Genomic DNA, 52537 nt, shown 5'->3' with positions numbered 1-52537 from the left:
CGCAACGCGAACGCGACGCCTTCGAGCACCGCGCGATACAGGTGCGCGCGCGTGTGCGCGAGACTCAGCCCGACGAATGCGCCGCTCGCCTTCGCGTCCCACACCGGGCTGCGTTCGCCCATCAGGTACGGCAGGAACAGCACGCCATCGGCGCCCGGCGGCACGCTTTCGGCCGCCTCCTCCAGCAACACGTGCGGATCGCCGTGCGGCAACAGGCGTGCCGCATCGATCTCCGCATGACAGAACTGGTCGCGAAACCACGCGACCGACGCGCCTGCCGTGATCGCGCCGCCGAACACGTACAGGTCGCGCTGCCCGTCGAACACGTGCGGCATGCTGACGAGCCCGTGCCGCGCATCGACGTGCCGGCTCACGTAACCCCAGCACATGCTGGTGCCGATCATCGCGACATGCTGCCCCGCGCGCGTCGCGCCGGCCGCGAAGGTCGCGACGGCCGCATCGACGCCGCCCGCGACGACGGGCGTGCCGGCCGGCAGCCCGAGCGGCTCCGTCCATTGCGACAGCAGGCCGCCGACGACGTCCGTCGATTCGACGAGCCGCTCGGGCATCATCGTCGCCGGGATGCCGAGCATGTCGAGCGCATCGTCGGACCATTCGCGGCGCGCGACGTCGTACACGCCGCCGATGTTGCCGGCCGAGCTGTGGTCGACCGCGACCTCGCCGGTCAGCAGGTAGATCACGTGGGCGTTCGGCGGCAGGAAGTAGCGCACGTTCGCCCACACGTCCGGCCGCTGGTCGCGCAGCCACAGCATCTTCGTGAAGCCGTAATAGCTGTCGACGCCGTTGCCCGTGATCACGCGCAGCCGCTCGACGTTCACGTTCGCATTGATCCAGTCGACTTCCGCGGTCGCACGCCGGTCCATCCAGATCAGGCACGGATGGACCGGCCGCATGTCGCTGTCGACCGGAACGCCCGAGCCCCCGTACAGGCTGCCCACGCACACCGCGCGGATCGCGTCGGCCGGCACACCCTGCGCGCGCGCATCGCTCACGCAGCCGGCGATGCATTCGAGCACGGCGTCGAACCACACCTGCGGCCATTGCTCGGCCCACAGCGGGCGCGGCGTATCGGGCTGGTAGCCGGCCGAGCGCCGCGCGACGATCGTGCCGTGCCGGTCGACGAGCAGCGCCTTGGTGCTCTGCGTGCCGATGTCCACGCCTATGACGTATTCCATGATGTCTCCGGTAAGGCGCACGCCGGCCGTCAGCGGGCCGGCTTCAGCAGCACCTTGATCGATTCGGGCGATTTCGCGACGCGGATCGCGTCGTCCCACTCCTCGAGCGCGAAATCGTGCGTGACGATGCCTTTCGACGTGACGAGCCCGCGTGCGAGCAAGTCGATCGCGACCGGATAGCAGTATGGCCCCAGGTGCGCGCCGCGCACGTCGAGCTCCTTGCGGTCGCCGATGATCGACCAGTCGACGGTCGCATCCTCGCCGAACACGCTGAATTCGACGAAGCGGCCGAGCTTGCGGATCAGGTCGAGCCCCTGGCTCACGCCGACCGGCGCGCCGGTCGTCTCGATGTAGACGTCGCAGCCGTAGCCGTCGGTGAGCGACCTGACGATCGCGCGCGCATCGTCGCGCGCCGGGTTGATCGTCACGTCGGCGCCGTACTGCCGCGCGAGTTCGAGCCGCTCGTCGATCAGGTCGATCACGACGAGTTTCTTCGGCGTCTTCAGGTGCGCGACCTGCGTCATCATCAGGCCGAGCGGGCCCGCTCCGGCGATCACGACCACATCGTCGAGCTGCAGGTCGCCGCGGTTCACGGTATGGATCGCGCACGACAGCGGCTCGATGATCGCGGCGTCTTCGAGCGACACGCCGAGCGGGATCCTGTGGACGATCGCGGTGGGCGGAATGCGCATGTATTCGGCCATCCCGCCGTCGGCCACCTCGCGCTGGAAGCCGAAGATGTTGTGCACTTCGCACATCCAGTACTGGCCCGACCGGCAATAACGACACTTGCCGCACGGCACGATCTGCTCGGCGATCACGCGGTCGCCCAACGCCACGCCGAAATGCTCGGCCGCGCCGTCGCCGAGCGCTTCGACGTAGCCGAAAAATTCATGGCCGGGAATCACGGGCGCCTTCACCCACGGGCTCGGGCCGCCCCAGAACATCTTCGCGCCCGTATAGCACTTGCAGTCGCTCGCGCAAATCCCGCACGCGGCGATGCGGATCACGAGTTCGTTCGTGCCGGGGCACGGCTTCGCGACCTGTTCGACGCGGTAGTCCTCGGGGCCGTGGCAAACGACCGCGGTCATCCGCGGCTGGGCTTCGGGTGTCGTCATGAGTTGTCTCTTTCGTTGATGATTCGGATATCTGATCGATCGCACGTTACCGCGACCGTTCGCGGCTGATGTAGATCGCGAGCAGGATGATTCCGCCCTTGATCACGTTCTGCACATACGGGTTCACGCCGATCATGTTCAGCCCGTTGTTGAGCACGCCGAGCAGCAGCGCGCCGACCAGCGTGCCGAGGATCGCGCCGCGCCCGCCCGAGATCGACGTACCGCCCATCACGACGGCCGCGATCGCGTCGAGCTCGAAGCCCACGCCCGCGTTCGGCTGCCCGCTCATCAGGCGCCCGGTCAGCACGATCGCAGCGAGCGCCGACGTGAGCCCGGCGAGCGTGTAGACGATCAGCTTCACGCGCGCCACGCGCACGCCGGTGAGCCGCGTCGCCTGCTCGTTGCCGCCGATCGCATACACGTAGCGGCCGAACGGCATCCGGTCGAGCAGCAGCCACGCGATTGCATAGACCACCAGCATGATCAGTACCGGCGCCTGGATGCCGAACACCTTGCCGCTGCCGAAGAACGCGACCCAGTCGGGCAACCCGTCGATCGGATAGCCGCCCGTGTAGATCAGTGCCAGGCCGCGCGCGATGCCCATCGTCGCGAGCGTGACGATGATCGGCGGCATCCCCGCGAACGCGACGAACAGGCCGCTCAGGAAGCCGAACCCGAGGCCGACCGCAATGCCGATCGCGAGCGCGGCCACCGCGTTCACGCCGGCCACCATCAGCCCGGCCGCAAGCGTGCCCGACAGCGCCATCACCGAGCCGACCGACAGGTCGATCCCGCCCGACACGATCACGAACGTCATCCCGATCGCGACGATCAGCAGGAACGCGTTGTCGACGAGCAGCCCGGTGAGCACCTGCATCGAGAAGAAGCCCGCATACATCACGGACCCGAAACCGAACAGCGCGACGAACAGCAGGATCGTCACGACGATCGGCAGCGTGCGCGGGTCGGCGAGCCGGCCAAGGAATCGTGTCATCGGGGCGTCGCTCCGGTGGTGGCGCGCGAACGCGCGGAAGGCAGCAGCCGTGACGCATGCCGGACGACCAGCGCGCGCGCCGCCTCCGACTGGATCAGCGTCACGACGATCACGACGACCGCCTTGACGACGAGCGTCGCCTCCGGCGGCACGCCGATCGAATAGGTCGTGTAGGTGAGCGTCTGGATGATCAGCGCGCCGAGCACCGAGCCGGCGAGGCTGAAGCGGCCGCCGAGCAGCGACGTGCCGCCGAGCGTCACCGCGAGGATCGCGTCGAGTTCGAGCAGCAGCCCGGCGTTGTTGCCGTCGGCGCTGCGCACGTTCGAACTCGCGAGGATGCCGGCGAGCGCCGCCATCACGCCCGAACACAGATACACGCCGAACACGACCGCACCCGCGCGCAGCCCGACGAGCCGCGTCGCGACCGGATTCACGCCGATCGCGCGTATGAACAGCCCGAGCGCCGTGCGGTTCACCAGCAGCGCGGTCGCGGCGATCGTCGCGATGGCGATCCACACCGCGCACGGCACGGTCGCGAGATACCCGCCGCCGAGCGCGAGATAGCCGGGCGCACCGATCGGGATGATCTGGCCGCCCGTCAGCAGCTGCGCGACGCCGCGGCCGGCCACCATCAGGATCAGCGTCGCGATGATCGGCTGCATCCCGACGAACGCGACGAGCAGCCCGTTCCAGGCGCCCGCGAGCAAGCCGACGCCGAGCGCGGCGGCCAGCGCGGCACCGACCCGCGACGGATCGCCGTCGAGCACGATCGCCGCGGCCGCGCCGGCGATCGCGACGATCGCGCCGACCGAGATGTCGATCCCGCGCGTCGCGATCACGAGCGTCATCCCGAGCGACACGATCACGAGCGGCGCCGCGCGGTTCAGGATGTCGACCGGTGCGCCGAACAGGTGGCCGTCGAGCAGCGCGATCGACAGGAAACCCGGACGATGCGCGACATCGAGCGCGAACAGCAGCGCGAGCGTCAGCACCGGCCACGCGAGCGAATGACGAAACAGCATGCGCAGCGGCGTCATGACTGGCCTCCCGCGATCAGACGGTACACCTGCTCCTCGGATGCATCGGCGCCGCTCAGCTCGGCGACCTTGCGACGGTCGCGCAGCACCGCGATCCGGTGGCTCACGCGCACGACCTCGCCGATCTCCGACGAGATGAACAGGATCGCGAGCCCGGTCTTGCACAGCGCGAGCACGCGCTCCATGATGTCGAACTTCGCGGCGACGTCGATCCCGCGCGTCGGTTCGTCGAGAATCAGCAGCTTCGGGTCCGTCGCGAGCCAGCGCGCGAGCAGCACCTTCTGCTGGTTGCCGCCCGACAGCAGGCCGATCGGCTGCTCCGCGTCGCGCGCCTTGATGCCGAGCCGGGCGATATACGACTCGGCGATCTCGCGCTGGCGCGCGCGCCCGATCAGCCGCCACCAGCCGCGCCGCGCCTGCAGCGCGAGGATGATGTTCTCGCGGATCGACAGCGCGGCGACGATACCCTCCTTCTTGCGGTCTTCCGGGCAGTACGCGATGCCGTGCCGCACCGCGTCGTGCGGCGACGCGAGCCGCGTGCGCGTGCCGTCGATCTCGATCGCGCCGGTGTCCGGGCGCTCCGCGGCGAACGCGAGCTGCGCGGTTTCGGTACGCCCCGAGCCGAGCAGCCCGGCCAGCCCGACGATCTCGCCGGGCCGCACGTCGAGATCGAGCGCACTCATCATCCCGCGCCGGCCGACCTGCTGCATCGACAGGAACGGCGCGGCGTCGCCCGCGGTGCGCACGGCGGCCGCGGCACCCGCCTGCAGCGTATCGGACATCCGCTCGCGGCCGGTCATCTTCGCGACCAGCACATCGACAGGCAGGTCGCGCGCCAGGTACTCGCCTTCGCGCTCGCCGTTGCGCATCACGGTGATCCGGTCGGACACCGCATAGGTCTGCTCAAGGAAATGCGTGACGAACAGGATCGCGATGCCCGACGCCTTCAGCCGGCGCAGCACGTCGAACAGCCGCGCGACCTCGCCGTCGTCGAGGCTCGACGTCGGCTCGTCGAGGATCAGCACGCGCGCATCGACGGAAACGGCGCGCGCGATCGCGACCATCTGCTGCACGGCGATCGGGTACGCGTCGAGCGAGCGCGTGACGTCGAGCGACAGGTCGAGTTCCGCGAGCGCCGCGCGCGCACGCGCATGGATCGCATTCCAGTCGATCGCGCCGCGCCGCATCGGCTGACGGCCCGCGAAGATGTTCTCGGCGACCGACAGGTTCGTGCACAGGTTCACTTCCTGGTAAAGCGTCTGGATCCCGGCCGCCTCGGCTTCGCGCGGCGCGGCGAAGCGCACGGGCCGGCCGCCGACGCGAATCTCGCCCGCGTCGTGCGCATGCACGCCGGTGAGCACGTTGATCAGCGTCGACTTGCCCGCGCCGTTCTGGCCCATCAGCGCATGGATCTCGCCGGGAAACAACCGGAAGTCCACGCGCTGCAGCGCGCTGACACCCGGAAATGACTTGTCGATGCCGGTCATCTCGACCACCGGCGATTGCGTCATGACCCCTCCGTCGAAACGGTTGCGAAGCGGTTGCGAAACGGTTGCAACGCGGTTGCGACTCGGGCGGCAGCCGCGCCGCCGCCCGTGCGGGACATCAGTACTTGCGGGTCGGCAGCACCTGCGCCGCGACGTTCATCGGGAACACCGTCTCGTTCGTGACGATCCGCTTGGGCAGCTGCTTGCCGGCGACCACGTCCTTCACCGCGCTCATCAGCTGCGGGCCGAGCAGCGGGCTGCATTCGACGTCGACGTTGATCTTGCCGGCGATCATCGCCTGGAAACCGCCCTTCGTCGCATCGAACGACACGACGCTCACGTCCTTGCCGGGCTTGATCCCGGCTTCCTCCATCGCCTGGATCGCGCCGAGCGCCATGTCGTCGTTGTGCGCGTAGACGACGTTGATCTGCTTGCCGTAGGTCTTCGCGAACGCTTCCATCACCTGCTTGCCGCCGGCGAGCGTGAAGTCGCCGCTCTGCGACGCGATCACCTTGAATTTCGGATTGTTCTTGATCACTTCGAGCAGGCCCGCGCGGCGATCGTTGGCCGGCGCGGAACCGACCGTGCCCTGCAGCTCGACGATATTGATCGGGCCCGCATCGTTCTTGTAGCGCTCTTCGAGCCAGTGGCCGGCGCGCCGCCCTTCCTCGAGGAAGTCGGAGCCGATCATCGTCACGTACAGCGACGGGTCCTTCACGTCGACCGCGCGATCGGTCAGGATCACCGGGATATGCGCGGCCTTCGCTTCGGTCAGCACCGGTTCCCAGCCCGACTCGACGACCGGCGAGAACGCGATCACGTCGACCTTCTGCGCGATGAACGAACGGATCGCGCGAATCTGGTTCTCCTGCTTCTGCTGCGCGTCCGAGAATTTCAGGTTGATGCCGGCGTCCTTCGCCGCGCCCTTCACCGACACGGTGTTCGCGGTGCGCCACGCGCTTTCCGCGCCGACCTGCGAGAACCCGAGCGTGATCGGCTTTTGCTGCGCGAACGCGTCGTGCGCGAACACCGTCGCCGCGGCGACGAGCGCGCCGGCCGTCAGCTTCCTGAAAAATGTCATGGTCCGTCTCCGATGATGTCGTTGTATGCCGCTGCGCTGTTGTGGTTCTGCTTGGCGCGGGGATGCGGGTCGGGACTGCAGACCGGGCTGGCGCGTGCGGCCGGCCCGGTCTGCATGCCCCGCATCAGTCTATGAACAAGTCCGATAACCTTCCAATGAAATATTGGATTCGGGCGATATCGGAATCGGCATACGTATAAACACCTAAACGGGCTGGGGGCGGCGCGGCGGAGATGGGGAAAGGCGCCGGCCATGAAAAACGCCAGCTATACCAGCGCGCAAGGCGGCCTCGTGAACTGGGCCGGCACACCGGCCTCGGTCGCGAGCGGCCGGCTGATGGATCGCTTCGACCGCTAACGGGTGATCGCCACGAGTTTTTGCCTGGCGGTACGGTCACTCCGGGCCGCGCACGGGATGCAGTCGACGTTCCGGCCCCAGCAGGTGCTCGCCTTTGCTTGGGGATCGTTCATTCCCGGCGCCCATACCGGCATGAACGCGCCGACCGCGCGCTTTTATCCGACCGTCGCTCACGACGGCCAGAATTACCGCGCATCGCCATCGCCGGCCACGCCGAGCCGCCGGTCGATGCCGCTGTCGCGACCGCGCGGCGTCTCGCCGCCCCGATTCGGCACGACGCCGGCCGCATGCGGCCGACCGGCGTCGGCCGCGCGCGCCGGGTTCAACGCTTGCAGCACGCTCGCGCGCCCACCGTCGTCATCGGGCAATTGCGGCATCCCCCGTGCAAAGGCCGGCGCGACCGCCGCCGCGAGCAGCGCGGCGATCGCCAGCCGGGAAAGGCGTTTCATCGCCTGTCTCCCGGTCACTGCGCGCTGACGGCCGGCACCGGCGTCGACGCGGTCGCGGTGGCCTGCTCGCCGTGCGCGATCGCATAGAGCTCGCGATTGCGCGCAATCGTCGACGGGCTCGGCGGATAGTCCCAGTTCGACGTGGGCACGGTGCCGTCGCGCTGCGCCTGAACGAGCTCGGCGATCACGTCGGCACGGGTCGGGCCCGACGACGACGCTTGCGCGAAAGCGGCAACCGGCGTGCCGATGGCGAGGGCGAGCAGCGCGGTCGCTGCGATCAGTCTGCGATTCATGATGAAACTCCCCAGAACGGTTCGATGAGGACGCATCGTCGATGCGCCGCCGGCGGTGCCGCGGATGCGGTTCGCCGCCCGACATCCCCATTCTGGTGACTGCGGCCGGCACGACGCTGACCGCCACATGACAATCCTGAAATCTGCGGCGCCACGCGCAGATAACCGTTTCGTAATCTTCGAGTCAGGGCCGGGTCAACGCGGCAACGGCAGACTGCACGCTCGTCGCATCCATCGCGGCGCCCTTGCCCTGCTTCGAGGAAAACATCATGTGGATCGTCCGGCTGGCATTGCGCAGGCCCTATACGTTCGTCGTGCTTGCGCTGCTGATCTTCATCGCGGGCACGCTCGCGATCCTGCGCACACCGACCGACATCTTTCCGAACATCGACATCCCGGTCGTCAGCATCGTCTGGTCGTACAACGGCTTTTCCGCCGAAGACATGGCCAAGCGCATCACGACCAACTACGAGCGCGCGCTCACGTCCGACGTCGACGACATCGAGCACATCGAATCGCAATCGCTGAACGGCGTGTCGGTCGTGAAGATCTTCTTCCACCCCGGCGCGGACATCAATCGCGCGATTGCCGAAGCCTCGAGCAACTCCGCGTCGATCCTGCGGATCCTGCCGCCGGGCACGCTGCCGCCGAACATCATCACGTACAACGCGTCGACGGTGCCGATCCTGCAGCTCGGCCTGTCGAGCAGCACGCTCGCCGAGCAGCAGCTGTACGACCTCGGCAACAGCTTCATCCGCACGCAGCTCGCGACCGTCCAGGGCGCGGCCGTGCCGCTGCCGTTCGGCGGCAAGGTGCCCGAGATCGTCGTCGACCTGAACATGCGCGCGCTGCAGGCCAAGGGGCTCGCGCCGATCGACGTGGTCAACGCGATCAACGCGCAGAACCTGATCCTGCCCGGCGGCACCGCGAAGATCGGCGCGCGCGAATACAACGTGCAGATGAACGGCAGTACGCAGACCGTCGCCGCGCTGAACGACCTGCCGGTGAAGACCGTCGGCGGCAACGTCGTCTATGTGCGCGACGTGGCCCACGTGCGCAACGGCTACGCGCCGCAGACCAACATCGTGCGCAGCGACGGCAAGCGCGCGGCGCTGCTGACGGTCGAGAAGACCGGCAGCGCATCGACGCTGACGATCATCGGCCAGGTGAAGGCGATGCTGCCGAAGATCGCGGCCGGCCTGCCGAAGGCGCTGCACATCACGCCGCTCGGCGACCAGTCGGTGTTCGTGAAAGCGGCGATCCAGGGCGTCGCGCGCGAGGCGCTGATCGCCGCGTGCCTGACGGCGCTGATGATCCTGCTGTTCCTCGGCAGCTGGCGCGCGACGCTGATCATCGCCGTGACGATCCCGCTCGCGGTGCTGACGTCGCTGTGCGCGCTGGCCGCGCTCGGCGAGACGATCAACATCATGACGCTCGGCGGGCTCGCGCTCGCGGTCGGGATTCTCGTCGACGATGCGACCGTCGCGATCGAGAACATCACGCACCACCTCGAACGCGGCGCGCCGCTCGAGGAGGCGATCCTGACCGGCGCAGGCGAGATCGCCGTGCCGACCTTCGTGTCGACGCTGTCGATCTGCATCGTGTTCGCGCCGATGTTCCTGCTGACGGGCGTCGCGCGCTACCTGTTCGTGCCGATGGCCGAAGCGGTGATCTTCGCGATGATCGCGTCGTACTTCTTCTCGCGCACGCTGATCCCGACGCTCGCGATGGTGCTGATGCGCGCCAAGGGGCACGGCAAGACGCCGCGCGGCATCTTCGCTCGCTTCGCGCGCTTCCAGGCCGCCTTCGAGCACCGTTTCGAAGCGGTCCGCGCGCGCTATCGCGCGCTGCTTTCGGCCGCGATCGCGAACCGGCGCCGCTTCGCGGCCGCGTTCCTGCTCGCCTGCGTGGCTTCCACGAGCCTGTTCGCCGTCGCCGGGCAGGATTTCTTCCCGTCGGTCGATACCGGCGAGATCCGGCTGCACCTGCGCGCGCCGACCGGCACGCGGATTGAGGAGACCGCGCGCCTGACCGACGAGGTCGAGACGCGGATCCGCTCGGTGATCCCCGCGAACGAACTGGCCGGCGTGCTCGACAACATCGGCGTGCCCGTCAGCGGGATCAACCTGACCTACGACTCGTCCGATCCGGTCGGCGCCGGCGACGCCGACATCATGATCACGCTGAAGCCGAACCACCGGCCGACCGCGCAGTACGTGACGAAGCTGCGCAACCTGCTGAACCAGGCGTTCCCGGGCGTGACCTTCGCGTTCCTGCCGGCCGACATCGTCAGCCAGATCCTCAACTTCGGGTTGCCCGCGCCGATCGACATCCAGATCGTCGGCAACCGGCTCGATGCGAACCGCGCGGTCGCGAACCGGCTGCTCGCGCAACTGCGCGGCGTGCGCGGCCTCGTGGACGCGCGCATCCAGCAGCCCGGCGACGCACCCGCGATCAACGTCGACGTCGATCGCACCAAGGCGATCCAGGCCGGGCTCCAGCAGCGCGACGTCGCGCAGAACCTGCTGATCGCGCTGTCCGGCAGCTCGCAGACCACGCCGAACTTCTGGCTGAACCCCGCCAACGGCGTCAGTTACCCGGTGCTGGTGCAGGCGCCTCAGTACGACGTCAATTCGCTGCAGTCGCTCGCGAACATCGCGATGCCGACCGCCGCGCAATCGCCGCAGACGCCCGCGGGCGGCCCCGCGGCCGGCGCGGGCGCGCAGAACCTGCTCGGCACGCTGGGCACCTTCTCGCGCGCCGAGCAGCAGGCCGTCGTGTCGCACTACAACGTGCAGCCGGTGCTCGACATCTTCGCGTCGGTGCAGGACCGCGATCTCGGCGGCGTGACGGCCGACGTGACGAAGCTCGTCGACGCCGCTCGCGCGCAACTGCCGCCCGGCTCGTCGATCGTGCTGCGCGGCCAGGTGCAGGCGATGCACCAGTCGTTCGCGGGGCTGCTGAGCGGCCTCGTGCTCGCGATCGCGCTGGTCTACCTGCTGATGGTCGTGAACTTCCAGTCGTGGCTCGACCCGCTCGTGATCGTCAGCGGCCTGCCCGCGTCGCTCGCGGGCATCGCGTGGATGCTGTTCGTCACGAACACGACGCTGTCGGTGCCCGCGCTGACCGGCACGATCCTGTGCATCGGCATCGCGACCGCGAACAGCATTCTCGTCGTCAACGCGGCGCGCGAGCTGAGCGCCGGCGGCACGCCGCCGTGGCAGGCCGCGCTCGATGCGGGGTTCAGCCGGTTCCGCCCGGTCGTGATGACCGCGCTCGCGATGCTGATCGGCATGCTGCCGATGGCGCTCGGCCTCGGCGACGGCGGCGAGCAGAACGCGCCGCTCGGCCGCGCGGTGATCGGCGGCCTCGCGTTCGGCACGGTGTCGACGCTGCTGTTCGTGCCCGTCGTGTTCGGCTTCGTCCATGCGTGGCTCGAACGGCGACGAGATGCGGCCGCCGCACGCCGCGTGCCGGACACGCCGGCCCTGCCTTGAGCACGGATACCCGGATAGCTGGACTGGATACCCGCCGATTTCCTCCGACTCGCCCGACTTCGAACCCATCATGAACGACTCGACCGAACCTCTCGCCCCGCTTTCCGCCGAAACGGCGGCGGTGCCGCCTGTCTCACGCGACACCGCACCCGACGCGCCGCTGCCCCGTCGCGGCCGCAGGCTCGCCGTGCCGCTGGCCGTGCTCGCACTCGCCGCCGCGCTGCTGGCCGCCGGCATCGTGCCGCGTATCGATGCGCGCGCCGCGCAGCGCGTGCAGGTGGCCGCGCAGCAGGCGCTGCCGGTGTCCGTGATCCGGCCCGGCGCCGCGCCGGCCGACCAGACGCTCACGCTGCCGGGTGCGGTGATGCCCTACGCCGAAGCGTCGATCTACGCGCGCACGAGCGGCTACATCGCGCACTGGAGTGCGGATATCGGCACGCACGTGAAAGCCGGGCAGACGCTCGCGCAGATCACGGCGCCCGACCTCGACGCGCAGTTGCGCCAGGCGCACGCCGACACGTCGACCGCGCAGGCGAACTACGACTACGCGAAATCGACCGCGCAGCGCTGGCAGGAGATGCTGAAGACGCAGTCGGTATCGCAGCAGGACACCGACACGAAGGTCGCCGACATGAACGCGAAGCGCGCGATGCTCGCCTCCGCGCAGGCGAATGCCGCCCATCTGAACGAACTCGTGTCGTACGAATCGGTGACGGCGCCGTTCGACGGCGTGATCACCGCGCGCAACGTCGACGTCGGCACGCTCGTCACGGCGGGCGGCACACCGGGCAGCCCGGGGCTGTCGGGCGAACTGTTCCACCTCGAGCAGACCGACACGCTGCGCGTGTTCGTCGACGTCCCGCAGGATAGCGCGGCCGGCGTATCGGCCGGCACGCCCGTGTACCTGACCACGCAGCAGTATCCGGGCCGGCGCTTCGTCGCGCGCGTGGCGCGCAGCGCGGGCGCGATCGATCCCGTGACGCGCACGCTGCGGGTCGAGATCGACGTCGACAACCACGACGGCGCGCTGATGCCGGGCGCGTATGCGCAGGCGCACCTGCTCGTCGCGAGTGCGGCGCCCGCGTTCGAGCTGCCGGTCAGCGCGCTGCTGTTCCGGCCGAACGGCGTGACGGTCGCGACCGTCGCCGCGAACGGCACCACCGCGCTGAAGACCGTGCAGATCGGCCGCGATTTCGGCGCGCACGTCGAGATCGTCGCGGGGCTGGCCGCGACCGATCGGGTGATCGACAACCCGGGCGATTCGATCGCCGACGGCGAGACCGTGAAGATCGTGGCGGTCGAGCCCGGCGCCGCGCAGGCGGCTGCGCGGGCCGGCTCGGCTACCGGCGTGCCGGCAGCGCCTCACGCGGTAGCGGCCGCGACAGCACCGGCCGCCGTCGCGGCGCCCGCGTCGACGCCGGTTGCCACGTCGGTTGCGACGTCGACGCAGTCCCACGGCTGACCGTTCATGACAACCCGCGAGATCTCCACCATGTGCCTCTTTCATCCGCTTCCGTTCGCACGCCGCGTCGTCGCGCTCGGCATCGCCGCCGCGTTGACCGCATGCTCGACGCTACCCGCCTATTCGCCCCCCACCGTCGCGGTGCCTGCGCACTATGCGGGCATACCGGCTTCGGGCGTCCCGGCTGCGGGCATACCGGATTCGGGCGTACCGGCTACGGGCGTACCGGCTTCGGCCGCCCCCACCACCCAACCCGGCTGGAACGTCGCCACGCCCGCCGATGTCGCATCGCGCGGCCCGTGGTGGACCGTCTTCGACGACGCCGCACTGAACGCGCTCGAAGCGCGCGTCGACATCTCGAACCAGACCGTGAAGAAAGCCGTCGCCGATCTCGAGCAGGCACGCGCGATGGTCGGTTACCAGCGTGCGGGCTTCCTGCCGACCGTCACGGCCGGCGTCGCGCAGAGCCGCTCGCGCTTGTCGCAGAACAAGCTCGGCTCGTCGCTCGCCGGCAAGACGACGCCCGACTACCAGGCCGGCGTCGCCGCGAGCTGGGAACCCGACCTGTTCGGCCGCGTGCGCGACGCCGTGACGGGCGCGCAGGCGAATGCCGACGCGAGCGCGGCCGACCTGCAGGCCGTGAGGCTGTCCGTCACGACCGAGCTCGCGACCGACTATTTCGCGCTGCGCTCGCTCGACACGCAGAAGCAACTGCTCGACGAAACGGTGCGCGCGTATGCCGATGCCCTGAAGCTGCTGAAGCAGCAACTCGCGGACGGCGCGATCGACGCGTCGGCCGTCGCACAAGCCGAGACGCAGCTCGAATCGACGCAAACGCAGGACACCGACATCGACGCGTCGCGCGCGCAACTTCAGCATGCGCTCGCGACGCTGGTCGGCGAAAGCGCATCGACCTTCACGCTACCGCCGCGCGTGCAGGCATTCGACGTGCCGGCGATCCCGGCCGGCGTGCCGTCGCAACTGCTCGAGCGGCGGCCCGACATCGCGGCGGCCGAGCGGCGCGTCGCGGCCGCGAACGCGCAGATCGGCGAGGCGCGCGCCGCGTTCTTTCCCGACCTGGTGCTGTCGGCGAGCGCGGGGCTCGAAAGTTCGTTCTTCGCGCCGTGGCTCACCGCGCCGAGCCTGTTCTGGTCGCTCGGCTCGCAGCTCGCCGGCACGCTGTTCGACGGCGGGCGCCGCAGCGCGTCGCTGCACGCCGCGCATGCGCAGTACGACGGCGTGGTCGCCGATTACCGGCAGACCGTGCTGGCCGCGTTCCAGCAGGTCGAGGATCAACTGTCCGCGCTCGATGCGCTCGCATCGGAAGCGAACAGCCAGCAGCGCGCGACCGACGCGGCCGACCTGTCGCTGAAGCTGACGACCAACCGCTTCAACGCCGGTGCGGTCAGTTATCTCGACGTCGTGACCGCGCAGACGATCGCGCTGTCGAACCGGCGCCTGGCCGACCAGATCGCCGCGCGCCGGATGGAGGCGGCGGTCGCGCTGCTGACGGCGCTCGGCGGCGGCTGGAACAAGGATACGGATATGGATGCGCACGCAACGGCTGCCGCGCACGCGGATGCTACGCCGTCGGCGTCCTGACGAACGTGAGGATGAAGCGCGTGCCGGCCGCGTCGCTTTCGACGCGTACGGTGCCGCCGTGCAATTCCATCACCGAACGCACGATCGCGAGGCCGAGCCCGGCCGTGCCGCCCGGCACGCCGCCGCTGCGCGCGGGGTCGCCGCGCACGAAACGCTCGAAGATGCGCGGCAGCAGCGCGGGATCGATCGGCTCGCCCGGGTTCGCGACGACGACGTGCACCGCATCCGCCGTTTCGTCGACGCTCATCGCGATCACGCCGCCCGCCGGCGTATAGCGCAGCGCGTTGGCCAGCAGGTTGCTGACCGCGCGGCGGAACAGTTCGAGATCGGCGGTCAGTTGCCCGTGCCCGTCGACGCGCAGCGTCGATCCCGCTTCGTCGGCGAGCCCTTCGAAATAACCGGCGATACGCTCCAGTTCGTCGTGCACGTCGAACGCACGCTGCCGCGTGACGAAACCCGGATGCTCGGCGCGCGCGAGAAACAGCACGTTCTCGATCATCCGCGCGAGACGGTCGTATTCCTCGAGATTCGATTCGAGCAGTGCCTGGTACTCGTCGGTCGAACGCGGCCGCGCGAGCGCCACCTCGGTCGCGCCGCGCATGTTGTTCAGCGGCGTGCGCAGGTCGTGCGCGAGATCCGCGCTGAATTGCGACAGGTGTCCGAACGCCTGCTGCAGGCGGCCGAGCATCGCGTTCTGCGCGTCGACGAGCGCCGTCAGCTCGCGCGGCGCACGCGACGCGTCGAGCCGCGTATCGAGCTTGTCGACGGTGATCCGGCCCGTGTTCGCGACGATCTCGCGCAGCGGCGCGAGCGATGTGCGGATCAGCCCGTAGCTGAGCAGCATCGCGAACAGTGCACCCAGGCCGCCGGCGATCTTCAGCCGGTCGCGGTAGCCGTCGAGCATCGCGGCGCGATCGCTCATGTTGCGCGCGATCGCGATCCGGATCGTCGAGTGGTCGCGCAACTGCGCATCGCTGACGACGCCGCGCACGGATACGCCGCCGCCGGCCGTCCAGGTCGCGATCCGGTCGGTGGTGATCCGTTCGTTCGCGGGCACCGGCGTCGCGTGCGGCGGGAACAGCGCGGCGTCGGGCAATGCCGGCAGCGCGGGCGAGGCGGGCGAGGTGGGCGAGGTGGGCATCGATGCGGCTGCCGCCGGCTCGGGCGTGTCCTCGAACCCGGTGCGCTCGACGTTGTGGCGCGCGAGCACGTTGCCCTGCCCGTCGACGACGGCGATCGACAGCGCCGCGTTGCCGAGCACCTGGCTCGTCAGCCGGTCCGCATGCGTGCGCACCGCGTCGAGCGAATCGAGCTCGCCCGCCAGCCGGCGCGTGTGCCGCGCGGCGAGCACGATGTCGAGGTCGTCCTGCGTGCTCACCTGCCGCTCGAGGGCCGTATACACATAGGTGCCGACAAGCGCGAAGACGGCGAGCATGGTCGCGCCGAACGCGAGCGCGAGCGTCGCGCCGATCGAGCGGCCGATCAAGCGGCCGAGCGTCATGCGGCGTCCTTCGGCTCGAGCACGTAGCCGACGCCGCGCACCGTATGGATCAGCTTGACCGCGAAATCGTCGTCGATCTTCGCGCGCAGCCGCCGGATCGCGACTTCGACGACGTTGGTGTCGCTGTCGAAATTCATGTCCCACACGTACGACGCGATCTGCGTGCGACTCAGCACCTCGCCCTGCCGGCGCGCGAGCAGTTGCAGCAGCGAGAATTCGCGCGGCGTCAGGTCGATCCGCACGGTGCCGCGCTTCACGCGGCGGCGCACGACGTCGATCTCCAGGTCGCCCACCGCGATGCGCTCCGTCTCGCGCGGCGGCCCGCGCCGGGCGAGCGTGCGGATCCGCGCAAGCAGCTCGACGAATGCGAACGGCTTCACGAGGTAGTCGTCGGCGCCGAGCTCGAGGCCGTGCACACGATCCTGCACGTCGTCGCGCGCGGTCAGGAACAGCACGGGCGTCGCGTGCGTGTCGCGCAGCCGCTTGAGCACGCTCCAGCCGTCGAGCACGGGCAGCATCACGTCGAGCACGATCACGTCGTAGCTTTCCTCCTGCGCGAGCGTCAGGCCCTCGCCGCCATCCTTCGCGAGATCGACGCTGAAGCCGGATTCCTCGAGCCCTTTCTTCAGGTACGCGCCGGTCTTCGGTTCGTCTTCGACTATCAGGATGCGCATGGTCGGCTCCGTCGCATGGGGTGGTGACATGCGCCGATGTTACCGGGAAACGCGGCGCGCGAGCCGCATCGTGCAAGCGCGAAACGGGCGGATTACAAATCTGTAATCGGCGGGTCAGCGTCGTGACTGCCGCGGCAACCAGAATGGGATACGTGGGGCCGCCCCACTCGCCCGTTCGTTCAACCCACCAGGGAGTCGCCATGAAACTCTTCACTGCCTTTGTCGCTGCCGCGCTGAGCCTGCCGTTCGGTACACAGGCCTTCGCCCAGTCCACGCAGGCGCCGCTCACGCGCGCCGAAATCTACCAGCAGCTGATCGATGCCGAAGCCGGCGGCCTGCTGCCGACCGACCGGAACGACTATCCGCCGTCGCACGCGCAGATCGCGCGCAATCGCCAGCTTTACGCGCGCGCGCATCCCGATGCGGCGCCGGTCGCGACGGCATCGGCCGGGAATTGATCTCCGCCTGTGTCCGGCAGCCGGCCGACAGCCGGATCGCGCGCCGACCCGGCGCCTGTCGGCGGATTTCGCGGCGCCCGCAGCCGGGCCCGCGAAATCCTTGTGGCTCAGGCGCTTGAGCGCACCGGCCCGACGGCCGCCCGCCTGCCCGACGACGTGAAACGATGAACGCGAAAAAATGGCCCGTGCTCGGCCCGGCGTGCCGGCCGCATGCGTTGCCGGCGCGATCCTGCTCATTGGCCGGTTCCCGGCCGCCGCTTCACGCCTCGCCTCCCGCCTCGCCGCTCACTCGCGGCGGTGCGGTCGGGCGCCCGTCTCGGCGACGCGGTCGACCCAGCCCCGGTAGAACGCGCGGTACTTGAGCACGAGCTTGTCGTACCTGCTGTACGCACCGCCGCCGTCCGGCTTCATCCCGTTCCAGATCCTGACGTCGTACCCCGCGGCCTGTCGGGTCTGCAACCCGAACAGCACGTAGTCGGTCGCGCGGCGCAAGGCGCCGCCCACCTTCTTGATCGAGATGAGCATGTGCATGACGTTTTTGCCGTCGCTCACCGGCGTCACGCACTGGAGCAGCTTGTATTTGAAGTCTCCGTCCAGCGCGACGGTCATCACGCACCCGCCGGGGTAGCCGTCGAAGTGCAGGTTCATCTGCGACATGTTCAGGCCGAGCGCGCGCGACAGCATGCCGAGGGGCCCGAAATACCGGTTCACGGTGAAGTCGATCCCGGCACCGAACCACGCGCCCGCCCGGGCCAGCGGCTCGACCTCCGGCCACGGGCGCCAGTCGTCGAACAGCTTGAGTTCGAAGGCCGAGATCGGGAGCGCGTGCACCGGGGTCGCGTGTTGCGCGTCGTAGAAGTTCTCGACGATCCGCAAGACCGCCGTCGTCGTCTCGAACGCGAAGTGCAAGTGCATGAAGTCGCCGTTGTCGACGTCGGCCGCGGCGATTTCGGGCAGCGGGTGCAGCGGCTGCGGGGAGCCGTACCAGACCCACACGTAGCCGTACCGCTCCGCGGTGACCCACGTCGGCTGACGCGCGCCGCGCGGAACGGGTTCCAGCTGCCGCACCACCTGGCTGTGCCCGGGGATGTGAACGCACCGGCCCTGCTCGTCGTACCGCCAGTGGTGAAACGGGCACTGGATGCACCCGTCCGTGACCCGCCCGTCGGCCAGGTTCGCGCCGAGGTGCGAGCAGTGGCGGTCCATCACCACCGCCCGCCCGGTCGCGCCGCGCCACGCCACGCACGGACGGCCGAACAGCGTCAACTCCGTCGGCTTGTCCTTGAGGTCGTCCGAGCGCATCGCGACGTACCAGCTCGCGGCCACGCGCGTGGTCGCGTCGTACACCCCCGGGGCTTGCTCCGTGGCGACCGCTTGATCGAATTGAACGTCGTTCATCGTTTTCCTGGCGGTGTCGGCCGGCTACTTCAGCGCCAGGCCGATGCGGGTCGTGATGTACGCCTTGAGCAGCGCGAACATCGGGTTGTAGTCGAAGTACCGTTTCACCTCTGCCGGCGCGCTGGTTTGCGTCCAGTGCATCAGCTTCATCGCGGGCACCAGGCTGTACTTCGAGTTGTTGAGTTGCGGCCTGGCCCCGGTGATGCAGTACCCGAAGCCGAACATCGGCCTGGCGAACTCGCGTTCGTCGATGAGCGCGTGAATCCGCGCCGCGGCCTCCCCGGCCTCCTTGTGCCCGGCGCTCACGGCCTCGACCTCGGCCTTGGCGTCGTTGAACAACTGGTAGTACCCCTCCATGTCCGCGCACAGGTATCCGAGGTACGGAGGGTCGTTGTCGAGGTGGTCGAGGTCGCCCTCGTCACGCGACGCGCGGAACCTCGCATGGGCCTGCACGAGCCGGAACTGCCCGAGGATCGTGCCGACCGCCCACAGCCTGTGGAACGCGTCCCACAGGCGGAAGTCCGCGAACGCCGTATAGCAGCAACTGACGAAATCGTCGTTGTGGTCCAGCAGCTTCTGCTGCAGGCGCTCGATGTACTCGAAGCGCTCGGGAGAAAAGTCGTCGTCGCGCAGCGCCTTGATGAGGCGCGCCGCGAGCGCATGGATGGTCACCGCGGTGTTCTCGAGCCCCCGGGAGAACAGCGGGTCGATGAACCCGTTCGCATGCAGCATCAGGCAGTAGCGGTCGCCGACGCAGGCGCTCGACGAGAATTGCAGGCGGTCGGTCTTGACCCAGTCGCGCACCGGCACGGCGTCGCGGAACTGCGCCGCGATGCTCGGGAACCGCGCGAGGAACTCGTCGAATTCCTGCTGTGCGGAGATGTCCGTTTTCGGATAGACACGCGGGTCGAGCTGCAGACCGACGCTCACCAGGTTGTTGGTCGATCGCGGATGGTTGTTGAACGGAATCACCCAGAGCCAGCCGCCCGCGAACATGTGATGCAGGGTTCCCTCGTGCCAGCGCCAGCGCTGCCCCTTGACCTTGAAGATGTCGTCGAACGGCTTGACCCCGAGCATGTGCGTGTAAATGCTGCGTGAGTGCGTCTTGAAGCGGCACGGCTCTTCGCGGAGCTTGAACTTGGTCGCGAGCGGTGCGCGCGGCCCGCCGCAATCGATCATGTACCGGCCGGTGAACCGTTCGCCCTGGGCGGTGGTCACCGCGACGCCGTCCTTGTCGGCATGGTATTCGGTCACGTTCGTCTTCTGGCGCACCGTGCAGCCGTACTTGATCGCGGCCTGCAACAGGTAGGCGTCGACGTCCTGGCGGTAATAGTGGCTTTCCGGGCCCCACGGCAGTTCGGGAATCACGCACTGCGTGAATTCCTTCGGGTCGTGCTCCTGGCCGGGCTTGTGGAACACGAAGCCGAAGTTGCGCTTGATGCCCGTGCTCGACGCGACGTAACGCTGCGTCGCGTAGAACGACGTGATGCGGTCGAGCTCCGGAATGCCGTAGCGATCGGCGATGATGCGATTCATCAGGGACGTCTCGGGGATCGACGATTCGCCGATCGTGAAGCGCGGGTGCGACGACTCCTCGATGATCAGCACGCGAAACTGCTGGTTGGCCAGGATCGCCCCCATCTGGGTGCCGGACATGCCCGACCCGAGGATGATCACGTCGAAGTGGTTGCTGTCGCGCCCGTTCGCGGGGCTCTTTTCAGTCATGAGGGCACACTCTCCTGGTGAGATGGAACACATGGCCGCACGCGTCGGGCGTCGGGCGTCGGGCGTCAGGGCTCGTCGAGCGCGGCGCGCAGGCGGGACCGCACGGCACGCGTGAGCGTGAGCAGATCGCCGAGCATGCTGGGCGCGTACCCCCCGCTGCCGATCGTCGGGCCGCTTCGCCCGACTTCGTACGCCCGCTCCGCCAATTTGACGTGCGGCGCGCGGAAGCGCAGCAGGATCTCGAAAACGCGGTCGAGGGCGGCCAGCCCGGCCACGACGGGCTCGCCCCGCGCGCCGGCCGCCTGCACCTCGCCGAGCACGCGGTCGACGAGCGACGGCGCCCCGGCGAACCGCGCGTAGATCGCCCCGAACGCGGGAAGCACGTAGGGCAGGTACGTCTCCTTGAATTCCCGATAACCCGGGTGGTCCGATTGCGACCCCCACAGCACGTGCTCGAGCACGAAGAGCGGCATTTCCACCGCGCCGGGGCCGAGGTAGCTCCGGCCCCCGACCCGAATCGGTTCGTAGTACGGCCGAAGCTCGTCGTAGAAGACCTGCACCGAGATATAGCGGTACGCGTAAACGATCGATTCGACCATCTTGTGGAGATAGTCCGCCAGCTCGTCGCACCCTTCGGCGAACGACGGCGACCGCAGGGGCACGTCGTACAGCTCGACGGTCATCCCGATGGCCGCCTCGAGCGCCGCCATCGAGATGCGCACGCTCTCGAGCAGGTGCGCTTCGTCGCGCAGCCCGGTGTAGCTCCGCTGCGCGTCGGCCGCCGCCGGGTTCCAGACCGTCACGTGCAGGAGCGTCTCGCGCGGCGGCAGGCCGGTCACGCGCGCCAGGTCGAGCAGCACCGGCTCGAGCCCGGGCACCGCGTCCACGGGCTCGTGGCCGTGCCGCTTGAGCGAGCCCAGGAAGAATCCGATGTCCCGCATCGCGGCGGCGGCTTCGACGAAGCCCCAGCCGGCGGGCACGCCCCGCACCGGGAGGAACTCGCGCAACAGGCCGACGATGCCGGGCACGTCCTTTTGACGGTTCAGGCCCGGCAGTTGCAGAACGAGTGCCCGCGCCCGCAGCGGATCGCAAGCCGCCACCGCGGCGTGCGTCGCCGCGAATGCGCATGCGCGGTCGAGGGTGCGCTCCACTACAGGATTTCCGGCGCCGCGAGCGTCGACCCGGGCTGGCTGCGAGACAACCCCGCGCCGCCGTCGCGCAGCGACCGCAGGTAGTCGTAGTTGGTCGGCAGGCTCGTCCGCAGACGCTCGGCCTCGCGCCGGATGCGGGCGAACATCGCCTCGGCCTTGTCGATCGACTCCGGCCGGTGCTGCAAGAGCGGCAGCGACCGGTCGGGCAGCAAGCCCAGGCCCGCAAAGATGCAGTAGTAGTTTCCGTTCAGCCAGAAGTTCCTGAATTCGTAGTCGAACGTTTCGTAGTACGTGGAATCGTCGAACGACGTGGTGGTCAGCGGCAATCCGGCCTTGTAGCGCTGAACCTTCTCCTTGATGGCATCCGAGAGGCGCAGGTCGTGCCGGTTCGCGAGCCAGAACGGCGTGTCGTCACGCGACGACGTGAAATAGTGCGCCTGGACGAAATCCCGGCAGTCGTCGAACATGTGGACGATCTCGGCGTTGAATGCGTCCGCCAGCCGCGGGTCGAACGAGGTATCGGGGAAGTGCTTCACGAGCTGGTAAAGCGCCGCATAGATGAAGTAGATTCCCGTCGATTCCAGCGGCTCCAGGAAGCACGACGACAGCCCGATCGCGACGCAGTTGTTGACCCACGCCCGCCCGTTGCGCCCGACCCGGAACTTGATCTGGTTGAGCGGCTGCTTGTCCGAGAGGCCCCAGAGGTTGAGGAAGTCGGCGGTGGCCTGGTCGCGCGACGTGAACTTGCTGGAGAAGACGTAGCCGCTGCCGAACCGGCCCAGCATCGGAATCTTCCAGGTCCACCCCGAATTCATGGCGATCGCCGACGTGTACGGCTCGACTCCCACGCGCGCATCGGCGTTCGGCACGGCGCTGGCGACCGCGCTGTCGCACAGCAGGTAGTCGGACATGTCGATGAAGGGCTCTTTCAGCGCCTGGTTGATCAGCAGCCCCCGCATGCCGGAGCAGTCGATGAACAGGTCCGCCTCCAGCGTGCGCCCTTCCTTGGTGGACAGGCTGGCGATGTGGCCGCGTTCGTTCAGGTGAACCTGCTCGACCTCGTCGATCACCTGTTTCACCCCGCGCTCGATGGCCCAGCGCTTCAGGAAGTCGGCTACCAGGTGCGCATCGAAGTGCCACGCGTGGGACATCTGGCGGGTGCCGTCGGACAGGCACGGTGCGAGCTTGGCGTCGAGCGCCCCGGGCTGCGGGTAGCACGCGTACTCCATCGGCTGCTGGAAGCCCTGTTCGCGCTTGCGCATCCAGTAGTGGGTAAGCGGCACGCCGTCGCAGTTCGGCACGGTGCCGAACAAGTGGTAGAAATGATCGTCGCGCGCGTGCTCGGGGGACTTCCTCCAGTTCACGAACTTGATGGCGGCCTTGAACGCGCCGTTCACCTGGGGCATCCACTCCCGCTCCGGTATTCCGAGGAAGTCGAAGAACACCTTCTGCAAACTCGGGATGGTCGCCTCGCCCACGCCGATCCGGGGGATCGCCGCGGACTCGACGAGCGTAATGCTCGTGTGCTGCTGGAGCGCCCGGACGAGGTACGAAGCGGCCATCCAGCCCGCGGTGCCGCCGCCCACGATGACGATATTCTTGATCGGGTTGCTCATGACACGGTTCTCATAGGATTTGAAACCTGAAGGGATAGTGCCGCCTGATCGAGCTGAACGCGTAAATCGTCCGGTAACGCGTCGGAAATGGATTGGCTTGCCGATGCGGCAATTACCATTAGCACATGGAAATTCAGCTTCCCGAAGCTTTTCATACCGTTCGCGTAACCTGCCGGACACACCTTAACAGCGTTCACGACGGCACACGTCGCAAAATTTCATATCAATTTTCATTGCCCCAGAGAAATATTCAATCCATAAAATATCGACGAGATATTTTCCAGATGAACGTTCACATTTTTAAAAATCAATCATTTCACTTTTAGCAAACGCATCAATTTATTGTATGAAAACGATAAACGAACTACCCAATTAACGGGAAACGAATGTGGTCGCCACCATTTTCGAAACAATGATGTCGACCCTTGCGTATTTCGGCGAATTCGACCCGCTCCCGGCAAGGAGAGGGGTGCTACCCGACGGGCCTTAGCGGTTGAGTACGGAAAACGCCAGCGTGCCCGCGAACATCGCCAGCACGACCGACGCGCCGCGAAGCAGCGTTCCGGTATGGGTGGCCAGCGACCGGCGCGCCGTCAGGACGCCGCCGACCACAAGCCACATCGAACCGATCGTCACGGCGAGCACCGTGAAGACCGCGATCGAGCAGAGATAGAACGGAACCGATACGAACGCCTGCGGGGGAAAGATCGCCGTGGCGAACAACAACGCCTTCGGGTTCATGGTCGTCGCGACGAACATGTCGCGAAAGCCGATGGTGCCCGACCGGATGCCGTCAAGGTGCGGGCTTTTCCATAGTTGCAGGGCGAGATAGAAGATGTAGGCCGAACTCCCCAGCTTCAGCACATCGTAAAGCCAGGGCCGCGTGGCCGCGAAGGTCGCCAGGAAGAAACCCCACAGGGATATCGCGAAGCCGTAGCCCGATGCCTCCGCAACCAGGAGTCGCGACGATTGCCGGAAGCCGACCCTGATTCCCGAGGACAGCAACAAGGTATTTGTCGGGCCTGGCGTGGCCAGGACCAGCGAAACGTAGAGTGCCATCTTCAACATCACCTGGAATGTCGGCATCTTGCTTCCTTGGTGTCGATGACGGTCGCCATGTGTCGAGGCGAGTTGTCGTATCGGTTGGGGTCATTCTGCATTCGGGCTGCTGTGGGCGTGCGCGACAGGCGCTAGCTGTGCCCGGCAACCATGCAAATGGCGATCAAGAGCAAACCAACTGGTTTCAAGGGAATTCGGGGGGGGAATGATGAATTTGTCACGGCATTGCCGTTTCGCAGCGAATTGTACGCCGCCGAACCGAATTATGTCGTGCCTGAAAATGCCTGCGCGCGAATAAAAATAGACGCAATCAATGTTACTCAATCACACATTTTTTTATTCTGAAAAGCAAAGCGTAACTTTCCGCGTGATTGATTCGATTACGTGCTCTTAATCGCTTAATCGGGTCGCGACGATCAGGATGGCCCCAATAGCCGCGAAGAGAATCGCGCGGTAAAGGCAAGCATCACTTGCGCATCACTTTGAATAGGCTGCGGGCCAAATCCGCCAATGCCGCCAATGGCCGGATCCATATAGGTTAATAACAGGCACCGACCCTGCCATTCGGCACGCTGACCTTCACACCGTCCACGCTGGCGTCGCTCACGCGCGCCGAAGTCTGCCAGCAACCGATCGATGCCGATACCGAAGCCGACGCACTGCTGCCGACCAACCGTAACGACTGTCCGCCGTCGCGCGCGCATCCCGATGCGGCACCGGTCGATCGTCGCTCAACGGTAGAGGGCCGCGTCGCAGACGCCGTCCCTTTTCATTCGCTCCACCTCTTTATTGTCAGGAATCCTTTCATGTCGGTCAGTAGAGCGATGCATCATCCAAGCGTGAGGCGGACGTGAGTGAACCCGAGGCCTTCCCGCCAGCATGGCGCCGCGCCCGCCCCTGGATCATCAGCGTCGTGCCGGCCGTGCCGGTCGCGCTGACCGTCGTTCACCTGCTGCGCATGACGAAACCGGTCTCGGTGCAAAACGATGCGGCTACGACGAATGGCCGTCAGCCCGTCGTTGGCGCGAACGACTTCAGGTACTTCATGCCGGTGTCGCACATGATCGTCACGATCGTGGCGTCCGGGCCAAGCCGTTCGGCGAGTCGCAATGCGCCAGTTACGTTGGCTCCGGTCGACGTACCGCAGAACAACCCCTCTTCGGCGGCCAGTCGGAACGCCATGGCTCTCGCCTCCTCCGTGGAGACACGCTCGAGCTCGTCAGCAATCCCGTCGCGCCAAAGCGGCACGACATAACCCGCGCCGATCCCGTCGATCTTGTGCGCGCCGGTAGGGCCACCCGACAGTACCGCGGATTCGGCCGGTTCCACACCGGCGATCCGAATGCGTGCATCGTGTTCGCGCAAGCGCCGCGAAATCCCGCGCAGCGACGCAGCCGTGCCGACGCTCTGGACGAAGCCGTCGAGGCGGCCGCCGGTCTGCTCCCAGATCTCGTCGGCCATCTTCGTATAGGCGTTGAGCTGATCAGTGTTTTCCATCTGCGCCGTGATGTATGCGCCCGTCTCGCCGGCAATTCGATGCGCTTCGCGAATCATGTCCTTCGTCAGCTTCTCGGTTTGCTTGCCGTTGTCGCTGGGGACGAGCGTCAGCTTCGCGCCCAGCAGGCGCATGTGATCGAGCTTTTCTTTCGAGAACGCATCCGATGAAACCAGATGCAGCGGATGCCGCTTGACGGCACACACCAGCGCCAGCGACACGCCGGTGCTGCCGCCGGTGTATTCGACCACTGCGCCGCCGGGCTTCAGACGCCCATCCCGCTCGGGAGCTTCGATCATCTCGAGCGCGATCCGATCCTTCATGCTGCCGGTTGGATTCTGACTTTCGAGCTTGACGAAAAGGCGTGCGCCGTTCTTCGGGACGACGTTTCGCAACGGGACGAGTGACGTGTTGCCGATCGTGTCGAGGATGTTGCCGGGAGTCGATTTCATGGTGACCTCTGAAGTAAGCGGGCAAGTGAAACGCAAGTGCGTGGGATTAGCTCGCGTGTCCGAGCAATGCAACAGCGAACGTGAGCGTCGCCGCGAAGCCGGCCAGGAAAGCGATCGTGCGAACCACGGGAATGCCGGCGGCGTAGACCACGTAGTGAACCAACCGGGCACCCAGATAGAGCTTGGCCGAGAACACCGTCGCCGGGCCGCTCGCCCCCGTCATTGCGCACATCAGCACGAGCGGGGCGAACACGGCGAGATTCTCGATCGCGTTCGCATGCGCGCTACGTGCGCGCTCCGCCCACGGCGGATCGGGCGGACGGGACGGATCGGGATTGTTCAGGGCCGCCATCAGGCCACGCGTCGTGATCCGGGCCACCATGTACGGAATCCACATCAGCAGCGTTGCGAGGGCAGTGAGCGTCAGCAGGTGAAGTTCTGGCGAAAATGTCATCGGATGGGCCTTGTCGAACAGAAGGTGCGGCAGAGATCTGCGGATGCCGGAAATGCTTCGCAGTCTAGACTCGCGACGAGGCCCGATCCATAGTCACAAATGACATTAATAGCGACAATCACGACACAAGGTCGAAACGGAATCCGGCAGTCGTTCGACCGCGACGATGCATCGTTGGCGCGTGGCACAAACGCGCCACACGTCGCCCACCGCATTCATTCAGACCGCACGCGACACAAGCTCGCCGAGAACCGTATCCAGTGCGATGTGACCGCGCACGATTTCGTCCGGATTACTTTCGAAATCGATCCAGCCTTCGTTGAAGCCGTCCAGCATGCGCATGCGGGGTAGTGGATGTTTCATGCCCTGCGCGCGGAACAGCGCTTCCCACGTTCGCCTGTCGACGCCTTCCGCGCGCACCGGCCGCCCCAGAACGCGAGCGAAGGCGAGTGCAAGATCGTCGGGGCTCACGCGGCGCGGGCCCTCGAGCTCGACGACACGCACACCGCGCCAGGTCTGCTGGAGCAGTTCTGCCGCGACGCGACCTACGTCCGCGGTGGCGACCATCGGCACGGGCTTGTCGAGCGGCTGCAGGTAGCTGGCGACGACGCCATCGTCGCGCGCGGACGCGACGTCCCACGCGGCGTTCTCCATGAACCAGCCGGGCCGCAGGAAGGTCACGGGCATCGGCATCTCGCGCAGCGCCTGTTCCATCAGCGTGCGTTGCGTGAGCAGATTGGGCTCGTCAGCCTGCGCGCCGATCGTCGACAGGCAAACGACCTTTTCGGGGCGCGCCTGCAGAAGCGCCTCGGACACGGCCTCGATCACCTTCCGCGCCTCGGGAAACCCGGGCTCCGGATCGAACTCCGAAGGCGGCAGGATGAAAACGCCCGCAGCGCCCGTGAACGCGGCGGCGAGCGACGATGGGTCTTCCATGACGGCGGTCGCAATCTCGCACCCGCGCGCCGCCCACGCCCCTGCCCGCGTCGCGTCGCGCGCGACCGCGCGCACCGACCGCCCCGAGGCCAGCAGTTCGCTGGCCAATGCGCCGCCGACCTTGCCGGTGATGCCTGTTATCGCATACATGCTCGTTCTCCGTGTGTGAATACGTCGGTCGCATTCTGGCCAAACATCGAGCGAAACAAAACGACATGGATGGAAGCAGATAAGTGACAACGCGTCACTAATTCGGCATGATCGACGCAGACGACCGGCATTGCCGCGTTATCCGGCGTCTGCGTGTCGGCCTTCCGTGGGTCGCCCGCGATCCGCCACCGTATGCACTCGAACAACCATGAGATCCAGTAGCGAGAAACTGTCCGGCAGCATCAGCGTGTTCGCCGCCGTGGTCGATGCCGGCACGTTTGCGGCTGCGGCCGACGTAATAGGCATGACGCCGCCGGGCGTCAGTCGAGCGATTGCGCGACTGGAAAGAAGGCTGAACATCCGGCTGTTCAATCGAACGACGCGGTCGGTGTCGCTGACCGAAGAGGGCCGCAGGTTTTACGAGCAGGTCATGCCGCATCTTGCCGGGCTGGAGGAAGCAGCCGCGGCGGCCGCGGGCGGCGCCTCCGTCGTGCGCGGAAAGCTGCGAATCAACCTGGATCCCGTCGTTTACCGGGCCATTCTCGGGCAACGACTCGATGCGTTCATGGACGCACATCCCGACCTCGAAATCGAGCTCATCGCGCGAGACAGCCTGGGTGACCTCGTCATGGACGGCTTCGACCTCGCCGTGCGATTCGGCGAACCGCGATCGTCCAGCCTGATTGCGAGAAAGCTGCTCGATACCGGCGTCGTGACGGTCGCGGCGCCCTCGTACATCGCTCGCCGGGGACGGCCGGCCAAACCCGAGGATCTCGAAAGCCGGAGCCATCGATGCCTTGAATTTCGCAACCCGGAGACAGGCAAGCCGTTCGCCTGGGAATTCCATCGTCGGCGCAAACGCATCGTGGTCGACACCCGGGGACGCCTTACGGTCAACGATCCGGGCGCCCTGCTCGGCGCGTGCCTCGCCGGTTCCGGCATTGCACAGATGCTGCTGCTCGGTGCCGAGCCGCTGATCGCCGACGGCCGGTTGATCAATCTCTTTCCCGAATGGGCCGACGAGCGGTATCCGTTATATGCGTACTACCCATCCCGGCATCACGTGCCGGCCAAGACGCGGGCGTTCCTGGATTTCATGGTCGAACTGACGGATATTCACGGCCGCGCCGGCATGCGCTAGCGCCGTTCCGGCGGCGCCCGCGGCCCCTTGGCGCTGCCTTCGCAGCGTACGGCAACACCGCTTTTCAAGGCCGGACGCTACCGATTGCCGGCACGCAATTCCCGCACCCCACGGCCGAGCCTGCGACGCAACAAGGCCCGCAACGTCGCCGCATCCGCGTAGCCGACCTCGCTCGCAATCGTCTCCAGGTCGTAACCCATCGACACGAGATTCTGCGCTCGTTCGATGCGGAGATCCTGGACGAACGCCAATGGTGACTTCCCAAGTACCGCCTCGGTACGGCGCTGCAACGTGCGCGGTCCGACGGCCAATGCGGCGGCCGCCGCCTGAAGCGAAAAACCCGTGGAAAGATGCTCGCGGGCCCATCGCTCGAATCGAGCGACCAGCGGATCCGCATGGGCAAGGTAATCCGGAACGATGTATTCGGCCTGTGACGAACGCTTGTCGATCAGCATGAAACGGGCAACGAGCGTGGCCAGTTCGGGACTCGCCTGACGCAGCAACCACAGCGCAAGGTCGAGATGGCCCATGGCCGACCCCGCCGTCACCAGGCGATCCGCGGCGACGACCATGCGTGAATCGTCCAGATCGACTGCAGGATAACGTTGCCGAAAGAAGGGCGAGAGCGACCAGGTGGTCGTCGCCTCGCGATGATCCAGAAGCCCGGCTTCCGCCAGCACGAACGTACCGATGCAAGCGGCGGCGACGCCGACGCCATCGGCATGCCACGCCCGAAGGTGCGCCATGGCATCGCACATGTCCGGACGCTCCAGCGCCTCGATCAGGCGCTCCGGCTGCCTGATGCCGGGCGCGGGCACGACCACCCAGTCGGCATGGCGTGCGCTGCTTGCGGGCTCCGCCAGCATGGACAGTCCGTGCGCGGTGCGGATGCGTCTGCGTACGCCGACCACTTCGACGTCGAAGGGCGGCGCGGCGAAGCCCTGAGCGGCAGCCAGTTCGTTGGCCATCGCGAAGGTATCCAAAAACACCGTCAGGCCGGTGTCGAACAGCCCTTCGAGCGCCAGAATGGACAATCTCATGTCGTAAACACATCTATTAATGTCATTTGCGACTATAGCCCGCTTTCCGTGAAAAACCTAGACTGCGCAGCAATGCGGCGAAGATTTCTCGAATGACATCGTCCATTTCATCTCGATCGCATCGGACGCGCTCGCGCCGATTCGGTTGCGGCTCTCCAACCCTGTTTTGCTGGAACACACTCGACATGTCCAAAACCATTCTGATAACCGGCGCCAGCAGCGGCTTCGGCCGCGACACTGCAGAAGCGCTCTCGGCGGCCGGGCACCGGGTATTCGCGTCGATGCGCGACATCGCCGGCCGAAACCGGCCGCATGCCGATGCCCTTCAAGCGAAAGGCATGCACGTCATCGAACTGGATGTGACGGACGATGCGTCCGTCGAGCGAGGCGTAGCTTCCGTGCTGGAAAATGCCGGGCATCTCGACGTCCTCGTCAACAACGCAGGTATCGGATCAGCGGGTATTTCCGAGGCGTTCACGACAAAGCAGGTGCAGGCGCTCTTCGACGTGAATGTATTCGGCATCCAGCGAACGTCGAGGGCGGTGCTGCCGACCTTCAGGAAACACGGCGCAGGCCTGATCGTGAACATCGGTTCGATACTCGGCCGCGTGACGTTTCCGTTCTTCGGACTCTATGGGGCATCGAAGTTCGCGCTTGAAGCGTTGACCGACAGCTACCGCTATGAGTTGTCGACGTCGGGCATCGACGTCGTTCTCGTTCAACCCAGCAACTATCCGACGAATATTTTCGCCAGCGCGCAGCGGCCTGCCGACGCCGCGCGCATACCCGGCTACGGCGACGCCGGTGCGATTCCGGACAAGATGGTGGAGACGCTCATGGCGCTGTTCGCGAGCGACCACGCGCCGAACCCGCACGACGTCGCCGACGCGATCGTGCAGCTTGTCGCACAAGCCAACGGTACTCGCCCGCCGCGTTTGATCGTGGGCGAGTCATTCGGCGCCGACGCCCTCAACGCTCAAGCGGCATCGATTCAGGCGCAGGTGCTCGAGGGCCTCGGGCTGGCACACCTCGCCGAGCCGAAAGGGCGATCCGCCGCGGCTTGAAGGTACGGTCGACGCAGAAGCCGACACCGATCCGACGCACTGCCCCCGCTTCGTTCAATTGCCGGGTGCGAGGTCGTTGGCAAACCGGTTCGTATAACCGAGCGTACCGACGCCGCCGACGGAGTTGCACGTCGACGATGCGGCACCGGGCGGGCAATCGACGTCACGGTCGAACGACCAGAAGTGGACACCCACGAGGCCATTCTGTTTCACGAACTGCGCAACGGTGTCCGCATCGGCCGACGTAAAGGTTTCGCCGCTCACATCGTTGCCGCCGATCATCGGCGTCAGCTCGATCTGGCTGTACGGTACGCCCCAGTGATCGTGCAGGTTCATCGCCGCCTGGATCGCCGACTGTCCCATCTGGCAGGTGCCGTTCGCCACCACGCAGTTCCCCGCCCCCGCCGACCCGTAGTCCATCGTCATCAGGTCGATGGTGTAGTTCTTCAGGCCGTGCGCCTGGATCGCCTGCATGACCCAGTCTCCATACACGTTGAAGCTGTCGGGAGCGCTGGCGCCCCAGGAGCTGGCCGTGGTCGCGCCCTGCTGGGAAGGGGCCAGCGTCGCGAGCGTAAAGCTGAAGCGCAGGCCGGGATAATTCTGCTGGGCGACTGCCACGCGCCGGACGAGATCGTCGATCACCTGTTGTGTCTGCCCGCCCTCGATATCGAAGTCGATCCCGATGAGGTTGCTCGACGCATAACGATTGATGAAGGCTGCCATGCCCGCATCCGTCCCGCACGTGAACATGCCGGCCGCGCCGCCGGTGGAAATCACGTAATTCACATTGGCCGCGGTGAAAAGCGGCACGTTGGCGGCCGCCAGCGCGCCGCCGTCGACGCCCGCCCAGTTCTCGCTGCCGCATTCGCCGGTCGCAAACGCGAGCGTCAGCGTGCGGACACCGGCCGGCAGCACCGACAGCACCGGGCTCATCTGACCGGTGACGTTCGACGAGATGACGTTGGTGTTCCAGTTCATCGAAATCGTCGCGTCCTTGTACGGGCTATAAACGAATGCCGGCGCCGTGCCGGTACCCGTCCCGGCTGCCGCTGCGGTACCGGTGCCGAAGGACGACCATGCCAACAGAAGCGCCAGCGCGCCCTTCAAGGTCGAGCGCTGCATGATTCCGGATCGGTTGCTCTTCATTTTCATGCCCTCATCGCGTTATACGCATTACCGGCATCGGTCTTCCACGCGATACATGCCGGGGAATATGTCAGGAAGACGCGCTCCGCCCGCGCAGGCGTAACGGAAACCCGCCACGTCACGCGGACGGCAAGCGTCGGCATCATTGATACGGACTACCAAATCAATATCGCGACCAGATCGGCCTTGGGACTCATCCAACCGGTGGCCTCCCCTTTCGATCGACAAAGCTCCGCCCAGGTCGAATTCAAAAGAAATCAACCTTACAAATTGCCACCTGAAACAAATTCCGATATTGATTCTGTTTTTATATCTACGACGGAAAAAACGACGACTTCGGTCTATGCTGGCGAAGCGTGTGCACGCCACTTACGCGCAAGGCCGGATGTCCGTCACAAGCGCGATGCAGGCGGTACGTGAAGCCGTCACGCAGGCCCGGGATAGCGGGCCTGCCACGCGGCGGCGGACACTGGTCTTTCACCGACCGATGTAGTGATGCTTCAAACCGACGCCTGCGTTTCGTTTGGTTATACTACATAATCGTCAGGCATCAACCCTTGAATCGAGTATTTTCACCCATATCGAAACCGGAAATATTCACGCGATCGCATGGCCATATTGCAATTATCGCCATTCGATAATTCAATCGGATATTCCGCAGCCATTTGGCTGATTGTTCAAATCAACGAAATTCAGGCGGCGCGATCGGGCTTCATCGTATTGGCTGCCGACTCTGATGCATCCATCGAACCCGGCGGCCGCAACCAGGTGGTCGCAGGGTAAGCCGGTTGCCGTGTCAGTGACGCTCACCGCGCCTCTCACACAGGTTCTTCATCTCATGACGCGCCGGGCATCGCCGGGCGCGTCATGTCGCGGCCGTATCAGAACGGGCTGCGTGTCGTATCGCCATTGGTGAAGATCGCGTCGACGACCTGATAGAACGCCATCGCCGTATCCGCGACTTCCCAGACCGCGAGGATCACGTGGTAGCCGCTACGCATCGGCAGCCGGCACGCGTGAATGGTCGGCTGCTGGGGCACCAGGTTCGCGTTCGGGTCCCAGTATGGCTGGCCGGGATTCTGGATCGTGCAGAACGGCGTGGGCTCGAACTGCGCACGCGTGAGCTTTTCCGACGGGTTCCAGTCGGCGCGTGTAATGAAGTAGTTCCAGCGACGCGTCTTGTGCACGGCACTGAACTCCCACTTGAAATTCTGCACCGCGCCCGGCCGCAGCGGGATCTTCTGCCAGCGGCCCGGCGACTGCTCGTTCAGCACGGGCAGCGGGCCATTCGTGCTGGCGCCGGCGATTTCGCCGTCCCTCGGCGGTGCGGCATTCTTCGCGTCGTCCGGCGCGAACGGATCCGACAGGCCGCTTTGCGTCGCGGGGAAGAACTTGCCGTTCTCCATCGCGTTCGCGTGCCACGCGTCGACAGGGCAGTTCGGATTCTGGCCTTGCGTGCACAGTACGATGCGCGAAGGCGGTTCGGTCAAACGGCCGTGCGCGTGCGCACCGGCCGCCGCGGCCAGCAGTGCGACACCGGCCAGCGCGCGTGGCATGACGGAAGCAACGTAGCTGCGGATGTTCTTGTTCATGAGCCCTCTCATGGCATGAATGTCGAAACGGATATGCGCACATCGAGCCTGTCGCAAGATTCCGCGAAGAGATTCCTGTCGACGCGTCGTCGCGCATGCTGATCGGCGAAAGCGGCGGTCGAATGAAACCGCAGCAAGCAATAAACAATCACCATGCTTTCTGACAAATCACTTTCACCGAGTCGAACCTTATCCGCAAAAACCGGAAAAATAAACGTCCCTCATTGTTAATCTTTTGATTCGCGGCATCGAATCATCCATTCCCGCTTGCTTCGCTCGTCAGCCCTGAAATAACGCGGATTCTGGTGCTTGAAGATCGTGAATGATCGATCCCGGAATTTCGCGTTCGGGAGCCACCGGCATGGCCGCCTCCATTGTTCGATAATTTGATTCGTCGGTTGATATTTGAATTGAATAAAGCCCGCCAATCATTCAAAACCCGAACCGGTACGAATGATTATTTCTCTGAAAATTACGCCTGTTCTGAAAATAGTTCGCAGGTCATCGTCGACCGGGAGCCTCGAGATCCGGGCCTATTCAAGCGCTGACGCACTGCGCGTCGATGTCGTCGATGTCGGTCGCGTTGCGCAGCGCGGCGTCAACTCCCCCGCGAAGCGGCCAAGGGCATGCCCGCTTCCCGGAAGGGCGAACGAATCATCGCCCAAGCCCGCAACCCCGAAACGAACAACCCACAGCGCCCAACACCCGCGTTGTCGACCGCCCGCAGGCACGAAACCAACGCAAAAACTGAAAGACTGAATTGCCGATCCGCACGCTTTTGACGCAGCTATATTCTCGACGACCAGCCCTTTAAACAAGGACTGCGAACAATATCCGTCAACCTACGTTCGAGACCTTCATCTATGAATAAAACGACACGGCTGCTGCGCATGACGTGCGCACTCGCCTGCTGCGGCCTGTTCTCCCACGCGCATGCGCAAAGCAGCGTCACGCTGTACGGCGTCATCGACACCGGGATCGACTTCGCGTCGAACGTCGGCGGCCAGCACCTGTGGCAGATGGCGAGCGGCGTCAGCGCCGGCAGCCGCTGGGGGCTGCGCGGCAAGGAAGATCTCGGTGGCGGGCTCGCCGCGATCTTCGATCTCGAAAGCGGCTTCAATTCCACGAACGGCGGGCTCGGCAGCGGCCTCGCGTTCTCGCGCAACGCTTACGTCGGGCTGTCCGACCAGCGCATGGGCACGCTGACGCTCGGCCGCCAGTGGGATCCGATCGTCGACCTGATCGAGCCGTATTCGCTGAACGACTATTACGGGGGCTGGTATTTCTCGCACCCGAACGACATGGACAACCTCGACAACGGCTTCGCGATCAGCAATGCCGTGAAATACACGAGCCCGACGATCGCCGGTTTCACGGGTGAGGCGCTCTACTCGTTCGGCGGGCAGCCCGGCCGCTTCTCCGACAACGCCGCGTACAGCGCGGCGCTCGCGTACACGAACGGGCCGTTCTCGGCCGGTGTCGGCTACCTGCGCGTCAACGATCCGGAGCAGGCCGTGCAGAGCTACCAGAACGGCGGCGGATACACGAACGCGGTATACGGCGACGCGCTCATGAACGCGCGCAGCCAGAACATCTTCGCGGCCGGCGCGTCGTACCAGCTCGGCAAACTGAAGCTGATGGGCAACTTCACCGACGTCGATTTCCAGCAAGGCGACGACGAGCAGGACGTGAAGTTCCAGAACTACGAAGTCGCCGGCACGCTCGCCGCCACGAGCCAGCTCAACTTCGGCCTCGGTTATACCTACACGACCGGCCGCGACCACGCGACCGGCCAGGAACCCAAATACCGTCAGCTGAACGCGAGCGCCGAGTATGAACTGTCGAAGCGCACGGCGATCTACGCGCTCGCGGCACTGCAGATGGCGTCGGGCGGCGCCGTCGCGCAGGTCGCGGGCTTCGATCCGTCGTCGAGCGGCCGGCAGGCGGTCGGCCGGATCGGGCTGCGCCACACGTTCTAGGCGATCGCGCGAAGGGGCCGGCTTCCCGTGTACCGGAAGCCGGCCCCGGCCGGTGCGATCGACCCGCGCGTCGAATCAGTTCGGCAGGCTGACCACCATCTGCTCGTCCTCGAGCAGTTGCGTGAGCGACCCGTGCAGACGCTCGAGGCTGCGCGGCGGCAGCGCGAAACTCGCCCAGCCGAGCCCCGTGTGCCGCAGCAACAGCACCGCGCCGCCGTATAGCGGATGGCGCTCCGCGTACCAGCACGGGTCCATCTCCGTCACGAACTGCTGCGCGCGCGGCGGCATCTCGGGCACGGCCGGCTGCATCGACGCGCGCAACAGGCTCAGATACTGGATGACCGCATCGACGTCCTCCGGATCGAGCACCGCGGCACCCCGTTCGATCGACACCAGCACCACCGGCTTGCCGTGTTCCTGGATCATCTTGATACTCAGCGGCTGCGTCATTATTGCGTTCCTCGTGGCTACTCGTATCGGCCCATTATCGGCAGCCGCGTCACGCGCGCACCTGAAGATTTGATGCAGCTTCATTAATTTATTTTTAGGTTGTCTGCCGTTGCGGCAAACGCGTATTCGTCGTCGCGACGCACGACGATCTCGACGGTATGGTCGAGACCTTCGACGACACGCGTGTTCAGTGAATCGCAGCGACAGGCAAGAACGCCGTCCCGCACGCGCACGCGTCTTCCCACGCTTCCTTAAACGAAATTTCATCCATTCCGCGTCGTTTTTTAAGCGTCCGGCGCCGGCCCGCATCCCATAATCGGCTCGCTACCCTGCCGGTCACGCGCGGCGGCACGCATCGAGCGATGCGTCGGCGGCGCATGCGAACGGTCAATTCTTTCCTTCGGCGGACCATGAACCAACTGCAAGCGATGCGCGTGTTCACGCGCGTAGTCGAGTTGTCGAGTTTCAATCTCGCCGCGCGCCAGCTCGGGATGTCGGCGGCCGCGGTCACGCGCAGCGTCGGCATGCTCGAAGCGCACCTGAACATGCGACTGCTGAACCGGACGACCCGCAGCCTGTCCCTCACCGAGACCGGCCGCGAATATCTCGACGGCTGCCGCACGATCATCGAGAAGCTCGACGAGATCGAATCGAACCTCGTGCAGGTCACGCGCGATCCGCGCGGCACGCTGCGGATCGCCGCATCGGCGACCTCCGTCGCGGCCGGCCTCGGCGTGCTGCTGTCGGCATATCGCGACGGGCATCCGCGCGTCCGGTTCGACGTGACCACGTTCGACACGCACGTCGACATGGTCGAGGGCGGCTACGACGTCTGCTTCTGTGACGATCGCCGCCTCGTCAACGCGACCTTCGTGTCGCGGATGCTGACGAGCGTGCGCGACGTGGTCGTCGCATCGCCCGAGTACCTCGCGCGCCACGGCACGCCGAACGACCCAGCCGAACTGAACGAACACAGCCTGCTGACCGTGTCGAACGGCACCGCGCGCAGCTGGGAATTCTCGGACGTCGACGGTTCCTACCGCGTCTACACAGGCAACGCGCTGGCCTCGACCGGCAGCATGATGGTGCGGATCGCGGCACTCAATCACATGGGCATCACGCAATTGCCGCACCCGCTCGTCGCCGACGATCTCGCACGCGGCGCGCTGGTGCCGCTGCTCGAACGCTACGAAGTGAACGGCGGCGCGCGCTGCATCTCGATGCTTTACCCGAGCCGCAACCATCTGTCGACCAAGGTCCGCAGCTTCATCGACTACGTGGTCGACCACTATCGCGCGCCCGAGCGCGCCGCCGCCTGATTCCGCCCGGGCCGCTCCGTCCATGCCCCACATCCTGACGATCGAAGACGATCCGCTGATCGCGGATCACATCACCCAGGCGCTGCGCGCCGCCGGCCACCAGGTGGACGTCGCGCGCACCGGCCGCGACGGCATGGCCAGGGCGATGAGCGCGGACTACGACGTCGTGACGCTCGACCGCATGCTGCCGGATCTCGACGGGCTCACGATTCTCGCGACGATGCGCGGCGTCGGCCTCGACACGCCGGTGCTCGTGATGAGCGCGATGTCCGACGTCGACCAGCGCATCCAGGGGCTGCGCGCGGGCGGCGACGACTATCTCGTCAAGCCGTTCTCGCTCGACGAGATGTGCGCGCGCATCGACGTGCTGATCCGCCGCCGGCCGCGCGGCGCGCCGGTCGAGACGGTGCTGCGCACGGGCGAGCTCGCATTCGACCTGGTGCGGCGCCGCGTCACGCTCGGCGCGAGCGAACTCGCGCTGCTGCCGACCGAATTGCGCGTGCTCGAATTCATGATGCGCCACGCCGGGCGCGTGCTCACGCGCACGATGATCTTCGAGGCGGTGTGGGGCTGCCGTTTCGATCCGGGCACCAACCTGATCGACGTCCACGTCGGCCGCCTGCGCAAGAAGGTGAACCGGCCGGATGCGGCACCGTTGATCCGCACGATCCGCGGCGCGGGCTACATGCTCGGCTGAATCCGGCCGCCGCCACCTAAAACTTCTTTCATTTTTTTAGCGACCGGCTGTTAGGGGCCGCTCCGCAGAATGCGGTCATCGGCTGCGTATCGGTGTTTTCCCGAAGCCGCGCGCATCCGGCTCTTCTTCACGACGCTTTTGAACGGAGCAGCACCCCATGCTGAAAATTGTCCGGCTCGCGCTCACCCGGCCCTACACGTTCGTCGTGCTGGCGCTGTTGATCCTGATCGCGGGACCGCTCGCGGCACTCCGCACGCCCATCGACATCTTCCCGGATATCCGCATTCCGGTGATCAGCGTCGTCTGGAACTACGCCGGCCTGCAGCCGGACGACATGTCCGGACGCGTGATCACGTACTACGAGCGCACGCTCGGCACGACGGTCAACGATGTCCAGCATATCGAATCGCAATCGTTCCGCGGCTATGGCATCGTGAAGATCTTCTTCCAGCCGACCGTCGATATCCGCACGGCGACCGCGCAGGTCACGTCGATCTCGCAGACCGTGCTCAAACAGATGCCGCCCGGCACCACGCCGCCGCAGATCCTCAACTACAACGCGTCGACCGTCCCCGTGCTGCAGATCGCGCTGACCAGCAACACGCTCGACGAACAGAAGCTGGCGGATTACGCGGTCAACTTCATTCGACCGCAGCTGCTGTCGGTGCCCGGTGTCGCGATTCCGACGCCGTACGGCGGCAAGTCGCGTGAAGTGCAGATCGACCTCGACCCGCAGGCGCTGCAGTCGAAAGGGCTGTCGGCGCAGGACGTCGCGCACGCGCTCGCGCAGCAGAACCAGATCATCCCGGCCGGCACGCAGAAGATCGGCCGCTTCGAATACAACATCAAGCTCAACAACAGCCCGCTCTCGCTCGACGCGTTGAACGACCTGCCGATCAAGTCGGTCGACGGCACGACGATTTATATCCGTGACGTCGCGCATGTGCGTGACGGCTACCCGCCGCAGGGCAACATCGTGCGCGTGGACGGCCATCGCGCCGTGCTGATGAGCATCCTGAAGAACGGCTCGGCATCGACGCTCGACATCATCGCGGGCGTGAAGGCGAAGCTGCCGCTGGTCGAACAGACGCTGCCGCCGGGCCTGAAGCTCGTCACGATGGGCGACCAGTCGACCTTCGTGAACGGCGCCGTCAGCGGCGTGGCGCGGGAAGGCATCATCGCCGCCGCGCTGACGTCGCTGATGATCCTGCTGTTCCTCGGCTCGTGGCGCTCGACGCTGATCATCGCCGCGTCGATCCCGCTGGCCGTGCTCTCGGCGATCGCGCTGCTCGCGGCCACCGGCGAAACGCTCAACGTGATGACGCTCGGCGGCCTCGCGCTCGCGGTCGGGATTCTGGTCGACGATGCGACGGTGACGATCGAGAACGTGAACTGGCACCTCGAACAGGGCAAGGACACGCGCACCGCGATCGTCGACGGTGCGAAACAGATCGTGATGCCGGCGCTCGTCTCGCTGCTGTGCATCTGCATCGTGTTCGTGCCGATGCTGATGCTCGACGGCATCTCGCGCTTCCTGTTCGTGCCGATGGCGAAGGCGGTGATCTTCTCGATGATGTCGTCGTTCGTGCTGTCGCGCACCTTCGTGCCGATGCTCGCGCAATACCTGCTCAAGCCGCACGCGTCGGCCGGCCATGCGTCGGGCGAGCTCGCGGCGATCATGGATTCGCATGCGGGCCATGCGGGCGCGCACGACGTGCCGCCGTCGCGCAATCCGCTGGTGCGCTTCCAGCGTGCATTCGAGCGCCGCTTCGAGTCCGTGCGCGCGTCGTACCGGATCCTGCTGGGCCTCGCGCTCACGCGCCGCAAGCCGTTCGTCGTCGCGTTCCTGTGCGTGGTCGCCGCATCGTTCCTGCTCGTCCCGTGGCTCGGCCGCAACTTCTTCCCGACCATCGACTCGGGCGAGATCTCGCTGCACGTGCGTGCGCCGGTCGGCACGCGGGTCGAGGAAACCGCCGCCGAGTTCGACCGTATCGAAAACACGATTCGCGGCGTGATCCCGCCCGCGCAGTTGCGCGAGGTGATCGACAACATCGGCCTGCCGAACAGCGGGATCAACCTGACCTACAACAACAGCGGCACGCTCGGGCCGCAGGACGGCGACATCCTGATCTCGCTGTCGCACGACCACGCACCGACCGCCGACTACGTGCGCGAGCTGCGCGAACGCCTGCCGCGCGCGTATCCGGGCACGACGTTCTCGTTCCTGCCGGCAGACATCGTCAGCCAGATCCTCAACTTCGGTGCACCGGCCCCGGTCGACCTGCAGGTGGCCGGCCCCAACCAGCAGGCCAACCTCGCTTATGCGCGGGAGCTGTACCGCAAGCTGCGCCTGATCGCCGGCGTGGCCGACCCGCGCATCCAGCAGGCCAGTACCTATCCGCAGTTCACGGTGGCGGTCGACCGGACGCGTGCCGACCAGCTCGGCATCACCGAGCAGGACGTGACGAACTCGGTGGTCGCGACGCTCGCGGGCACCAGCCAGGTCGACCCGACCTACTGGCTCAATCCACGTAACGGCGTGTCCTATCCGATCGTCGCGCAGACGCCGCAGTACCGGATGACCACGCTGTCGGCGCTGCAGAACCTGCCTGTCACCGGCGCGAACGGCCAGTCGCAGCTGCTCGGCGGTCTCGCGACGATCACGCGCGGCGTCGGCAACGCGGTGGTGTCGCACTACAACATCGAACCGCTGTTCGACATCTACGCGACCACCCAGGGCCGCGACCTCGGCGCCGTCGCCGCCGACATCGGCAGCGTCGTCAAGGCCACCGCGAAGGACCTGCCCAAGGGCTCGACCGTCACGCTGCGCGGCCAGGTGCAGACCATGAACAGCGCGTTCACCGGCCTGCTGCTCGGGCTCGTGGGCGCAATCGTGCTGATCTACCTGCTGATCGTCGTGAACTTCCACTCGTGGGCCGATGCGTTCGTGATCGTTTCCGCGCTGCCGGCGGCGCTGGCCGGCATCGTCTGGATGCTGTTCACCACGCACACGCCGATGTCGGTGCCCGCGCTCACCGGCGCGATCCTGTGCATGGGCGTGGCCACCGCGAACGCGATCCTCGTCGTCAGCTTCGCGCGCGAGCGCCTCGCCGAAACCGGCAACGCGCTCGCCTCGGCGCTCGAAGCCGGCTTCACGCGCTTTCGGCCCGTGCTGATGACCGCGCTCGCGATGATCATCGGCATGGCGCCGATGGCGCTCGGCCTCGGCGACGGCGGCGAGCAGAACGCGCCGCTCGGCCGCGCCGTGATCGGCGGCCTCGCATGCGCGACGATCGCGACACTGTTCTTCGTTCCCGTCGTGTTCAGCCTCGTGCATCGGCGCGATGCGCTGAAACACGACGCACCCCGCGCTTCCTCCCCTTCCGCGTCCGGAGCTTCCCATGTCCACTGAGATCGAAATCAAGTCGCCGAAACGGCTGCCCAACCTCAAGCTCGTCGCCACGATCGCCGCGCTGGTCGCAGCCGGCATCGTGACGGCCGGCATCGCAGGCCGCGCGCACGCGAAACAGGAAATGACGAGCTGGTCCGCCGACCAGGCCATACCGACCGTGGCCGCGTACACGCCGACGACCGGCGGCGACGGCGCCGCGCTCGTACTGCCCGGCCACCTGTCCGCGTTCGAAAGCGCGCCGATCCATGCGCAGGTGTCGGGTTACCTGCATGCGTGGTACACCGATATCGGCGCGCACGTGAAGTCGGGCCAGCTGCTCGGCCTGATCGACACGCCCGAGCTCGACCAGCAGCTGCAACAGGCGCGCGCCGACCTGCAGAGCTCGCTCGCCAACGAGAAGCTGGCCGCATCCACGGCCGCGCGCTGGACCAGGATGCTCGCGCAGGATTCGGTGTCGCAGCAGGAAACCGACGAGAAGACCAGCGACCTCGCCGCCAAGCAGGCGATCGTCGCGGCCAACGAGGCCAACGTGCGGCGTCTCGACGCGCTGGAGGCATTCAAGCGCATCGTCGCGCCGTTCGACGGCGTCGTCACCGCGCGCAAGACCGACATCGGCCAGCTGATCTCGGCCGGCGGCGGCACCGGCCCCGAACTGTTCGCCGTGTCCGACGTGCACCGGATGCGCGTCTACGTGAGCGTGCCGCAGAACGAGGCCGCCGCGATCCGCCCCGGCATGAGCGCGACGCTGACCGTGCCCGAGCATCCGGGCGAGACCTTCCATGCGACGCTCGCCGACACCGACGATTCGATCGCCGATTCGACCGGCACGCTGCTTGTGCAGCTGATGGTCGACAACCGCGACGGCAAGCTGATTCCGGGCGAATACACCGAGGTGCATTTCGCGCTGCCGGCCGGCAGCAGCCACGCGTTGACGATTCCGGCCAGCTCGCTGATCTTCCGCCAGGCCGGCCTGCAGGTCGCCGTGGTCGGCAAGGACGATCGCGCGGTGCTCAAGCCCGTCACGATTGAAACCGACCTCGGCACGCACGTGCAGATCGCGACCGGCCTCGCGCCCGACGATCGCGTGATCGACAACCCGCCCGACTCGCTGTCCGCGGGCGACCGCGTCCGGCTCGCGACGCCGGCCGGCACCGTCGCGGCGGCCGTGCGCGACACGGAGCGTGCGAATGGCTAACCCGCGTCGGCTCTGCGCGATGCTCGCCGGCGTCGCGTTCCTCTCCGCCTGCTCGTTCGCGCCCGTCTATCACGCGCCGTCCACCGCGCTGCCTGCCCGTTTCAAGGAAGCGGGCGGCTGGCAGCCGGCACAGCCGGCCGACCGCATCGCCCGCGACGGCTGGTGGAAGGCGTTCCGCGATCCGGTGCTCGACCGGCTCGAAGCGCGGGTGGCCACCGCCAACCCCGACGTGGCCGCCGCGGTAGCCCGCCACGACGAAGCCGGCGCGCTGTTCGATCAGGCGCGCGCAGGGCTGTTCCCGACCATCGGCCTCGGCGCGCAGGTCTCGAGCAACCGGCAATCGGCCACGCGCCCGCTGCGCGGCTCGAACCAGCCGAACGTGTACGGCTCGAACACGCTCGAGGCTGGGTTCGACTACGACCTCGACCTGTGGGGCAAGGTGCGCAACGAGGTCGCGGCCGGGCGCGCGAACGCGCAGGCCAGCGCCGACGATCTCGCATCGGTGCAGCTGAGCCTGCAGGCCAGCCTCGCGAACGCGTACTTCAACCTGCGCGGGCTCGACCAGCAGCAGCAGTTGCTGTCCGACACGATCGACACGTACCGGCGTGCGCTGAAACTCACGATGAGCCGGCACGCGGGCGGCATCGCATCCGATCTCGACGTCTCGCGCGCACAGACGCAGCTCGACTCGGCCCGCGCGTCGGCCGAGGACGTGCGGGCTCGGCGCGCGCTGTACGAGCACGCGATCGCGACGCTCACCGGCGTGCCGGCCTCGTCGTTCTCGCTCGCGCCGGACCTGAGCGCGGCGTATCTGCCCGCGATCCCGGCCGGCATTCCCGCCACGCTGCTGCAACGGCGGCCCGACGTCGCGGCCGCCGAACGCCGCATGGCAGCCGCCAACGCGCGGATCGGCGTGGTGCGCGCGGCGTTCTTCCCCGACATCACGCTCGGGCTTATCGGCGGATACCAGAGTTCGGGGCTCGGCCATTGGCTCAGCGCGCCGAACGAGATCTGGTCGATCGGGCCCAGCCTCGCGCTCACGCTGTTCGACGGCGGCCGCCGCCAGGCGCTCACGGCCCAGGCGCACGCGCAGCTGGCCGAGAACGGTGCGAAATACCGCGCGGTGGTACTCGATGCGTGCCAGCAGGTGGAAGACAACCTCGCACTCACGCACCATCTCGGCGACGAAGCCGATCGCCAGCAGGAAGCGCTCGACGCGGCCGAACGCACGTTGCAGTTGTCGATGTCGCGCTATCGGGACGGCGTCGTCAGCTATCTCGACGTGGTGACCGCACAGACTACCGAGCTCGAGACGAAGGTGGCGATGCTGGAACTGGATACGCGCCGGCAACTGGCGGCGGTGGGGTTGATCGCGGCACTGGGCGGAGGGTGGTCGGCCGACGACGCAGCGTCCGGCGCGAAAGCGCCGGTCGCGACGCCGGCGCGTTCGACGACCTGAGCTCGTCGCGGCACGTGGGGAGCGTGTCGCGTTTGGATGCACCCGTCATCGCGACGGGTGCTTTTTTTTCGCGGGCCCGGCCGATCAGAACTTGTGACGGATGCCGGCCGCGACCACCGCCTGGCGATCGTTGCCCGACGCGGCCAGATTGAAGATCCCCGCGTTGCCGAGCACCGCGACACCGTCCGCGCCCGTCACGCGCTGATACACGCCTTCGAGATAAAGATCGGTGCGGCGCGACAGCGCATAGTCGGCCTGCAGCATGAACTGGTTCCACTTCGGCGCGATGCTGCGGCCCGCATCGTCGAAGCGGCCCTGCGTGAACGTATACGAGCCGCCGAGCGAGAAGGCGGGCGTCAGGAAGTAGCGCCCGTTCAGTTCGTAGTTGCTGAAGGTCAGCAACTGGCCGTTCACGGTGCCGTACGCGCCGCCCTGCGACAGTTCGCGCGGGTCGTTCAGGATCGTTCTCGTATAGACGAAGCCGATCGTCGCATGATCGAACGCATAGTGCGCGCCGGCGCCGAACGTGCGCCAGCGGCCGCCCACGAGCATCGCATCGCCGTCCGAACTGCTGAGCGAGCCGCCGGTGTTCTGCGGCGCATTCACGCCGCCCGGCTGGTTCGATTGCAGGTAGGCAACGGCCAGGTCGACCGGGCCGTTCACATACTGCGCGCCGACGCTGTACGCGTTGTTGTTGCTGAACCCGCCGCCCTGGTTGCTGAAACCGTACGCGCCGCCGAACGTGAGGCCGCCATAGTCTGCACTGCGGAACTTCACCGCGTTGTTCATCCGCGTGTCGTTGGCGAGGTTGTCGTTGTCGTACGGGTGATCGGCGAGGTTGCCGCCGAATCCCGAGCCCGTCGCCGACAGCGGCGCGACGAAGTCGACCAGGAAATCGTATTGCCGGCCGAGCGTCACCGTGCCCCATTGGCGGCTCGCGAGGCCGACCCAGGCCTGACGGCCGAACTCGTCGCCGCCGTTGCCGAACTTGCCGTTCGCGACGTTGAAGCCGTTCTCGAGGGTGAACACGGCGGCCAGGCCGCCGCCGAGATCCTCGTTGCCGCGCAGCCCCCAGCGCGACGTGCTGACGTTGCCGCTCTGCACGCCGTAAGCGGGCCCCGCGCCGGCCGCCGATTTCTGGTTGCTGATGTAGTCCAGGCCCGCGTCGATCGTGCCGTACAGCGTGACGCTGCTCTGCGCATGCGCCGCGCCCGCAAGCAGGCACGCAACCGCTGCCGGGATTGCCAGAAGTTTCTTCATGATGGTTTCGCTAGAGTGGATCGGTCTTCTCGCATCGCCGGCCGGTGTGGAACGGCCGATCCGTCCGCGATGCGATGGCGCACAATTTAGGCAGCGGGCATGACAGCGCCGTTATCGAAACGGCCCGAAAAATGAAACCTTCTTCATCCTCGCGATACGCCGCATTCATGTCCGTGCGGAACGCGCCCGCGCATGAATTTCTTTTCACGTTGCGTATGCCGATCCGATAGCGCCGCTCCCCTATGCTTGTCCTCAACCCGATGCGCGGCATCGACCGGCCGCACCGGGGATGATCCCGTCAATCATCATGAGGATTCCGAACATGAAAACCACCACGATCGTTGCTTCCACGCTGCTCGCCGCATGCGCCGCACTGTCCGTTCCCGCGTTCGCGCAGACGAGTACCCCGGCGACGCAGATGACGCCGGCCGCCACCAAGGACGGCGTGCCCGGCGCGCAGGCCGCCGGCCAGTGGGTGCCGCCGTACGGACAGCCGATCCACGAGAAGACGCGTGCCGAGGTCTACGCCGAACTCGTGCACGCCGAACAGGACGGGCAGATCAAGTACCTCGACTCCACGCTCTATTCGCATTGATGCGCACCGCCATGCGGCCGGGCGTGCTGCCCGGCGCGCGCCGCCCATCCCTCGCATCACCCGTCATTCATGAAGCTTCGTCCCTTGCTCGTTCGTTCCGCCCGTGCTGCGCTCGTCGCGATCGCGGCCGGCGTGATGCTGTCCGGCTGCGCCGGCGCGCAACCCGACGGCCCCGGCGATTGTGTCGGCCCGCCCGATTTCTGTGTGCCGTTCTTCGGCTCGTAAACGCACGACGGGCGCGCTGCCATCGGCAACGCGCCCGTTCGTACAGGGGGGCCGTGCGGCTATGCGTCCGGCAGCGTCACCTGGTAACCGTAGCGGCTCACCGTATCGATCCGGACATCGGGCAGATGCCGCGCGAGCTTGCGGCGCAGCCGCGACACCACGAGATTGACGCTCGACGGGTCGACATCGTCCTTGTCCTGCCACACATACCGGATCAACTGGTCGCGCGGCACCGGCGCGTTCGGATGGCGCATCAGGCATTCGAGCAGCAGGCATTCGCGCCGCGTCACGGCGAGGCGCAGCTTGCCGTCCTTGAGTTCGCGCGCGAGCGTTTCCAGCATGGACACCGCCGTGACCGGGCCTTCCGTGTCGCGCGGCCCGGCCAGCCGCTGCAACGCCTGCAGGCGCTCGTGCAGCTCGATGAACGAATACGGCGCGCCGAAACACGCATCGGCACCTGCGTGCAGCACGCGGATGCGCTCGCGCGCCGACGCCTGGCCGATCAGCACCACCAGTGCCGCGCCGCCGCCGTCGGCGACGAAACGCGGCAGCATCGCGATCAGCGCGGCATCGCTGCCCGGCTCGAACGCGGTCGCGACGATCGCGTCGAACGTCTCCTGCGACGCGAGGAACAACCCGTCGCGCAGATCGTCCGCACGCTGCAGGCTGTGCCCGCTCTCCTGCAGCGCCTTGTGCAGCCACGCCGCTTCCGGGTGCGGCGAAGTCACGAGCAGCACGCGCATCGTCAGCCCCCTTCGCGGCGGCAATGCGCGTGCACGTGCAGCCGGATCCGAACGACCGTCATCCGAGCGACCTCGGCCAGCATTCGATCGTCACGCGCGTGCCCGGCTCGGCATTGCCGATGCGCAGCGTGAAGTCGTGCACGTTGACGACCGTCGACACGATGCTCAGGCCGAGCCCCGCCCCAGCGAGGTGCCCGGTGCGGCGGCTGCGGTAACGATGCTGCAGCACGGCCTCGCGCTCGTTCGGCGCGATACCCGGGCCGTTGTCGACCACGTCGATGCGCGGACCGGACGGCGTATCGTGAAGTTCGAGGCGCACGGTGTCGCCCGAGGTCGTGTACTTGAGCGCGTTGTCGAGCAGGTTCGTGAGCGCCTCGAACAGCAGCGCACGATCGCCGTGAATCCGCGCGACCGGTTCGACCAGCACGACGAAATGGATGGCACGGCTGTCGGCGAGCGGCTCGAACAGTTGCCCGACGTCCGTGACGAGATCTTCCAGCGCGAGCTCGGCGAACCCGCCGCGCCGCTGCAGCGACCCGATTTCGGCGATGCGCAGCATCGCGCGAAACCGGCTGAGCAGCACGTCGGTCTCGTTGCGTGCGCGGGCGACGAGCGTCGCCAGCGCGGCATCGTCGAGCCCGTCCGCACGCTCCGCCGCATGCGCAAGCAGCGTATGCACGTGCGCGAGCGGCGTACGCAGGTCGTGCGCGATGCCGTCGCAGACGCCCTTCACCTCGTTCATCAGGCGCTCGACTTCCTCGAGCATGTGATTGACCAGATGCGACAGCAGGTCGATCTCGTCGTGCCCGCCGATCGGCAGCCGCTGCCCGAGGTCGCCCTGCGCGATGCGCTGCGTGATGCGCCGGACTTCCTTCAGGCGCCGCATCTGCCGCACGCTGAGAATCAGGCCGCCGACGACGCCCGCACCCAGGCAGAACAGGCCGCCGCCGACCAGCGCCTGGATGATCGCCGCGCGAATCCGCAGGATGTGCGTCAGGTCGCGCCCGAGCACCAGCACGTCGCCGTTGGCGCGCCGCTCCGCCATCGTGCGGACGACCGGCGGCACCTGGTCGCCTGCGATCGTCATCGTGTGGTCGAGTGTCACGCCGTTGCGATCCGGCCGGATGCCGTCGGGCATCGCCAGCACGTCGCCGGCGACATGCCTGCCGTCGGCCGTGAAAAGTCCGTAGTAGTTGGTGTGCATCCGCTCGTGCTCGATCCGGTGCTGAATGGCCGCGGCAAGCTGGCTGTCCTGGAGCGAATCGAAGTAGATCATCTGCCAGTCGATCACCACGTCGGTTTCGCGCTCCATGTCGTGCGTGATGATCGATGCGATGAAGCCGAGCAGCAGCATCACCGAAATGGAAAACGTCACCGCATAGACCGACACGAGCCGGAACGTGCTGGAATACCAGCGACGCTTCGGCGCCGGCGGGACATGATCCGTCGAGGACGTCAAGGTCGCGAACTCAGCCAAGGATGTAGCCCGCGCCGCGTACCGTCTGGATCATCTGCTTCGCATCGGGCGGATCGATCTTCTTGCGCAGCCGGCCCATGTGCACTTCGATCAGGTTGGTGCCGGGATCGAAGTGATAGCCCCATACGGCCTCGAACAGCATCGTGCGCGTGATGGTCTGGCCGGCATTGCGCATCATGTATTCGAGCACGCGGTATTCGGTCGGCAGCAGCGCGATTTCATCGCCGTCGCGAAACACCTTGCGCGAAATCAGGTCGAGCCTGAGCGGGCCGACGGTCAGCGTCGTGGCGAACGGCGCCGGCGCGGTCTGGCTCCGGCGCAGCAGGACCTCCAGGCGCGCCGCCATTTCCTCGGGATCGAACGGCTTGGTCAGGTAGTCGTCGCCGCCCGCACGCAGGCCGCGCACGCGTTCGTCGACATCGCCGAGCGCGCTCAGCATCAGCACCGGGGTGCGCACGCCGACGCTGCGCATCGTGGTCAGGATCGTGAGGCCGTCGACGACCGGCAGCATGCGGTCGAGCGTGATCACGTCGAACTCGTTGCCGAGCGCGCGGGCCATGCCGTCACGGCCGTTCGCCACCCATTCGACCGTGAAGCCGCGCCCTTGCAGCTCCCTGACTATTTCGTTCGCGGTGATCTCGTCGTCTTCGATCGTCAGTACGTGCGCCATGGCCGTACCGCTCCTGGCCAGCCTGTCGGGCAGGGCCGGCGTGTTACCGGGGGAAACTGATGATGCCATTTACGATTCTCGTCTTCAGCGAAGGGACGCACGCGCTTCGACACCCGAAGGGTGAGCGCGTTCGGATGGAGACTACACGCGCGCGTGTAAATCGTGCGCGTCGACTTCATGAAGAAAGTTTCATCTACGGCGGCAACGCCCGCCGGCGTTACCGGCGCGCGTTGTTGCGACAGGATGCCGCACGGCCCGTCGCTGTCGCGCACGGACGGTCGCGACCGATCGCTTAGAAAGGTATCGGTAAAGAATCGCGCATCAGCTTCGGTGCGGCTCCACGCCGGGTTGGTCGACGCGATGCGAAGCGACGCGATGTGCCGCGTCCTCCACATGCTGCATGCGCTCGGCCTTCTCGTGCGCGAGCGTCACGTCGGCAATCGCGAGCCCCGTTCCCTGCACCTTCGCGAACGCCAGCACCGGTGCGCACACCAGCGCGACGAGCGCGGCCATCCTGACGGTCTCTTTCATTGCGTTACCCCGATGCAGGCCGCGCCGTGCGCAGCGTCGATTGATCACGGGTTCGACGATACGCCCGCACGGCTAACCGTTCGGTCGCGCGTGCATGAAGGTTTCTTTAAGGTTCGATGCGTACGACGACGTTCGCTTCCGCGCGCGGTCGGTCCGGATAAAACTAGTTTCATCTTCGCGCGGCCGTTTCGATAGTCCACGGTGCCTAACCTGTGTCGTGAGGTCGACGCTGGCAATCCACCGTACGGCCGGTTCCCAACGCTTCCCAGGAGTCGAAGATGAAACATCCCGCCCGTTACCTCGCCTGTTCCGCGCTGCTCGCGATGAGCTTCGCCGCGCATGCCGCACCGACGCTCACACCGGCGCAATGCCACGACTATCCGTTCGTGCATACGCACGGCCCGGTCTCCCATCGGCAACTGATCAACGAGCTGAACGAACTGGAATCCGTCGGCTACAACCCGTCGTCGGGCGACGAAAGCAGCTATCCGGACGATATCGATTCGGCGCAGGCGCGCCTGATGAACGAGTATCAGAAGGATTGCACGGGCGCAGCCAACACCGTCGCGTCGAACGGCAACTGACTCGCCACCGCCGAACGATCTCCGAGTTTGCGCGCGTGCCTCGCGGCTGCGCGCTTTTTTTTCGTCGATGCCGCGCGCGCTGCGCGACCGTCTTTATCAACGACGAGCAGATCGCGACGGAAGGCAACGACGTGATCGTGAACGTCGCCGAACGTGCGGCGATCGGTACGATCGATTTCACCGGATACCACGCGCCGCCGCGACCGCGCGTTGTCCCCGTATGGCGAGCACACACGCGCTCGCGATCGGCTTCAGCGTGTCGGTGCGCTGTTCGGCGGCACAGCGCCGCTCGTCACCGCATCGCGCGTCGATCGCACCGGTGTCGCGCGCGACGGCACGCCGCCTGCCGTCCTATCCGACGCGATACATCGGCAGCACGTTGCTGCCGGCCGCTTCCTGGCCCGACGCGAGCGGATGGTGCGCCTGTTCGAGCAGCCAGTTGGTCAGCACCGCGATGTCGAACTCGTTGCACGCATCCGGGTTCTGCACCAGCACGTAACTGCCCGATGCGACCGTGCAGTGCGCGAACAGCTCGACGAGCCGGCCCTGCTTCAGCAGCCCGTCGACCAGCGGCCGCCGCCCGATCGCGATACCGTGCCCGTCGACCGCCGCCTGCACCAGCTGGTCATACTGGCTGAAATGCAGCGCGCCGGCGGGCCGCAGGCGCGGCACGCCGAGTTCCTTCAGCAGATGGCTCCACCCGTGCCACGGCCATTCGCAGCGCGGATCGTCGAGATGCAGCAGCACGTGCTTTTCAAGGTCCTCCGGCTTCATCGACGCCGCATCGCCCGCCGTCGCCATCAGGCTCGGGCTGCAGACCGCCACGACGCGCTCGCGAAACAGCACGTCCGTATCGTCCGTCGACGTATACGGCCCCGCATATCGCACGGCCAGGTGCAAACGTTTGCGTTTAAGATCTTCAATTTCGCTCGTTGCCGATACGCGCACGTCGATGTCGGGGTAGCTTGCGCGGAACGAACCGAGGCGCGGAATCAGCCACAGCGCCGCGAACGATACGGTCGTCGACAACGAGATCGCGCGCTGTCCCACGCTCGACGACAGCTTGCCGATCACCGATTCCAGGTCGGACAACGCGAACGAGATCGCGTCGTACAGCTCCCGTCCCTTGTCGGTCAGCGTCAGGGATCGAATGTGCCGGTGAAAGAGCTCGATCCGGAGTTGCTCCTCGAGTGCCTTGACCTGCCGACTCACGGCAGATTGCGTGACGTTCAGTTCCTGCCCGGCGCGTGTAAAGCTCAAATGACGCGCCGCGCATTCGAAGCCTCTCAGGAAATCCAGCGAAGGCATACTTCTCAATCGTTTTGCCAATCTCACATTAGCCATACCGCCGCCTCAAAGTTGCACCCATCGACAGGCAAGTCGCCTTTCGTTCCCCTGAATCGTTTCTCCTATTTGGATTCTGAAGCGATTTTATATTGAAGGATGGATGCGGATCATTCTTATTTTCAATCGTGACACTTGTATTTATCTATCGATTTTAGCCACCACGGAAATTCTTACATCAAAATTATGAAGTAGTGATTTTGTAAATAAATATCCGGGCGGAATGATGTCTGGAACGGCCTGAAAATACCCGCAAAAACAGCGCATTGCGGGCAAAAAACGATGTCATGGCGGGCATCCCAACGTCGCAACGGAATCACGCACTCGCGCCTACAATACAATTTCAATCACCCGACATATTTATTAATTTGCCGCATTACGGAAAGAAAACACACCTCAACATACACGCGGAATACCATTTAAATCCGGAATTTCATGTTTATAAAAATATACTAAACGCATGAAATTGGATTGAACCATGCAATAACAGGAAATTGATGAACCAATTGTGTCCGGAAATGAATATCCCGCCGGCCGGATACGGCACGCCGTGCTCACCACGTCATCTTGCCGGCCGGAATCGGTTCCGCCCATGCCGGGCGGAACACGCATCCGCTATATGGCGTCCACCATGCCATCCGCCACACGGTTCGTCCGCGCGGTCACTTCGCGGCGATAGCGGTTCAGCTCCTGCGCGGTCGTGAACGTGCGCTCGAACAGGATCGACAGGTTGTGCAGGATCCGTTCGACGACCCTCTTTTCCCACTCGCCGTCGAACCGGATCTGCTCGTCGAGCCAGCGCTCGAGCCATTCCGGATCGGGCAGGCGCGACTGCACGGTATCGCGCGGGAACAGCGCCTGGTTCACGTGCAGGTTGGTCGGGTGCAGCGGCTTCTCGGTGCGGCGCGCCGATGCCATCAGCACGCCGATCTTCGCGAACGCCGCGCGCGCGACGTCGCCGCAGTTGTTCAG

44 protein-coding genes and 2 pseudogenes are annotated in these 52537 nt (G+C 66.3%); 17 read left to right on the top strand and 29 right to left on the bottom strand.

The genetic code is table 11. The features are described from left to right. The 8 genes and pseudogenes from L810_RS21975 to L810_RS21940 form a co-directional block, all read right to left on the bottom strand. A partial coding sequence (locus tag L810_RS21975) for an FGGY-family carbohydrate kinase (protein WP_042975664.1) occupies nucleotides 1-1196 on the bottom strand: 1196 nt, incomplete at its 3' end. Between the two features lie 29 nt (nucleotides 1197-1225). Beyond that, nucleotides 1226-2314: an alcohol dehydrogenase catalytic domain-containing protein gene (locus L810_RS21970; protein ID WP_021160501.1), complete on the bottom strand. Its 1089-nt coding sequence runs from the start codon at nucleotides 2312-2314 to the stop codon at nucleotides 1226-1228. Between the two features lie 46 nt (nucleotides 2315-2360). Then, nucleotides 2361-3146: pseudogene (locus L810_RS21965) on the bottom strand (ABC transporter permease); the annotation flags it as partial. A 158-nt stretch (nucleotides 3147-3304) separates the two neighbouring features. Further along, nucleotides 3305-4345, bottom strand: coding sequence for an ABC transporter permease (locus tag L810_RS21960; protein ID WP_021160499.1), 1041 nt, complete (start codon nucleotides 4343-4345; stop codon nucleotides 3305-3307). Then, on the bottom strand, nucleotides 4342-5856 hold the full coding sequence (locus L810_RS21955; RefSeq protein ID WP_021160498.1) for a sugar ABC transporter ATP-binding protein: 1515 nt from the start codon (nucleotides 5854-5856) through the stop codon (nucleotides 4342-4344). The genes L810_RS21960 and L810_RS21955 overlap by 4 nt, the downstream gene beginning before the upstream one ends. Before the next feature lie 94 nt (nucleotides 5857-5950). Then, a complete protein-coding gene (locus L810_RS21950) occupies nucleotides 5951-6913 on the bottom strand; it encodes an ABC transporter substrate-binding protein (RefSeq protein WP_021160497.1) in 963 nt (320 codons plus the stop codon). Nucleotides 6914-7455: 542 nt separating this feature from the next. Beyond that, nucleotides 7456-7719 (bottom strand): hypothetical protein, encoded by a 264-nt coding sequence (locus L810_RS21945; RefSeq protein WP_021160495.1) that lies wholly within the window; start codon nucleotides 7717-7719, stop codon nucleotides 7456-7458. A 14-nt stretch (nucleotides 7720-7733) separates the two neighbouring features. After that, the gene (locus L810_RS21940) at nucleotides 7734-8012 is read right to left on the bottom strand and encodes a DUF4148 domain-containing protein (RefSeq protein WP_021160494.1); all 279 of its coding nucleotides are present in this window, start codon (nucleotides 8010-8012) and stop codon (nucleotides 7734-7736) included. A 269-nt stretch (nucleotides 8013-8281) separates the two neighbouring features. On the opposite strand from L810_RS21940, the gene L810_RS21935 reads away from it, so the two are divergent. From L810_RS21935 to L810_RS21925, 3 genes are all read left to right on the top strand, one after another. Continuing rightward, entirely contained in the window at nucleotides 8282-11509 is a 3228-nt protein-coding gene (locus tag L810_RS21935) for an efflux RND transporter permease subunit (RefSeq protein WP_021160492.1), read from the top strand. 70 nt (nucleotides 11510-11579) lie between these two features. Next, nucleotides 11580-12971 (top strand): efflux RND transporter periplasmic adaptor subunit, encoded by a 1392-nt coding sequence (locus L810_RS21930; protein ID WP_021160491.1) that lies wholly within the window; start codon nucleotides 11580-11582, stop codon nucleotides 12969-12971. Between the two features lie 30 nt (nucleotides 12972-13001). After that, on the top strand, nucleotides 13002-14573 hold the full coding sequence (locus L810_RS21925; protein WP_021160490.1) for an efflux transporter outer membrane subunit: 1572 nt from the start codon (nucleotides 13002-13004) through the stop codon (nucleotides 14571-14573). Here L810_RS21925 and L810_RS21920 read toward each other — a convergent pair. Together L810_RS21920 and L810_RS21915 are read right to left on the bottom strand one after the other, a co-directional pair. Next, nucleotides 14554-16074: a heavy metal sensor histidine kinase gene (locus tag L810_RS21920; protein WP_021160489.1), complete on the bottom strand. Its 1521-nt coding sequence runs from the start codon at nucleotides 16072-16074 to the stop codon at nucleotides 14554-14556. The genes L810_RS21925 and L810_RS21920 overlap by 20 nt on opposite strands. Then, nucleotides 16071-16748, bottom strand: coding sequence for a heavy metal response regulator transcription factor (locus L810_RS21915; RefSeq protein ID WP_021160488.1), 678 nt, complete (start codon nucleotides 16746-16748; stop codon nucleotides 16071-16073). The genes L810_RS21920 and L810_RS21915 overlap by 4 nt, the downstream gene beginning before the upstream one ends. 200 nt (nucleotides 16749-16948) lie before the next feature. Here L810_RS21915 and L810_RS21910 point away from each other — a divergent pair, with 200 nt between their 5' ends. Next, nucleotides 16949-17206, top strand: coding sequence for a DUF4148 domain-containing protein (locus tag L810_RS21910; RefSeq protein ID WP_021160487.1), 258 nt, complete (start codon nucleotides 16949-16951; stop codon nucleotides 17204-17206). Nucleotides 17207-17491: 285 nt separating this feature from the next. Here the strand turns inward: L810_RS21910 and L810_RS21905 are convergent, their stop codons facing one another. The 5 genes from L810_RS21905 to L810_RS21885 form a co-directional block, all read right to left on the bottom strand. Next, nucleotides 17492-18604, bottom strand: coding sequence for a Rieske 2Fe-2S domain-containing protein (locus tag L810_RS21905; protein WP_021160485.1), 1113 nt, complete (start codon nucleotides 18602-18604; stop codon nucleotides 17492-17494). A 24-nt stretch (nucleotides 18605-18628) separates the two neighbouring features. Continuing rightward, a complete protein-coding gene (locus tag L810_RS21900) occupies nucleotides 18629-20329 on the bottom strand; it encodes an NAD(P)/FAD-dependent oxidoreductase (protein WP_021160484.1) in 1701 nt (566 codons plus the stop codon). Nucleotides 20330-20394: 65 nt separating this feature from the next. Then, a complete protein-coding gene (locus L810_RS21895; protein WP_021160483.1) occupies nucleotides 20395-21480 on the bottom strand; it encodes a monodechloroaminopyrrolnitrin synthase PrnB family protein in 1086 nt (361 codons plus the stop codon). Further along, the gene (locus L810_RS21890; RefSeq protein WP_021160482.1) at nucleotides 21480-23096 is read right to left on the bottom strand and encodes a tryptophan halogenase family protein; all 1617 of its coding nucleotides are present in this window, start codon (nucleotides 23094-23096) and stop codon (nucleotides 21480-21482) included. Before L810_RS21890 ends, L810_RS21895 begins: the two co-directional genes overlap by 1 nt. A 486-nt stretch (nucleotides 23097-23582) precedes the next feature. Then, complete coding sequence (locus L810_RS21885) at nucleotides 23583-24182, bottom strand: LysE family translocator (protein ID WP_021160481.1); 600 nt, start codon at nucleotides 24180-24182, stop codon at nucleotides 23583-23585. 129 nt (nucleotides 24183-24311) lie between these two features. On the opposite strand from L810_RS21885, the gene L810_RS47435 reads away from it, so the two are divergent. Next, nucleotides 24312-24500 (top strand): hypothetical protein, encoded by a 189-nt coding sequence (locus L810_RS47435; protein ID WP_155836335.1) that lies wholly within the window; start codon nucleotides 24312-24314, stop codon nucleotides 24498-24500. Between the two features lie 663 nt (nucleotides 24501-25163). On the opposite strand, the gene L810_RS21880 is transcribed toward L810_RS47435, so the two are convergent. The 3 genes from L810_RS21880 to L810_RS21870 all read right to left on the bottom strand — a co-directional run bounded on the left by L810_RS21880 (nucleotide 25164) and on the right by L810_RS21870 (nucleotide 27642). Further along, nucleotides 25164-26174, bottom strand: a complete 1011-nt coding sequence (locus L810_RS21880) for a PLP-dependent cysteine synthase family protein (RefSeq protein ID WP_257008929.1) — start codon at nucleotides 26172-26174, stop codon at nucleotides 25164-25166. Further along, the gene (locus L810_RS21875) at nucleotides 26149-26556 is read right to left on the bottom strand and encodes an MAPEG family protein (RefSeq protein WP_021160478.1); all 408 of its coding nucleotides are present in this window, start codon (nucleotides 26554-26556) and stop codon (nucleotides 26149-26151) included. The genes L810_RS21880 and L810_RS21875 overlap by 26 nt, the downstream gene beginning before the upstream one ends. Before the next feature lie 219 nt (nucleotides 26557-26775). Next, nucleotides 26776-27642: an NmrA family NAD(P)-binding protein gene (locus L810_RS21870; protein WP_042975652.1), complete on the bottom strand. Its 867-nt coding sequence runs from the start codon at nucleotides 27640-27642 to the stop codon at nucleotides 26776-26778. Nucleotides 27643-27850: 208 nt separating this feature from the next. Here L810_RS21870 and L810_RS21865 point away from each other — a divergent pair, with 208 nt between their 5' ends. Continuing rightward, on the top strand, nucleotides 27851-28783 hold the full coding sequence (locus tag L810_RS21865; protein ID WP_042975650.1) for a LysR family transcriptional regulator: 933 nt from the start codon (nucleotides 27851-27853) through the stop codon (nucleotides 28781-28783). A 77-nt stretch (nucleotides 28784-28860) separates the two neighbouring features. Here L810_RS21865 and L810_RS21860 read toward each other — a convergent pair whose 3' ends face one another. Next, nucleotides 28861-29823 carry a GlxA family transcriptional regulator gene (locus tag L810_RS21860; protein WP_021160476.1) on the bottom strand — a complete coding sequence of 321 codons (963 nt, stop codon included), beginning with the start codon at nucleotides 29821-29823 and terminating at the stop codon, nucleotides 28861-28863. A 185-nt stretch (nucleotides 29824-30008) separates the two neighbouring features. Between L810_RS21860 and L810_RS21855 the strand changes: the two genes are divergently transcribed. Continuing rightward, nucleotides 30009-30887 carry an SDR family oxidoreductase gene (locus tag L810_RS21855; RefSeq protein ID WP_021160475.1) on the top strand — a complete coding sequence of 293 codons (879 nt, stop codon included), beginning with the start codon at nucleotides 30009-30011 and terminating at the stop codon, nucleotides 30885-30887. A gap of 54 nt (nucleotides 30888-30941) precedes the next feature. On the opposite strand, the gene L810_RS21850 is transcribed toward L810_RS21855, so the two are convergent. Then, entirely contained in the window at nucleotides 30942-32009 is a 1068-nt protein-coding gene (locus tag L810_RS21850) for a glycosyl hydrolase (protein WP_081712889.1), read from the bottom strand. Between the two features lie 633 nt (nucleotides 32010-32642). On the opposite strand from L810_RS21850, the gene L810_RS47430 reads away from it, so the two are divergent. Then, nucleotides 32643-32816 (top strand): hypothetical protein, encoded by a 174-nt coding sequence (locus tag L810_RS47430; RefSeq protein ID WP_021160472.1) that lies wholly within the window; start codon nucleotides 32643-32645, stop codon nucleotides 32814-32816. A gap of 98 nt (nucleotides 32817-32914) precedes the next feature. Here L810_RS47430 and L810_RS21845 read toward each other — a convergent pair whose 3' ends face one another. Then, a complete protein-coding gene (locus tag L810_RS21845; protein ID WP_042975658.1) occupies nucleotides 32915-33589 on the bottom strand; it encodes a lytic polysaccharide monooxygenase in 675 nt (224 codons plus the stop codon). Nucleotides 33590-34515: 926 nt separating this feature from the next. Here L810_RS21845 and L810_RS21840 point away from each other — a divergent pair. Then, nucleotides 34516-35604, top strand: a complete 1089-nt coding sequence (locus L810_RS21840) for a porin (RefSeq protein ID WP_042975657.1) — start codon at nucleotides 34516-34518, stop codon at nucleotides 35602-35604. A 75-nt stretch (nucleotides 35605-35679) separates the two neighbouring features. Here L810_RS21840 and L810_RS21835 read toward each other — a convergent pair whose 3' ends face one another. Beyond that, nucleotides 35680-36054: a hypothetical protein gene (locus tag L810_RS21835; protein WP_021160469.1), complete on the bottom strand. Its 375-nt coding sequence runs from the start codon at nucleotides 36052-36054 to the stop codon at nucleotides 35680-35682. Between the two features lie 410 nt (nucleotides 36055-36464). Between L810_RS21835 and L810_RS21830 the strand changes: the two genes are divergently transcribed. The 5 genes from L810_RS21830 to L810_RS21810 all read left to right on the top strand — a co-directional run bounded on the left by L810_RS21830 (nucleotide 36465) and on the right by L810_RS21810 (nucleotide 44136). Next, the gene (locus L810_RS21830) at nucleotides 36465-37373 is read left to right on the top strand and encodes a LysR family transcriptional regulator (protein WP_042975648.1); all 909 of its coding nucleotides are present in this window, start codon (nucleotides 36465-36467) and stop codon (nucleotides 37371-37373) included. A 22-nt stretch (nucleotides 37374-37395) separates the two neighbouring features. Next, on the top strand, nucleotides 37396-38070 hold the full coding sequence (locus L810_RS21825; RefSeq protein WP_021160466.1) for a response regulator transcription factor: 675 nt from the start codon (nucleotides 37396-37398) through the stop codon (nucleotides 38068-38070). Between the two features lie 157 nt (nucleotides 38071-38227). Next, nucleotides 38228-41482, top strand: a complete 3255-nt coding sequence (locus L810_RS21820; RefSeq protein ID WP_021160465.1) for an efflux RND transporter permease subunit — start codon at nucleotides 38228-38230, stop codon at nucleotides 41480-41482. Next, nucleotides 41472-42677 carry an efflux RND transporter periplasmic adaptor subunit gene (locus tag L810_RS21815; protein ID WP_021160464.1) on the top strand — a complete coding sequence of 402 codons (1206 nt, stop codon included), beginning with the start codon at nucleotides 41472-41474 and terminating at the stop codon, nucleotides 42675-42677. The genes L810_RS21820 and L810_RS21815 overlap by 11 nt, the downstream gene beginning before the upstream one ends. Continuing rightward, nucleotides 42670-44136 (top strand): efflux transporter outer membrane subunit, encoded by a 1467-nt coding sequence (locus tag L810_RS21810; protein WP_021160463.1) that lies wholly within the window; start codon nucleotides 42670-42672, stop codon nucleotides 44134-44136. Before L810_RS21815 ends, L810_RS21810 begins: the two co-directional genes overlap by 8 nt. An 84-nt stretch (nucleotides 44137-44220) precedes the next feature. Here the strand turns inward: L810_RS21810 and L810_RS21805 are convergent, their stop codons facing one another. Next, nucleotides 44221-45396, bottom strand: coding sequence for a porin (locus tag L810_RS21805; RefSeq protein ID WP_021160462.1), 1176 nt, complete (start codon nucleotides 45394-45396; stop codon nucleotides 44221-44223). Nucleotides 45397-45718: 322 nt separating this feature from the next. On the opposite strand from L810_RS21805, the gene L810_RS21800 reads away from it, so the two are divergent. Together L810_RS21800 and L810_RS48485 are read left to right on the top strand one after the other, a co-directional pair. Next, nucleotides 45719-45991: a DUF4148 domain-containing protein gene (locus L810_RS21800; protein WP_042975656.1), complete on the top strand. Its 273-nt coding sequence runs from the start codon at nucleotides 45719-45721 to the stop codon at nucleotides 45989-45991. A gap of 69 nt (nucleotides 45992-46060) precedes the next feature. Next, complete coding sequence (locus L810_RS48485; protein WP_165589098.1) at nucleotides 46061-46216, top strand: hypothetical protein; 156 nt, start codon at nucleotides 46061-46063, stop codon at nucleotides 46214-46216. A gap of 59 nt (nucleotides 46217-46275) precedes the next feature. On the opposite strand, the gene L810_RS21795 is transcribed toward L810_RS48485, so the two are convergent. The 4 genes from L810_RS21795 to L810_RS21780 form a co-directional block, all read right to left on the bottom strand. After that, nucleotides 46276-46959 carry a response regulator transcription factor gene (locus L810_RS21795; protein WP_021160458.1) on the bottom strand — a complete coding sequence of 228 codons (684 nt, stop codon included), beginning with the start codon at nucleotides 46957-46959 and terminating at the stop codon, nucleotides 46276-46278. Between the two features lie 58 nt (nucleotides 46960-47017). Then, on the bottom strand, nucleotides 47018-48349 hold the full coding sequence (locus L810_RS21790; RefSeq protein ID WP_042975654.1) for a HAMP domain-containing sensor histidine kinase: 1332 nt from the start codon (nucleotides 48347-48349) through the stop codon (nucleotides 47018-47020). A gap of 79 nt (nucleotides 48350-48428) precedes the next feature. After that, on the bottom strand, nucleotides 48429-49106 hold the full coding sequence (locus tag L810_RS21785) for a response regulator transcription factor (RefSeq protein ID WP_021160456.1): 678 nt from the start codon (nucleotides 49104-49106) through the stop codon (nucleotides 48429-48431). A 321-nt stretch (nucleotides 49107-49427) separates the two neighbouring features. Next, on the bottom strand, nucleotides 49428-49637 hold the full coding sequence (locus L810_RS21780) for a hypothetical protein (protein WP_042975646.1): 210 nt from the start codon (nucleotides 49635-49637) through the stop codon (nucleotides 49428-49430). A gap of 278 nt (nucleotides 49638-49915) precedes the next feature. Here L810_RS21780 and L810_RS21775 point away from each other — a divergent pair, with 278 nt between their 5' ends. Then, nucleotides 49916-50221 carry a DUF4148 domain-containing protein gene (locus L810_RS21775; RefSeq protein WP_021160454.1) on the top strand — a complete coding sequence of 102 codons (306 nt, stop codon included), beginning with the start codon at nucleotides 49916-49918 and terminating at the stop codon, nucleotides 50219-50221. Nucleotides 50222-50572: 351 nt separating this feature from the next. Here the strand turns inward: L810_RS21775 and L810_RS21770 are convergent, their stop codons facing one another. After that, nucleotides 50573-51565, bottom strand: coding sequence for a LysR substrate-binding domain-containing protein (locus L810_RS21770; RefSeq protein ID WP_027792905.1), 993 nt, complete (start codon nucleotides 51563-51565; stop codon nucleotides 50573-50575). A gap of 615 nt (nucleotides 51566-52180) precedes the next feature. Beyond that, nucleotides 52181-52537: pseudogene (locus L810_RS21765) on the bottom strand (ferritin-like domain-containing protein); the annotation flags it as partial.

Source organism: Burkholderia sp. AU4i (assembly GCF_000466765.1).
In the GTDB taxonomy this organism is placed as follows: Bacteria; Pseudomonadota; Gammaproteobacteria; order Burkholderiales; family Burkholderiaceae; genus Burkholderia; species Burkholderia cepacia.
This window is presented reverse-complemented; position numbering and strand designations above follow the sequence as displayed.

Bases quoted from the DNA above. Each gene is read 5' to 3' on its own strand.
- L810_RS21905 (WP_021160485.1), bottom strand. From the start codon at position 18,604: ATGAACGACGTTCAATTCGATCAAGCGGTCGCCACGGAGCAAGCCCCG.
- L810_RS21770 (WP_027792905.1), bottom strand. From the start codon at position 51,565: ATGGCTAATGTGAGATTGGCAAAACGATTGAGAAGTATGCCTTCGCTG.
- L810_RS21840 (WP_042975657.1), top strand. From the start codon at position 34,516: ATGACGTGCGCACTCGCCTGCTGCGGCCTGTTCTCCCACGCGCATGCG.
- L810_RS48485 (WP_165589098.1), top strand. From the start codon at position 46,061: ATGAAGCTTCGTCCCTTGCTCGTTCGTTCCGCCCGTGCTGCGCTCGTC.
- L810_RS21950 (WP_021160497.1), bottom strand. From the start codon at position 6,913: ATGACATTTTTCAGGAAGCTGACGGCCGGCGCGCTCGTCGCCGCGGCG.
- L810_RS21910 (WP_021160487.1), top strand. From the start codon at position 16,949: ATGAAACTCTTCACTGCCTTTGTCGCTGCCGCGCTGAGCCTGCCGTTC.
- L810_RS21925 (WP_021160490.1), top strand. From the start codon at position 13,002: ATGTGCCTCTTTCATCCGCTTCCGTTCGCACGCCGCGTCGTCGCGCTC.
- L810_RS21960 (WP_021160499.1), bottom strand. From the start codon at position 4,345: ATGACGCCGCTGCGCATGCTGTTTCGTCATTCGCTCGCGTGGCCGGTG.
- L810_RS21825 (WP_021160466.1), top strand. From the start codon at position 37,396: ATGCCCCACATCCTGACGATCGAAGACGATCCGCTGATCGCGGATCAC.
- L810_RS21780 (WP_042975646.1), bottom strand. From the start codon at position 49,637: ATGAAAGAGACCGTCAGGATGGCCGCGCTCGTCGCGCTGGTGTGCGCA.
- L810_RS21865 (WP_042975650.1), top strand. From the start codon at position 27,851: ATGAGATCCAGTAGCGAGAAACTGTCCGGCAGCATCAGCGTGTTCGCC.
- L810_RS21900 (WP_021160484.1), bottom strand. From the start codon at position 20,329: ATGACTGAAAAGAGCCCCGCGAACGGGCGCGACAGCAACCACTTCGAC.
- L810_RS21860 (WP_021160476.1), bottom strand. From the start codon at position 29,823: ATGAGATTGTCCATTCTGGCGCTCGAAGGGCTGTTCGACACCGGCCTG.
- L810_RS21920 (WP_021160489.1), bottom strand. From the start codon at position 16,074: ATGACGCTCGGCCGCTTGATCGGCCGCTCGATCGGCGCGACGCTCGCG.
- L810_RS21915 (WP_021160488.1), bottom strand. From the start codon at position 16,748: ATGCGCATCCTGATAGTCGAAGACGAACCGAAGACCGGCGCGTACCTG.
- L810_RS21940 (WP_021160494.1), bottom strand. From the start codon at position 8,012: ATGAATCGCAGACTGATCGCAGCGACCGCGCTGCTCGCCCTCGCCATC.
- L810_RS21800 (WP_042975656.1), top strand. From the start codon at position 45,719: ATGAAAACCACCACGATCGTTGCTTCCACGCTGCTCGCCGCATGCGCC.
- L810_RS21935 (WP_021160492.1), top strand. From the start codon at position 8,282: ATGTGGATCGTCCGGCTGGCATTGCGCAGGCCCTATACGTTCGTCGTG.
- L810_RS21875 (WP_021160478.1), bottom strand. From the start codon at position 26,556: ATGACATTTTCGCCAGAACTTCACCTGCTGACGCTCACTGCCCTCGCA.
- L810_RS21855 (WP_021160475.1), top strand. From the start codon at position 30,009: ATGTCCAAAACCATTCTGATAACCGGCGCCAGCAGCGGCTTCGGCCGC.
- L810_RS21955 (WP_021160498.1), bottom strand. From the start codon at position 5,856: ATGACGCAATCGCCGGTGGTCGAGATGACCGGCATCGACAAGTCATTT.
- L810_RS21945 (WP_021160495.1), bottom strand. From the start codon at position 7,719: ATGAAACGCCTTTCCCGGCTGGCGATCGCCGCGCTGCTCGCGGCGGCG.
- L810_RS21845 (WP_042975658.1), bottom strand. From the start codon at position 33,589: ATGCCACGCGCGCTGGCCGGTGTCGCACTGCTGGCCGCGGCGGCCGGT.
- L810_RS21820 (WP_021160465.1), top strand. From the start codon at position 38,228: ATGCTGAAAATTGTCCGGCTCGCGCTCACCCGGCCCTACACGTTCGTC.
- L810_RS21850 (WP_081712889.1), bottom strand. From the start codon at position 32,009: ATGCAGCGCTCGACCTTGAAGGGCGCGCTGGCGCTTCTGTTGGCATGG.
- L810_RS21890 (WP_021160482.1), bottom strand. From the start codon at position 23,096: ATGAGCAACCCGATCAAGAATATCGTCATCGTGGGCGGCGGCACCGCG.
- L810_RS21785 (WP_021160456.1), bottom strand. From the start codon at position 49,106: ATGGCGCACGTACTGACGATCGAAGACGACGAGATCACCGCGAACGAA.
- L810_RS21805 (WP_021160462.1), bottom strand. From the start codon at position 45,396: ATGAAGAAACTTCTGGCAATCCCGGCAGCGGTTGCGTGCCTGCTTGCG.
- L810_RS47430 (WP_021160472.1), top strand. From the start codon at position 32,643: ATGGCCATATTGCAATTATCGCCATTCGATAATTCAATCGGATATTCC.
- L810_RS21835 (WP_021160469.1), bottom strand. From the start codon at position 36,054: ATGACGCAGCCGCTGAGTATCAAGATGATCCAGGAACACGGCAAGCCG.
- L810_RS21815 (WP_021160464.1), top strand. From the start codon at position 41,472: ATGTCCACTGAGATCGAAATCAAGTCGCCGAAACGGCTGCCCAACCTC.
- L810_RS21795 (WP_021160458.1), bottom strand. From the start codon at position 46,959: ATGCGCGTGCTGCTCGTGACTTCGCCGCACCCGGAAGCGGCGTGGCTG.
- L810_RS21775 (WP_021160454.1), top strand. From the start codon at position 49,916: ATGAAACATCCCGCCCGTTACCTCGCCTGTTCCGCGCTGCTCGCGATG.
- L810_RS47435 (WP_155836335.1), top strand. From the start codon at position 24,312: ATGGCGATCAAGAGCAAACCAACTGGTTTCAAGGGAATTCGGGGGGGG.
- L810_RS21970 (WP_021160501.1), bottom strand. From the start codon at position 2,314: ATGACGACACCCGAAGCCCAGCCGCGGATGACCGCGGTCGTTTGCCAC.
- L810_RS21870 (WP_042975652.1), bottom strand. From the start codon at position 27,642: ATGTATGCGATAACAGGCATCACCGGCAAGGTCGGCGGCGCATTGGCC.
- L810_RS21830 (WP_042975648.1), top strand. From the start codon at position 36,465: ATGAACCAACTGCAAGCGATGCGCGTGTTCACGCGCGTAGTCGAGTTG.
- L810_RS21810 (WP_021160463.1), top strand. From the start codon at position 42,670: ATGGCTAACCCGCGTCGGCTCTGCGCGATGCTCGCCGGCGTCGCGTTC.
- L810_RS21885 (WP_021160481.1), bottom strand. From the start codon at position 24,182: ATGCCGACATTCCAGGTGATGTTGAAGATGGCACTCTACGTTTCGCTG.
- L810_RS21930 (WP_021160491.1), top strand. From the start codon at position 11,580: ATGAACGACTCGACCGAACCTCTCGCCCCGCTTTCCGCCGAAACGGCG.